At 44.2% G+C, this 56834-nt stretch carries 59 protein-coding genes, 4 tRNA genes and 2 pseudogenes (2 of these 65 only partly in view); 49 read left to right on the top strand and 16 right to left on the bottom strand.

Annotation, left to right across the window (positions count from 1 at the left end):
- The 9 genes from ychF to ABDB98_RS19240 form a co-directional block, all read left to right on the top strand.
- Positions 1-894, top strand: the 3' portion of a protein-coding gene (gene ychF, locus ABDB98_RS19280; RefSeq protein ID WP_045925735.1) for a redox-regulated ATPase YchF. The gene continues 207 nt to the left of window position 1, outside the view; the window shows 894 of its 1101 coding nt (coding positions 208-1101); its start codon lies beyond the left edge, outside the window; its stop codon occupies positions 892-894.
- A 111-nt stretch (positions 895-1005) separates the two neighbouring features.
- Positions 1006-1293: a 30S ribosomal protein S6 gene (gene rpsF, locus ABDB98_RS19275; protein WP_004392977.1), complete on the top strand. Its 288-nt coding sequence runs from the start codon at positions 1006-1008 to the stop codon at positions 1291-1293.
- Between the two features lie 39 nt (positions 1294-1332).
- The gene (gene ssbA / locus ABDB98_RS19270) at positions 1333-1848 is read left to right on the top strand and encodes a single-stranded DNA-binding protein SsbA (RefSeq protein ID WP_016937325.1); all 516 of its coding nucleotides are present in this window, start codon (positions 1333-1335) and stop codon (positions 1846-1848) included.
- A 43-nt stretch (positions 1849-1891) separates the two neighbouring features.
- Positions 1892-2131 (top strand): 30S ribosomal protein S18, encoded by a 240-nt coding sequence (rpsR, locus tag ABDB98_RS19265; protein ID WP_004392983.1) that lies wholly within the window; start codon positions 1892-1894, stop codon positions 2129-2131.
- A 192-nt stretch (positions 2132-2323) separates the two neighbouring features.
- Positions 2324-2905, top strand: a complete 582-nt coding sequence (locus tag ABDB98_RS19260; protein WP_438421036.1) for a bifunctional transcriptional activator/DNA repair enzyme AdaA — start codon at positions 2324-2326, stop codon at positions 2903-2905.
- A complete protein-coding gene (locus ABDB98_RS19255) occupies positions 2902-3429 on the top strand; it encodes a methylated-DNA--[protein]-cysteine S-methyltransferase (RefSeq protein ID WP_438421034.1) in 528 nt (175 codons plus the stop codon). Before ABDB98_RS19260 ends, ABDB98_RS19255 begins: the two co-directional genes overlap by 4 nt.
- Positions 3430-3475: 46 nt before the next feature.
- Positions 3476-4234, top strand: coding sequence for an exodeoxyribonuclease III (xth, locus tag ABDB98_RS19250; protein WP_438421033.1), 759 nt, complete (start codon positions 3476-3478; stop codon positions 4232-4234).
- 62 nt (positions 4235-4296) lie between these two features.
- On the top strand, positions 4297-5235 hold the full coding sequence (locus tag ABDB98_RS19245) for a LacI family DNA-binding transcriptional regulator (protein WP_438421032.1): 939 nt from the start codon (positions 4297-4299) through the stop codon (positions 5233-5235).
- Positions 5236-5291: 56 nt separating this feature from the next.
- A complete protein-coding gene (locus ABDB98_RS19240; RefSeq protein ID WP_438421031.1) occupies positions 5292-5672 on the top strand; it encodes a VOC family protein in 381 nt (126 codons plus the stop codon).
- Between the two features lie 32 nt (positions 5673-5704).
- Here ABDB98_RS19240 and ABDB98_RS19235 read toward each other — a convergent pair whose 3' ends face one another.
- A complete protein-coding gene (locus ABDB98_RS19235) occupies positions 5705-7036 on the bottom strand; it encodes an MFS transporter (RefSeq protein ID WP_438421030.1) in 1332 nt (443 codons plus the stop codon).
- Between the two features lie 216 nt (positions 7037-7252).
- On the opposite strand from ABDB98_RS19235, the gene ABDB98_RS19230 reads away from it, so the two are divergent.
- The gene (locus tag ABDB98_RS19230) at positions 7253-8149 is read left to right on the top strand and encodes a lysostaphin resistance A-like protein (RefSeq protein ID WP_438421029.1); all 897 of its coding nucleotides are present in this window, start codon (positions 7253-7255) and stop codon (positions 8147-8149) included.
- Here the strand turns inward: ABDB98_RS19230 and ABDB98_RS19225 are convergent.
- Positions 8146-10035 carry a thioredoxin domain-containing protein gene (locus ABDB98_RS19225; protein WP_438421028.1) on the bottom strand — a complete coding sequence of 630 codons (1890 nt, stop codon included), beginning with the start codon at positions 10033-10035 and terminating at the stop codon, positions 8146-8148. The two genes, ABDB98_RS19230 and ABDB98_RS19225, sit on opposite strands and share 4 nt — an antisense overlap.
- Before the next feature lie 35 nt (positions 10036-10070).
- Positions 10071-10226: pseudogene (locus ABDB98_RS19220) on the bottom strand (DUF255 domain-containing protein); the annotation flags it as partial.
- Positions 10227-10362: 136 nt separating this feature from the next.
- Here ABDB98_RS19220 and ABDB98_RS19215 point away from each other — a divergent pair.
- The 4 genes from ABDB98_RS19215 (at position 10363) to ABDB98_RS19200 (ending at position 13847) form a co-directional block, all read left to right on the top strand.
- Entirely contained in the window at positions 10363-10698 is a 336-nt protein-coding gene (locus ABDB98_RS19215) for a LysE family translocator (protein ID WP_438421027.1), read from the top strand.
- Between the two features lie 417 nt (positions 10699-11115).
- Positions 11116-12270: an FAD-dependent oxidoreductase gene (locus ABDB98_RS19210; RefSeq protein ID WP_438421026.1), complete on the top strand. Its 1155-nt coding sequence runs from the start codon at positions 11116-11118 to the stop codon at positions 12268-12270.
- Positions 12271-12361: 91 nt separating this feature from the next.
- Positions 12362-13084: an MBL fold metallo-hydrolase gene (locus tag ABDB98_RS19205; protein WP_438421025.1), complete on the top strand. Its 723-nt coding sequence runs from the start codon at positions 12362-12364 to the stop codon at positions 13082-13084.
- Positions 13085-13178: 94 nt separating this feature from the next.
- The gene (locus ABDB98_RS19200) at positions 13179-13847 is read left to right on the top strand and encodes a TetR/AcrR family transcriptional regulator (RefSeq protein WP_438421024.1); all 669 of its coding nucleotides are present in this window, start codon (positions 13179-13181) and stop codon (positions 13845-13847) included.
- A gap of 258 nt (positions 13848-14105) precedes the next feature.
- Here ABDB98_RS19200 and ABDB98_RS19195 read toward each other — a convergent pair whose 3' ends face one another.
- Both ABDB98_RS19195 and ABDB98_RS19190 read right to left on the bottom strand, forming a co-directional pair.
- Positions 14106-15083, bottom strand: a complete 978-nt coding sequence (locus tag ABDB98_RS19195; protein ID WP_438421023.1) for an HD domain-containing protein — start codon at positions 15081-15083, stop codon at positions 14106-14108.
- Positions 15084-15197: 114 nt separating this feature from the next.
- Positions 15198-16079, bottom strand: coding sequence for a DMT family transporter (locus tag ABDB98_RS19190; RefSeq protein WP_438421022.1), 882 nt, complete (start codon positions 16077-16079; stop codon positions 15198-15200).
- Positions 16080-16213: 134 nt separating this feature from the next.
- Between ABDB98_RS19190 and ABDB98_RS19185 the strand changes: the two genes are divergently transcribed.
- Entirely contained in the window at positions 16214-17662 is a 1449-nt protein-coding gene (locus ABDB98_RS19185) for a PLP-dependent aminotransferase family protein (protein ID WP_438421021.1), read from the top strand.
- 173 nt (positions 17663-17835) lie between these two features.
- Here ABDB98_RS19185 and ABDB98_RS19180 read toward each other — a convergent pair whose 3' ends face one another.
- Positions 17836-18270 carry a GNAT family N-acetyltransferase gene (locus ABDB98_RS19180; protein ID WP_438421020.1) on the bottom strand — a complete coding sequence of 145 codons (435 nt, stop codon included), beginning with the start codon at positions 18268-18270 and terminating at the stop codon, positions 17836-17838.
- Positions 18271-18389: 119 nt separating this feature from the next.
- On the opposite strand from ABDB98_RS19180, the gene ABDB98_RS19175 reads away from it, so the two are divergent.
- From ABDB98_RS19175 to ABDB98_RS19145, 7 genes are all read left to right on the top strand, one after another.
- Complete coding sequence (locus ABDB98_RS19175) at positions 18390-18842, top strand: MarR family winged helix-turn-helix transcriptional regulator (protein WP_045925748.1); 453 nt, start codon at positions 18390-18392, stop codon at positions 18840-18842.
- Between the two features lie 184 nt (positions 18843-19026).
- The gene (locus ABDB98_RS19170) at positions 19027-19905 is read left to right on the top strand and encodes a YitT family protein (protein ID WP_438421019.1); all 879 of its coding nucleotides are present in this window, start codon (positions 19027-19029) and stop codon (positions 19903-19905) included.
- Between the two features lie 138 nt (positions 19906-20043).
- Positions 20044-20478, top strand: a complete 435-nt coding sequence (locus tag ABDB98_RS19165) for a MarR family winged helix-turn-helix transcriptional regulator (RefSeq protein ID WP_016937339.1) — start codon at positions 20044-20046, stop codon at positions 20476-20478.
- Positions 20479-20491: 13 nt separating this feature from the next.
- The gene (locus ABDB98_RS19160; protein WP_004393039.1) at positions 20492-21130 is read left to right on the top strand and encodes a nitroreductase family protein; all 639 of its coding nucleotides are present in this window, start codon (positions 20492-20494) and stop codon (positions 21128-21130) included.
- A 30-nt stretch (positions 21131-21160) separates the two neighbouring features.
- Positions 21161-21529 (top strand): DUF1304 domain-containing protein, encoded by a 369-nt coding sequence (locus ABDB98_RS19155; RefSeq protein WP_438421018.1) that lies wholly within the window; start codon positions 21161-21163, stop codon positions 21527-21529.
- A gap of 158 nt (positions 21530-21687) precedes the next feature.
- Complete coding sequence (locus ABDB98_RS19150) at positions 21688-22578, top strand: LysR family transcriptional regulator (protein WP_438421017.1); 891 nt, start codon at positions 21688-21690, stop codon at positions 22576-22578.
- Positions 22578-23780 carry an MFS transporter gene (locus ABDB98_RS19145; protein WP_438421016.1) on the top strand — a complete coding sequence of 401 codons (1203 nt, stop codon included), beginning with the start codon at positions 22578-22580 and terminating at the stop codon, positions 23778-23780. Before ABDB98_RS19150 ends, ABDB98_RS19145 begins: the two co-directional genes overlap by 1 nt.
- A gap of 18 nt (positions 23781-23798) precedes the next feature.
- Here the strand turns inward: ABDB98_RS19145 and ABDB98_RS19140 are convergent, their stop codons facing one another.
- Positions 23799-24377 (bottom strand): LysE family translocator, encoded by a 579-nt coding sequence (locus ABDB98_RS19140; RefSeq protein WP_064108052.1) that lies wholly within the window; start codon positions 24375-24377, stop codon positions 23799-23801.
- A 126-nt stretch (positions 24378-24503) separates the two neighbouring features.
- Here ABDB98_RS19140 and ABDB98_RS19135 point away from each other — a divergent pair, with 126 nt between their 5' ends.
- Positions 24504-25382, top strand: coding sequence for a LysR family transcriptional regulator (locus ABDB98_RS19135; RefSeq protein WP_438421015.1), 879 nt, complete (start codon positions 24504-24506; stop codon positions 25380-25382).
- Between the two features lie 65 nt (positions 25383-25447).
- Here the strand turns inward: ABDB98_RS19135 and ABDB98_RS19130 are convergent, their stop codons facing one another.
- Positions 25448-26323, bottom strand: a complete 876-nt coding sequence (locus ABDB98_RS19130; RefSeq protein ID WP_438421014.1) for a LysR family transcriptional regulator — start codon at positions 26321-26323, stop codon at positions 25448-25450.
- Between the two features lie 297 nt (positions 26324-26620).
- Between ABDB98_RS19130 and ABDB98_RS19125 the strand changes: the two genes are divergently transcribed.
- Together ABDB98_RS19125 and ABDB98_RS19120 are read left to right on the top strand one after the other, a co-directional pair.
- Complete coding sequence (locus ABDB98_RS19125) at positions 26621-27838, top strand: MFS transporter (RefSeq protein WP_438421013.1); 1218 nt, start codon at positions 26621-26623, stop codon at positions 27836-27838.
- Positions 27839-27888: 50 nt separating this feature from the next.
- Complete coding sequence (locus ABDB98_RS19120) at positions 27889-28398, top strand: DinB family protein (protein ID WP_438421012.1); 510 nt, start codon at positions 27889-27891, stop codon at positions 28396-28398.
- Between the two features lie 72 nt (positions 28399-28470).
- Here the strand turns inward: ABDB98_RS19120 and ABDB98_RS19115 are convergent, their stop codons facing one another.
- The 5 genes from ABDB98_RS19115 to ABDB98_RS19095 all read right to left on the bottom strand — a co-directional run bounded on the left by ABDB98_RS19115 (position 28471) and on the right by ABDB98_RS19095 (position 34599).
- Positions 28471-29133 carry a GntR family transcriptional regulator gene (locus tag ABDB98_RS19115; RefSeq protein ID WP_438421011.1) on the bottom strand — a complete coding sequence of 221 codons (663 nt, stop codon included), beginning with the start codon at positions 29131-29133 and terminating at the stop codon, positions 28471-28473.
- Between the two features lie 77 nt (positions 29134-29210).
- The gene (locus tag ABDB98_RS19110) at positions 29211-30767 is read right to left on the bottom strand and encodes a glycoside hydrolase family 32 protein (protein WP_438421010.1); all 1557 of its coding nucleotides are present in this window, start codon (positions 30765-30767) and stop codon (positions 29211-29213) included.
- 61 nt (positions 30768-30828) lie between these two features.
- Complete coding sequence (locus ABDB98_RS19105) at positions 30829-32250, bottom strand: glycoside hydrolase family 68 protein (protein WP_438421009.1); 1422 nt, start codon at positions 32248-32250, stop codon at positions 30829-30831.
- 346 nt (positions 32251-32596) lie between these two features.
- Entirely contained in the window at positions 32597-33532 is a 936-nt protein-coding gene (locus ABDB98_RS19100; protein WP_438422178.1) for a DMT family transporter, read from the bottom strand.
- 137 nt (positions 33533-33669) lie between these two features.
- The gene (locus tag ABDB98_RS19095) at positions 33670-34599 is read right to left on the bottom strand and encodes a manganese-dependent inorganic pyrophosphatase (RefSeq protein WP_438421008.1); all 930 of its coding nucleotides are present in this window, start codon (positions 34597-34599) and stop codon (positions 33670-33672) included.
- A gap of 206 nt (positions 34600-34805) precedes the next feature.
- Here ABDB98_RS19095 and ABDB98_RS19090 point away from each other — a divergent pair, with 206 nt between their 5' ends.
- Positions 34806-35177, top strand: coding sequence for a winged helix-turn-helix transcriptional regulator (locus tag ABDB98_RS19090; RefSeq protein WP_438421007.1), 372 nt, complete (start codon positions 34806-34808; stop codon positions 35175-35177).
- Between the two features lie 36 nt (positions 35178-35213).
- Here the strand turns inward: ABDB98_RS19090 and ABDB98_RS19085 are convergent, their stop codons facing one another.
- Positions 35214-35699, bottom strand: a complete 486-nt coding sequence (locus ABDB98_RS19085; RefSeq protein ID WP_016937355.1) for a spore coat protein — start codon at positions 35697-35699, stop codon at positions 35214-35216.
- Between the two features lie 133 nt (positions 35700-35832).
- On the opposite strand from ABDB98_RS19085, the gene ABDB98_RS19080 reads away from it, so the two are divergent.
- The 10 genes and pseudogenes from ABDB98_RS19080 (at position 35833) to ABDB98_RS19035 (ending at position 45926) form a co-directional block, all read left to right on the top strand.
- Entirely contained in the window at positions 35833-35985 is a 153-nt protein-coding gene (locus ABDB98_RS19080; protein ID WP_016937356.1) for a hypothetical protein, read from the top strand.
- A 244-nt stretch (positions 35986-36229) separates the two neighbouring features.
- The gene (locus ABDB98_RS19075) at positions 36230-37165 is read left to right on the top strand and encodes a YybS family protein (RefSeq protein WP_438421006.1); all 936 of its coding nucleotides are present in this window, start codon (positions 36230-36232) and stop codon (positions 37163-37165) included.
- A 30-nt stretch (positions 37166-37195) separates the two neighbouring features.
- Positions 37196-39175: a DHH family phosphoesterase gene (locus ABDB98_RS19070; RefSeq protein ID WP_045925622.1), complete on the top strand. Its 1980-nt coding sequence runs from the start codon at positions 37196-37198 to the stop codon at positions 39173-39175.
- The gene (gene rplI / locus ABDB98_RS19065; protein ID WP_438421005.1) at positions 39172-39621 is read left to right on the top strand and encodes a 50S ribosomal protein L9; all 450 of its coding nucleotides are present in this window, start codon (positions 39172-39174) and stop codon (positions 39619-39621) included. The genes ABDB98_RS19070 and rplI overlap by 4 nt, the downstream gene beginning before the upstream one ends.
- A gap of 43 nt (positions 39622-39664) precedes the next feature.
- A pseudogene (locus ABDB98_RS19060) lies at positions 39665-40313 on the top strand (kinase).
- Between the two features lie 87 nt (positions 40314-40400).
- On the top strand, positions 40401-41057 hold the full coding sequence (locus ABDB98_RS19055; RefSeq protein WP_060963831.1) for a PIG-L deacetylase family protein: 657 nt from the start codon (positions 40401-40403) through the stop codon (positions 41055-41057).
- Positions 41054-42379, top strand: coding sequence for a glycosyltransferase family 4 protein (locus ABDB98_RS19050; RefSeq protein ID WP_438421004.1), 1326 nt, complete (start codon positions 41054-41056; stop codon positions 42377-42379). The genes ABDB98_RS19055 and ABDB98_RS19050 overlap by 4 nt, the downstream gene beginning before the upstream one ends.
- The gene (locus ABDB98_RS19045; RefSeq protein WP_438421003.1) at positions 42379-43566 is read left to right on the top strand and encodes a carboxylate--amine ligase; all 1188 of its coding nucleotides are present in this window, start codon (positions 42379-42381) and stop codon (positions 43564-43566) included. Before ABDB98_RS19050 ends, ABDB98_RS19045 begins: the two co-directional genes overlap by 1 nt.
- A complete protein-coding gene (locus ABDB98_RS19040) occupies positions 43559-44614 on the top strand; it encodes a phosphotransferase (RefSeq protein ID WP_438421002.1) in 1056 nt (351 codons plus the stop codon). The genes ABDB98_RS19045 and ABDB98_RS19040 overlap by 8 nt, the downstream gene beginning before the upstream one ends.
- 22 nt (positions 44615-44636) lie before the next feature.
- The gene (locus ABDB98_RS19035) at positions 44637-45926 is read left to right on the top strand and encodes a glycosyltransferase family 4 protein (RefSeq protein ID WP_438421001.1); all 1290 of its coding nucleotides are present in this window, start codon (positions 44637-44639) and stop codon (positions 45924-45926) included.
- A gap of 171 nt (positions 45927-46097) precedes the next feature.
- On the opposite strand, the gene ABDB98_RS19030 is transcribed toward ABDB98_RS19035, so the two are convergent.
- Positions 46098-46241 (bottom strand): YycC family protein, encoded by a 144-nt coding sequence (locus tag ABDB98_RS19030; protein ID WP_016937365.1) that lies wholly within the window; start codon positions 46239-46241, stop codon positions 46098-46100.
- A 118-nt stretch (positions 46242-46359) separates the two neighbouring features.
- On the opposite strand from ABDB98_RS19030, the gene ABDB98_RS19025 reads away from it, so the two are divergent.
- Positions 46360-46569 (top strand): hypothetical protein, encoded by a 210-nt coding sequence (locus ABDB98_RS19025; protein ID WP_060963836.1) that lies wholly within the window; start codon positions 46360-46362, stop codon positions 46567-46569.
- 30 nt (positions 46570-46599) lie between these two features.
- Here the strand turns inward: ABDB98_RS19025 and ABDB98_RS19020 are convergent, their stop codons facing one another.
- Positions 46600-46797, bottom strand: coding sequence for a DUF2188 domain-containing protein (locus ABDB98_RS19020; protein WP_016937367.1), 198 nt, complete (start codon positions 46795-46797; stop codon positions 46600-46602).
- A gap of 169 nt (positions 46798-46966) precedes the next feature.
- Between ABDB98_RS19020 and dnaB the strand changes: the two genes are divergently transcribed.
- The 12 genes from dnaB to ABDB98_RS18960 all read left to right on the top strand — a co-directional run.
- Positions 46967-48331 carry a replicative DNA helicase gene (gene dnaB, locus ABDB98_RS19015; protein WP_016937368.1) on the top strand — a complete coding sequence of 455 codons (1365 nt, stop codon included), beginning with the start codon at positions 46967-46969 and terminating at the stop codon, positions 48329-48331.
- 117 nt (positions 48332-48448) lie between these two features.
- Positions 48449-48862, top strand: coding sequence for a VOC family protein (locus tag ABDB98_RS19010; protein ID WP_060963837.1), 414 nt, complete (start codon positions 48449-48451; stop codon positions 48860-48862).
- Positions 48863-49100: 238 nt separating this feature from the next.
- Entirely contained in the window at positions 49101-50393 is a 1293-nt protein-coding gene (locus ABDB98_RS19005) for an adenylosuccinate synthase (RefSeq protein ID WP_016937370.1), read from the top strand.
- 202 nt (positions 50394-50595) lie between these two features.
- Positions 50596-50671: transfer RNA gene (locus tag ABDB98_RS19000), tRNA-Lys, on the top strand.
- Positions 50672-50679: 8 nt separating this feature from the next.
- Positions 50680-50751: transfer RNA gene (locus ABDB98_RS18995), tRNA-Glu, on the top strand.
- An 84-nt stretch (positions 50752-50835) separates the two neighbouring features.
- A tRNA-Asp gene (locus tag ABDB98_RS18990) sits at positions 50836-50912 on the top strand.
- A 36-nt stretch (positions 50913-50948) separates the two neighbouring features.
- Positions 50949-51021: transfer RNA gene (locus tag ABDB98_RS18985), tRNA-Phe, on the top strand.
- 336 nt (positions 51022-51357) lie between these two features.
- Positions 51358-52065, top strand: coding sequence for a cell wall metabolism DNA-binding response regulator WalR (gene walR, locus ABDB98_RS18980; protein ID WP_004393104.1), 708 nt, complete (start codon positions 51358-51360; stop codon positions 52063-52065).
- 6 nt (positions 52066-52071) lie between these two features.
- Positions 52072-53907 (top strand): cell wall metabolism sensor histidine kinase WalK, encoded by a 1836-nt coding sequence (walK, locus tag ABDB98_RS18975; RefSeq protein WP_016937371.1) that lies wholly within the window; start codon positions 52072-52074, stop codon positions 53905-53907.
- On the top strand, positions 53897-55255 hold the full coding sequence (yycH, locus tag ABDB98_RS18970) for a two-component system activity regulator YycH (RefSeq protein ID WP_438421000.1): 1359 nt from the start codon (positions 53897-53899) through the stop codon (positions 55253-55255). The genes walK and yycH overlap by 11 nt, the downstream gene beginning before the upstream one ends.
- A complete protein-coding gene (locus ABDB98_RS18965) occupies positions 55242-56081 on the top strand; it encodes a two-component system regulatory protein YycI (protein WP_016937373.1) in 840 nt (279 codons plus the stop codon). The genes yycH and ABDB98_RS18965 overlap by 14 nt, the downstream gene beginning before the upstream one ends.
- Before the next feature lie 14 nt (positions 56082-56095).
- Positions 56096-56834, top strand: partial view of an MBL fold metallo-hydrolase gene (locus ABDB98_RS18960; protein WP_016937374.1) — the 5' portion only. 56 nt of this gene lie beyond the right edge of the window; only the first 739 of its 795 coding nucleotides appear in the window; the start codon lies at positions 56096-56098; the stop codon falls past the right edge of the window.

Genomic DNA, 56834 nt, shown 5'->3' with positions numbered 1-56834 from the left:
TTCACTGATATCGCAGGGATCGTAAAAGGCGCATCTAAAGGTGAAGGGCTCGGAAATAAGTTTCTTTCTCATATCCGTCAGGTAGACGCGATCTGTCACGTTGTACGGGCATTCGCTGATGACAATATTACGCACGTGTCAGGGAAAGTCGATCCGATTGATGATATTGAAACGATCAATCTTGAATTGATTCTTGCCGACATGGAGACAGTCGAAAAACGCATCACACGGGTAAGCAAGCTTGCGAAGCAAAAAGACAAAGAAGCGGTTTTTGAATTTGATATTCTGTCTAAATTAAAAGAAGCTTTCGAACAAGAAAAGCCTGCACGTTCCGTTGAATTTACGGAAGAACAGCAAAAGCTTGTGAAGCAGCTTCATTTGCTTACGTCAAAACCCGTGCTTTATGTGGCGAATGTTAGCGAGGATGAAGTGGCTGATCCTTCAGACAATGAATACGTTGCGAAAATCCGTGAGTACGCCGCGGGTGAAAATGCCGAAGTCATCGTCGTCTGCGCGAAAATTGAGTCTGAAATTGCTGAATTGGAAGGCGAAGAAAAGCAAATGTTCCTAGAAGAGCTCGGCATTGAAGAGTCAGGCCTTGATCAGCTGATTAAAGCTTCATACTCTCTTCTCGGCCTTGCGACATACTTTACGGCGGGCGAACAGGAAGTGCGTGCTTGGACATTCAGAAAAGGCATGAAAGCTCCTGAGTGTGCGGGTATCATCCACACTGACTTTGAACGCGGCTTTATCCGCGCTGAAACGGTTGCTTATGAAGACCTCTTGGCAGGCGGCGGAATGTCCGGAGCTAAAGAAGCCGGAAAAGTGCGTCTGGAAGGTAAGGAATATATCGTCCAAGACGGAGATGTCATTCATTTCCGATTTAATGTATAGGACACAGTTGTAAAGGGACAAGAGCTTTGGTATAATATAAACTTGTGAGTAATAGAATTATTGCTCCTTGCCCATTTAAGGGCCGCTTAGACCAAAAGGAGGTGCAAACAGATGAAAAAGTACGAAGTTATGTACATTATCCGTCCGAACATTGACGAAGAGTCAAAGAAGGCAGTTATCGAGCGTTTCAACAACGTTTTGACTTCTAACGGAGCGGAGATCACTGGAACAAAAGATTGGGGTAAACGTCGTCTTGCTTACGAAATCAACGATTTCCGTGACGGTTTCTACCAAATCTTAAACGTTCAGTCTGAAGCTGCAGCGGTTGCTGAATTCGACCGTTTAGCTAAGATCAGTGACGATATCATTCGCCACATCGTTGTTAAAGAAGAAGAATAAGCAATTTGAAATATATAATGTTAAAAGGTGGTCTTTCATATGCTTAACCGAGTTGTATTAGTCGGAAGACTGACAAAAGACCCAGAGCTTCGTTATACGCCAAGCGGTGCGGCTGTCGCCACGTTTACTCTTGCTGTGAATCGTACATTCACGAACCAGTCCGGAGAACGTGAAGCCGATTTCATTAATTGTGTCACTTGGAGAAGACAAGCCGAAAACGTTGCAAACTTTCTTAAAAAAGGAAGCCTTGCCGGCGTAGACGGCCGACTCCAGACAAGAAATTACGAAAACCAGCAGGGACAGCGTGTCTTCGTGACAGAAGTCCAAGCTGAAAGTGTTCAATTTCTTGAGCCTAAAAGCGGCGGTTCTGGTTCAGGTGGATACAACGAAGGAAACAGCGGCGGAGGCCAATACTTTGGCGGAGGCCAAAATGATAATCCGTTCGGCGGAAATCAGAACAGCCAGAGAAGAAATCAAGGGAACAGCTTTAATGATGATCCATTTGCCAACGACGGCAAGCCGATTGACATCTCGGATGATGATCTTCCGTTCTAATAGATTATCGCTATATTCATAACAAGAAAGGTGGGAAATGACAATGGCAGGAGGACGCAGAGGCGGTCGTGCGAAACGCCGTAAGGTTTGTTACTTCACTTCTAACGGCATTACGCACATCGATTACAAAGATGTAGATCTTCTTAGAAAGTTTGTTTCTGAGCGTGGTAAAATCTTACCTCGCCGTGTAACTGGAACAAATGCGAAATACCAACGTAAATTGACTATCGCGATCAAACGCGCACGTCAAATGGCTTTACTTCCATACGTAACTGGCGAGTAAGCCGAAAAAAAAGAGCAAGAGCCTGCGGGCTCCTGCTCTTTTTTTATATCATTCCCTCTCCATCCTGCCGAAATGTTTCACATGAAACATGGAAGGGCTTCTTACATCCGTCTTTGTTATCTTGCTCGCCTATTCAAATATGCGTACTTATAAAATGAATTTGTTTATACTGAAGAACAGGGGGTGACTGAGATGGAAACGGAAAGAAATATCCTGACAGATGAGAAGTGGAAAGCAATCATACACAATGATGCTTCCTATGACGGGACATTTTATTATGCGGTAAAAACGACGGGGATTTTCTGCCGCCCTTCTTGTAAATCGAGGGTTCCGAATAAGGAAAACGTACTGGTGTTTGCTACGGCTGAAGGAGCGCTAAAGAGACATTTTCGTCCTTGTAAAAGGTGCCGGCCGAACGGCCTTCGTCTCCCAGATGAAGAATGGGTTGCGCAAATCACTGAGTACATTGACGGCCATTATCACGAACCCCTGACTCTGAGCGTACTGGCAGATATGTGTCACGGCAGCCCCTATCATTTACAGAGGACATTTAAAAAAATCAAAGGGATATCTCCGATTGAGTATATACAGAAAAAAAGACTCGCGAAGGCGGGGGATCTTTTAATGCATACTGATAAGACAGTTATGGAGATCGCTCTGACTGTCGGATTTCCAAACACAGCGCATTTTGCGACCCTTTTCAAAAAGAAAACCGGAAGTTCGCCCACAGAATACAGAAAAACTGCCGGAACGAGACAGGGAGGTTCATTATGAGTAAAGAGACGATGATCTATTGGACACGCTTCACATGGAATGATTGGCGCCTGTATACAGCCGCTACTTCCAAGGGGCTTTGCTTCATAGGTTCAAATCATGGTAACTTTGAAGAACTTGCGCAGTGGGCTGGAAAAGCCATGCCGGAATACCGATTGGTGCGTGATGATGAAAAACTGGCGCCTTACACAGCAGAGCTGTCCGAGTACATCAAAAATGGCAGATCCGTATTTTCCGTCCCGCTCGATCTTTATGGGACGGAATTTCAGCTTGCTGTATGGAAAGCGCTTATGGACATACCGTACGGGGAGACATACTCCTATTCGGATATAGCAGAAATGATCCGGAAACCGTCAGCCGTAAGAGCCGTGGGCGCCGCAATCGGGAAAAACCCGGTATTGATTACGGTTCCGTGCCATCGTGTCATTGGGAAAAACGGGAAACTGACCGGATTCAGAGGCGGTTTAGAAATGAAAAAACAGCTGCTGGCATTAGAGGGCAGGCACAATAAAACATGGAAATAGACACATGCTGAATGTTAATACCGGCTGAGCCGGCGGGAGGGAACACATGAAACTGATTTCTTGGAATGTAAACGGCTTGCGTGCCGTGATGAAAAAAAGAGATATCAATACTTATGTTCAGGAAACGAAAGCCGATATTCTATGTCTGCAAGAAACAAAAGTACAGGACGGACAAGTATCATTACAGCCTGAAGGATATCACGCCTATTGGAACTATGCGGTGAAAAAAGGCTACTCGGGCACGGCTGTTTTCTCGAAAGAAGAGCCGCTGCACGTGTCCTATGGAATGGGAATTGACGGCCATGATCAAGAAGGACGGATGATCACGCTTGAATTTGAGCACGTGTTCGTCGTCAATTGCTACACGCCAAATGCCAAACGCGGATTAGAGCGAATTGATTACCGTCTTCAATGGGATGCAGATTTTAAGGATTATCTGCAGAAGCTTGACCGGAAGAAGCCTGTGATCTTATGCGGCGATTTGAATGTCGCACACAGGGAGATAGACTTGAAAAATCCAAAAGCCAACCGAAAGAACGCCGGTTTCTCGGTTCAGGAGCGGGAAGCGTTCAGCACTCTGCTGAACGCGGGATTTACCGACTCGTTCCGCTATTTATATCCCGATCAGGAAGGCGCGTATTCCTGGTGGTCTTACAGGACGAATGCACGCGAGAAAAATATCGGCTGGCGGCTCGATTATGTTATTGTTTCAGACAGGCTGAAGCACCGGATCAGCCAAGCGGCCATTTGTGCCGATATCATGGGTTCTGACCATTGCCCTGTTGAAATGACAGTGGATTTATGATGAGATAGCAGTAAGAGAAATCCACTCTTGCTGCTTTTTTATTATCGAAAATGGAGGAGCACATGGCAAATATAAAAGAGATTGCGAAACTGGCGAATGTGTCGGTGGCCACCGTATCACGCGTGTTAAACCAACACCCGTACGTATCTGAGGAGAAAAGGCGTCTTGTGAATCAAGTGATGAAGGAGCTGGATTATACTCCTAATCGAACAGCCATTGATCTGATTCGCGGAAAGACCAATACGATCGGCGTGATATTGCCGTACAGTGACCATCCCTGCTTTGACAAAATTGTAAACGGTATCACGAAGGAAGCGTTTGCTCATGACTACGTGACAACCCTTCTCCCCACCAACTATGACCCCGCCATAGAGATGACGTATTTCGAACTGCTGAAAATGAAAAAGATTGACGGACTGATTGTCACCTCCCGCGCGAATGAATGGGAAACAGCCGTGCCTTACCTTGAATACGGCCCCATTGTCGCTTGTGAATATACACAGCACGAAGAGATTCCCTGCGCTTATAATGACAGGCAGGCGGCTTACAGAGAGAGCTTTATGTATTTGAAAAACCGCGGGCATCAAGATGTTGCTTTTACATGTGTGCGGGAAGCGGAAAAAAGCCCGAGTACGGCCGACAAGGTAAATGCATATAAGGCGGTTTTCGGTTCTCTTGATGAAACCCGCATTCTGGTCGATTGCCATGATATGGACGATGGGAAGCGTGCGGGTGAGCATTTCTGGGGGTTCAGCAAGCCGCCGACGGCCGTCTATGCGCACAGTGATGATGTGGCTGCCGGCTTGTACCAATTTGCGAAAGAGCAGAAATGGGACGCGGAGATCATCGGTGAAGGAAATTTGAGCGTCAGCCGGGTTTTAAATATTCCATCCCTGGAACTTCATTTAGAACGGGTCGGAAAAGAAGCATTTTTGCTGTTTCTGCACGGAGAAACAGCAAAAAAACAAATTATGCATCAATTTCGGAGGAAAAAGTCTTGAGCTGAAATGGATTTCATACCTTATAACTAGATTGAGGAAAAAAGGGAGGCGGACATATGCGAATTGAACATGCAGCGATATGGGTCAAAGATTTAGAACGGATGAAAGAATTTTATGAGAAATACTTCGGGGCAAAGGCCAATGACCTTTACCATAATGAGAAAAAGGATTTCAAATCGTACTTTCTTTCATTTGACTCCGGATGCAGGCTGGAACTTATGAAAAAAGGCGGCATTGATGAAACTCCGTCACAGAATATGACCGGATGGGCGCATCTCGCATTTTCTACAGGCAGCAAGGAGCGGGTGAATGAACTGACGGAGACGTTTAAAAATGACGGATTTGAGGTTGTAAGCGGCCCGCGCGTAACGGGTGACGGATATTATGAGAGCGTGATAGAGGATGGGGAAGGCAATTTGATAGAAATCACAGTGTAACAGTGCGGGGTGAACCCGCACTGTTTTATTGATTAAATTTGCTGTGCATTTGTTTTCGGGCCGAAGAGGATTAACAGAACGGAACATAGAAGCCAGCAGCCGCCGATGAACAAAAAGACACTGATGTATCCGAGTTTTACGGCAATAAAACCGACGAGCAGGGAACCGAATATGTTGGAAAAACGGCCGAGCCCGTACGCAAGCCCGCTGCCCGCCGAACGATATTCCGTCGGATACGGCTCTGATGTGTATGCGTATAAATTTGAGGTGAAAACCCGTTCCGTGACGTTGACGACAAATCCAAACACAATAATCATCACGGGAATAAACGTCATGCCGTATAACAGTCCGGCAATGGCAGTCAGAAAGGCGCTTGCGGCTAGAATCCATTTTCTTTGGAACGTCTCGGATATCATGGAACCGAGCAATGCGCCAAGCGGGGCGCCGACAGAGTGAAGCACATTGTACCACAGCGTTTTTTCCATGGTGATGCCGTTGCTTTTCAGCAGGCTGGGCACCCATGAGGCAAAGCCGTAAAAGCCAAAGGTTTCAAGAATCCATACTGCAGACAGGATGATGGTGATCTTTAAATTCCTGCCCTGAAACAGCCCTAAGTAGCCGGCATGCTTCACTGTATGTACTTCTGCCGCATCTTTTGGCGCGGGGAGCGGGCCTTTTTCTTTCTCTACGCGGGCTTCAAGACGATTCATAATGGCGTTTGCCTGATCATATGCCCCCCGATTTTCGTGCCAGCGCGGCGATTCCTCAAGCCGGCGGATAAAAAAGAAATAAACGAGACCGGCCGCGCCCCATACAAAAACGAGCCGCCATCCCCATGAGCCTAACGGAATGACAAAAGCGGATACGACGTTTGTGACGGGAACGCCGATTAAGCCGATCATGGCGCAAAAGGAGATGTATTTTCCCCGAACGGAGGATGGGAAGAATTCCGCCAAGTAGCTGTTAGTGACAATCATGGCGGCCGCGACGCCGAGACCTGTCAAAAACCTGAAAATCATTAAGGAAGGAATGTCCCATGCCAGCGCATTCAGAAAAGATGAGATCGAAAAGATAAGAACAAAACAATTCAGCGCTTTTTTCCTGCCGATCCGATCGGACAGCCTGCCGCCGATGGAGGCGCCTAAAAACATGCCGAGGAAGGACGCAGCCGTGATGTCGGCAATGGTGGACAGCTTCACGCCCCAATGCTCAATCAGCGCAGGAGCCACGTTGCTGAGCGTAAACAAATCAGCGAGATCGAAAAAATAAATGATTCCGAGAGCGGTTAATACTTGATAGTGCACACGCGAAATGGGGAGACGGTCTAATCGGTTCGCTACATTTGAGAATGGCTGATGTTTCATAAAAAACCCCCTGACTTGGCAAAATGTAATCAGAAAATACTGTAAATTCATCTGACAAATACATTATAAAGGTCTTTTTATGGCAAAAACAGAGTGCAAATAACCAGAGCCGAAGGAAACGGCATAGCGCTTTCTTCTTAAAAATATATAACATTTTCTATATCTGATTCTGTTTATATTGTAAAATGTTGAAGGAAAGGAAGTTGATGCATAAATATGAATATGTTTATAAGGCCCGCAGAAGGAAGAAATAGTGTGTGGAGATATCTTCTTTCTCTGTTGGTCATTGCGGGTTTGTTCTTTTTTGGAAGCATATTGACCATGTTTTATATGTTTCTCACGTCCGAGTTCAATCCTTCATTGACGATAGATTGGGATGAAGCGGCATTAAGTGACCCGCTGGCGGATATTTATTTACAGCATATCGTCTATTTCATAGCCATCCCGGGCATTTGGATAGCGGTTCGTTTCATTATGAAACGGCGGTTTTTATCCATCATCACACCGAATCAGTCGCTGAACTGGAAGCGGATTTTCTTTGGATTCGGCACTTACTTTTTGTTGATGTTTATGGCGGGGGTGATTGATTTTTCAATCCATCCGGATCGCTTCTCGCTTCAGGAATTCCATGCTTCACGCTTTCTGCTGCTGTTAGCGGCTGCCGTCTTTTTGGTGCCGATTCAAACCTCCGCGGAGGAATTTCTCTTTCGGGGTTTTCTGCTTCAGTTCGCCGGAAAACTGACGGCAAATGCGGTGGTTTTGACTGTCATCGTCGGCGGATTATTCGGCGCACTTCATTTCGGAAATCCGGAGATGGAAAACGGGGCTCTCTGGGCGGGAATCGGATATGTCACCATCGGCATGATCTGGACCTTTATCACGATTAAAACAGGCAGTCTGGAGATGTCCTTGGGCGGTCACGCTGCCAATAATATGTTTTTATTTATCTTTCTCACAGAGGATCATTCGGTGTACAGCGGCATTCCGTCGCTATTTGCAACAGCTGCCGGCGGCTATGACATATATGATTGCATATCGACTCTGGTGATCAATATCATCTTCGCATGGCTCGCGTTCCGTTTTGTGAAAAAAGAAAAGCAGCAGGCCGCCTAGGCTCTGCTGCTGATTTGTAATGTGTTCATCGCTTCATCAATATCCGTCGTCGGCCTGCGGCAGGTAAAATTTTCACAAATGTAAACCGTCGTTTTACCGTCAATCATTTGATAACCCGCGGCAAAATCAGAAATGTCTGCAAGCTCTGACGGATGTTCCGCGGCGAGAATCGTATAGGCGGGAGTGAAATGTTCCTGAAGCGCCTCAATGAAACGCTTTCTGTCCGGATCATCTTTGCTTCCGAACACAACGATTTCTTTTTGCGGCATTGTATACGCCAGTACGCTTTGCATGAAGAAAGCGTTGCTGCTCGGGTAGGCCTCGATTTCCCGTTTGAAAATAGAAAACATGGCTTCAGCTTTTTCGATCAGTGATCCATCACCCGTCAGGCGGCCGAGGCGAAGCAGCTGTACGGCAGCCGCGCTGTTTCCGGAAGGCACGGCTCCGTCATAAACTTCTTTTTCCCTGACTAGAAGAGTCTCGGCGTCATTCCCCGTAAAGAAGAAACCTCCGTGCCGTTCATCCCAGAACAGATCCAGCATGCTTGTACATAACGTTTTCGCTTTTTGCAGATAAGACGCATCAAAATCCGCTTCATACAGTTCAAGGTAAGCCCAGATGAGAAAAGCGTAATCATCGATAAATCCTTTGTTTTTCACTTCGCCCTCACGGTAGCGGACCATGACGCGCCCGTCCGGAATGAGATGACGTTCGAGAAAGCGGATCGCTGTTTCCGCCATGCTGAGAAGGTCCGGCTCGTAAAATACCTTTGCGGCTTTTGCCAGTCCGACAATCATGAGCGCGTTCCATGAGGTCAGCACTTTGTCATCTGTGTGCGGATAGCTTCTGTTTTCCCGCGCCTCCAGCAATTTTTTTCTTGCACCTTCAAGACGTTCGGTCAGCTCATGTCCGGTGAGGCCGGTCTCTTCGAGGATGGCTTCCCGCCGCGTGAAAATAAGGTTCGGGATGTTTTCTCCTTCGAAATTGCCTTGATCTGTGATGTGATATACTTTGCAATAAAGCGAGCCGAGTTCATCACCGAGAAGATCCATGATTTCTTTTTTTGACCATATGTAATATTTCCCTTCGCGGCCTTCGGTATCAGCGTCTAAGGCTGAGAAAAAGCTGCCGTCTTCATGCATCATTTCCCGCTGAATAAACGTCACGATCTGCATCGCAACCTGTTTGTAGCGCTCGTTGCCCGTGACTTGATAGGCTTCCGTATATGCGGTCAGGAGAAGGGCGTTGTCATACAGCATTTTCTCAAAGTGCGGCACGAGCCATTCATTATCAGTCGAGTAGCGGGCAAAGCCGAACCCGATATGGTCAAAAATACCGCCGTTCGCCATGCCGTCGAGTGTCTTGGTTACGCCTGCCAATGCCTGTTCCTTACCCGTATAGCTGTAGTAGCGAAGCAGAAACATGAGCATATGCGGCATCGGAAACTTCGGGGCCTGGCCGAACCCGCCGTACACCGTGTCAAACCCGCCGGCCAGCTGGCGGTACGTGTCATGAACCGCCTGTTCGCCAAGCATGCCCTCAGCCGGGTGAACCTTGACTTCAAGATGAGCGGCGGCGTTTTCAGCAATATCCTCGACATGCTGCCGGTCATTCGCAAACGTTTCGGACAGATGTTCAAGCACATCGATAAAGCCCGGGCGGTTAAATTTGCTCGTCTTCGGAAAGTATGTCCCCGCATAAAACGGCTTCTGATCAGGTGTGATGAACACATTCAGCGGCCACCCGCCCTGCCCCGTCATCAGCTGGCAGATTCTCATATACACGGAATCGACATCAGGCCGCTCCTCACGATCAACCTTGATGGCTATAAATTTATCATTTAGAATACCGGCGATCTCTTCGTCCTCAAAGGACTCGTGAGCCATGACGTGACACCAGTGACATGTTCGCTAAGCTACCCGTACCCAATAGATAAGAGAACAGGCTTATTCTCTCGTTTCGCTTTTTCAAATGCTTCGTCACACCACGGATACCAATCCACGGGATTATAAGCATGTTGGAGTAAGTACGGTGACTTCTCAGTGATTAATCTATTGGGTACTTTTTTATTTGGCATGGGATCACCTTCTTTCATTCGTATTACCGTTGATATAGCTTTACTGTACCACAAAGATGTGTAGTCTATTCTTTATTTGTTTCTGTCTAAAGAAACAACGTTGCTATCTAAAAAGAAAGAGAATAAAGAAGAAGACATGGAAGTGGCTGTAAGGGCAATTCCAAAAGGATCAAAAAACAAAACTTGCTATTTCCAAGGTATAGCAAGTACATTATTAAATCCAAAAGCTATTATTTTTTATATCACTTTTCTTCCGGAGTTTATTGATTTAAGTGGAAATGTCATTTTACAATCAATCATTTTAGCGGGAATATTCATATTGATAGTGTTAGCATGGTTTCTCATATATGTCTACCTTCTTAAATTCATTGGTTCTTGGTTTAAAAAACCGTCTGTTGAGTTTATCTTTGATAAGATAACTGGAATGGCCCTTGTTTCTTTAGGAGCAAAAATAGCATTAGAAAAAAACTAACATATAATCCATTTTGATTTGTTTAATCAAGATGGATTTTTGCGATTTTTTAATATAGTGTGCCACCAATGCCGAGTTGAGAAGCCTATAATCTCGCTTTAAATACAAATTAGAATATAAAAATAAAGCCCAAAGGAGCTCTTTCTAGGTTCACTTGTTCTTTTTAACTGGGAATCTCAATTTAGAAATTGATAAAAAACTAAAAAAAACGAACGCTGTTCTTTACGAACACTGTTCGTTGTGATATAACATATATATAACCAAACAATCGATTATATTGGAATAATTATTTTTAAATATAATAGTAATCAATAGATGTGAAAAGAATTCAATTTAAACAAATTCTTTAGTTAAGCATATTTCGAACGAACTCTGTTCGTGATCGTTTAAGATTAATGGTTAGGAGTGAACCATATTATGAATAAAAATAAACGTATTGCAATCATTGGTGCTGGTCCTGGTGGATTAACTTTGGCTCGTATTTTACAACAAGCTGGGTTTCATCCAGTAATCTTTGAAGGTGAAACATCTGCAACACAAAGAGAACAAGGTGGCACACTTGATTTAACAGAAGATATGGGACAAAAAGCACTTAGAGCAGCAGGCTTATTTGATCAATTTAAAGCAATTTGCCGTTATGAAGGTGAAGCGTTAAAAGTAATGAATAAATCAGCTGATGTATTGTATGAGGATAGCTCAAATGATAATGCAGAGCAGACTACATCTCGTCCAGAAATTGACCGTAAAGTGTTGCGTCAAATGTTAATAGACTCTGTCGATCAAGAGTCTATTAAATGGGGGCATAAACTTCTATATGCTACTCCATTAGAAAATGGTCAACATAAACTTCATTTTGAAAACGGTGCTACTGAAACAGTAGATTTAGTAGTTGGTGCAGATGGTGCATTCTCTAAGCTTCGGCCACTTGTTAGTAAAGAAACAGCAGAATATTCAGGTGTTAGTATGGTAGAAATCAATATTTTGGATGCGAAAAAGCAATTCCCTGATATTGTCGAGATGAATGGTTTAGGGAGTGTATTTGCGCTCGGTGATTATAAAGGCATGTTAGCTCAAATGAATGGTGATGGAAAAATCCGTGTTTATTTAAGTTTTAAAGCGCCGAAAGAATGGTTACACAACAACGATATTAACTATGAAAATTTAAAAGAGGCAAAAAAAGAACTTCTTAAATTATTTGAAGACTGGAGCCCAGAGCTAAAAAATTATATTCATTATGCAAACGGTGCTATTTTTCCTCGTCGTATTTATATGCTGCCTGTAGGGCATAAGTGGACACATAAAAAAGGTGTCACACTTTTAGGAGATGCTGCACACTTAATGTCACCGTTCGCAGGTGCTGGTGCAAACCTTGCGATGCTTGACGCAGCTGAACTCGCACTATCAATTACCACCCATGAAAATATTGATGAAGCTGTCAGTAGTTATGAGATGAAAATGTTCGAATATGCAGGTGAGATAGCAAGTGAAACAAAAAGAAATTTGGATTTATTCTTTGAAATTAACGCAGCTGAAAAACTAACTGAATTGATGAAAACATATTATGTGGAATAACTCTGTTGTCCTTGATAGGAACTTTATTTTAATAATGATAACAAAATGGAGGTGTGTTTAAGAGTTTGATATCAGACTCTTATAAATCATTATGACAAAATCAACTATTGAACCAATGACTTTAAATATAGAGGTGCCGGCTTTTCCTGGGGGACAATGGCCAATTAATCCTACCTTAATTATAAGTGAAAATGATGTAGTACTTGTAGATACAGGTATGCCACGTAGCGAAAATTTGATTGCTGCAGAATTAGAAAAACGAGGTTTATCTATCGATCAACTAACAGCGATTATTTTGACACACCAAGATATCGATCATGTGGGCAGTCTAGCGAAACTTCTTGAAGTTAATCCAAACATTAAAGTATTGGCACACGAGTTTGAACGTCCATATATTGAAGGTAATCTACCTCTTATTAAGGGATTACCTGGACCATTAGACGACCAATTTAGTGAAGGTTACGTAGTACCAACAGCAGCACCAGTTATACAACGCACATTAACAGATGGCGAAGAACTAAACATTGCTGGTGGTCTTATTATTATTCATACGCCAGGTCACACAGATGGTCACATAAGCTTATATCATCTTGCATCAAAAACGTTAATTGCTGGGGATGCAATGATAATTCGTGATCTTTTAGAAGGTCCCAATCCTATGCACACACCTGATTTAGAAAAAGCGTATAAATCGATAACAAAGTTTGCAGCCTTCGATATAAAACGAGTAATCTGCTATCATGGTGGTATGTATGAATCTGAGACATTAAATGAAGAAATCGCACAAATTGCTGCAACTGGTTCAGCAGAATAGCCATATGAGTAGTTTTCCGTTGAGAGTATGAAACTATATTAGGTGTGTTAAAATATTGTAAGAAAAAATGAAATCAAATGATATAAGGTGAATGATGAATAATTTTGAAAATGTAAACAATCGACGTACTAGACCAGCAAAGTCACCACTGAGTCGAGACATTATCATAAGAACAGCATATAAGTTGCTAAGTGAAAATGGTATTTCAGGAATGAGTATGCGTAAGGTTGCAAAAGCTCTAGATACAGGCCCTGCATCCCTGTATGTTTATGTAGATAATTATCTAAAGTTAAGTTCCGATGTATTAGATTATGCTCTTCGAGATGTTCAATTAATAGAGGATGATACAGTATCTTGGAAAGATGCAATTATCCAAGTACTTAAATCATATTTTATAACGTTAGTAAAAACTCCAGGTTTAGCGGAACTTACTTTAACAACGACGCCTAACGGACCTAATTCTATGGATATTAATGAATGCTTACTTCGAAATTTACAAGCAGGTGGTATGAGTTCACGTAGTGCAGCTTGGGGACTTGATATCTTACTTCTTTATGCTTCATCTATTGCGGTTGAAAGATCTCGTCATCAGGAAAAAGACATAGCTTTGGAAGCAATGCGTACTTCATATAATATTATAGATAAAGCAAAGTATCCGATGATTAGCATGCTAAACTCAGAATTATTCTCTGGTGATGGAGATGAGCGTTTCGTTTGGGGAATAGAAGTTATTTTACAAGGAATACTTTCTATGAAGAAGTAACCTAACTGACTTTTTTAATGTTTTCAAATGGTTATTTAGCCAAGGTTTTTGCCGACCTTGGTTTTTTTTTGAACCCTTTACTTTCTGGGTATTATAATGGACGTGCCGCCAATGACAAGTCAAATAGCCGATGTGACAAGAACCGGCTTGTTTTCGTGTTTTTACTTTTTCATTAACGATCGACTGTTCCCTACGTCTGCGCAATGATTGCTTTGTCACACTGTATTGGTTTTTTATCAAGCAGGCTCAAGAGGTAAATCAGTTTGAAATTATTTTTACATACATCCCTTCCTCAGCTTTTTTCTTCGCGTTTTCGTTCATCGTTTTAATTTCATTTGATAATGCAGAGGAAGCGATAAGTTTGTCATCATAGAATACAGACGGATCAATAAGCCTCAATTTATTCTTACGATGCAAATGATAATCAGCCTTATCTTCTTTAACAATGACTCTTCGATGTAAGCGGCTTACAAGATTTTTAACATCTATATCCCCGGAAGAACGCAAGATGTTCATTACTTCTTCATCTGTTCCGAGCAGTGTGTTTATGTTAATGATTTCTTTATCCAAAGCGGTTTTTAAAGTCTTAGCCAAATAATCATAAGCGTAAATATTAAGAGGGTTCATAAAGAAATCAATAACCTCTTTATAATAAATTCTTACAAACCATTCAGCAGTTTTTATATCTTTTAAGTATATTTTTCCTTCTTTAATTATTAGATGATCTAAGAAAATATCAACTTCCTCCATTGTGATGTTTTCGTACCGATACATATCTCTTAAGGTATAATCTATCCTGTCAGCGCATAACTCAGGAGCTGGCTGTTCGAGCAAATTCCAATTAGAGTTGTCTAATAGAATGTCTTTGTAATGTAATCCATATGTACTGAGAATATGGGGGATTTCTGAATCAGTTATGATTTGATGATAAATGTTTTCGTGATAATCCTCATTTTTATTGTTAAACACAAAATCAATAACGTGTGAAAATGCAGTATGAGATACATCGTGAAGTAAACCTGCGATTTGTTCTTCTAAAGAGCCGCCAAGTTTTTTTATGAGAAGCATTACGCCGATGGAATGTTCATACCTCGTGACATTCCACTTTTGATTCACAACATAACTTGCTCCTCCTTGGTAAACACCTTTTAGTCTTTGTACTGGATGACTGAGAATAAGCTCTTCAAGAATTCCATCTATAACATAATCGCCATAAATACTATCTGTTATCTTCATTTTCCTTACACCCCTTTTATGCGCCAAGCATGGCAAAGAAGCTGCAACCTATCGCATTATGGATTTTCTTCCTTTTAATATTGATATACTTAACATATCACAATTCTGAAAAATTCAGTTAAGCCTGATTTTATTTGCTTCCAAATAGATAAAACACACCCCGATGACTGTGACTGCTCCGCCTAAAAGAGAAATAAAGGCGGGGGCTTCGCCTATCCAAATCCAAGAAATGAGTAAGGATAAAGCGGGTGTTGCGTAAAGTGAAATGGCTGCTTCCGAAGCGCCGACGATTGAAGTGACGTATGCAAGTGCAAAGTATGGGATAACCGTTGGTAATAGGCCTAAGTAAACGACAGACCATGTAGAATTCATCGATGCGTGAACAACTTCCCCCCATAACCCCGGAAGAAATACCAGCATTGGCAATGTTGCACCCCAAATGGTGAATGTCACAAATGGAATAAAACCATACTTTTTTATAAAGCGGGATTGAAAGACAAAATAGATACTCTCTGAAAAAGCAGCCAGCAAAATGAAAAGAATGCCTTTTATTGAATGAGCATAGTCTGCTGCCCCAAATGAAATCAATGCTACACCCAATAAGCTAATGATAGATCCGGCCCATTTGGAAAGACTGAAATGTTCACCAAAAAACAGACGAGATAACATTGCAGAAAAAATCGGTGTCATGGTTACGAGTAAGCTTGCAACTCCAGCACTGACTGTTTTTTCTCCGATATTCAGCAAAATGTGATAGAGTGCAAAACCTAAAAATCCTAAAGATAAAATTGCAGGGATATCCTTTATGTCAGGTAAACGCATATGAGTCAAAACAGCAAAAACCAACAGTGCCATTGACCCAATCAACAAGCGAAACAAAGCGAGGTGTTCCGGCGTGTAACTCTCAAGACCCGCATGGATTCCCGGAAAAGCTGATGCCCACAATCCAATCATCAGACTGTAAGATATACAGATTCGAACCGTATTCTTTTTCAAAATCTTCACTCCTTATCTGATAAAAACCAACCAGTTATTTAATGTGTTTTATACTAATAAAGATTTGATAAAATGGCTTCAACCAGTTAATCAAATGTTGACCCAACCACTTTTAGTAAAGGAGATCGCTTTTTATGAGTTTTACAGAAGGAAAAACGGTTAGAAAACGGCCGAAATACTTACAGATCATTGATTATATAAAAGAGAAAATAGGAAATGGAGAATGGCCGATTGGAAGTAAGATTCCAAGCCAGCGCACGCTTGCTAAACACTTTGAAGTAAACAGAAGCACAGTCATTACAGCTTTAGAGGAATTGACGGCGGATGGATTAATCGAAGGCAGAATGGGTAAAGGGACAGTTGTGATCAATAATACATGGACACTCTTAGCTAAAAATTCCTCCCCAGATTGGGATCAGTATGTAAACTCCGGAATTCAGCAGCCAAGCAGAAGAATCGTCCAAGAAATCAATACATCAGAATCAAATCCGGAACTTATTCAGCTCAGCAAAGGAGAGCTTTCAAATGAGATTTTTCCTTTAGCTGTTATGAAAGAGATAATGGGAAAGGTCTCTCAAAACATAGAGGCATTCGGGTATGAGGAACCAAAAGGATATCTGCCTTTGAGAGAAGCATTAAGCGGCTATTTAAGAACAATCGGGATTCAAGCTTCGCCTTCTTCCATTCTTATTGTTTCTGGAGCGCTGCAGGCCTTACAGCTTATATCAATGGGGCTTTTGCAAAGAGGATCGACCGTATTTCTCGATCAGCCGTCTTATCTTTATTCGCTGCATGTATTTCAGTCAGCCGGGATGAATCTTACCGGGCTCCCTATGGATAAAGAGGGACTTCTGCCAAACCACATTCATATGACAAAGGGAGAACGGGGAAGAGCCATATTATATACAAATCCCTGTTTTCATAATCCAACCGGCATTTTAATGTCAGAACGGCGGCGGGAAGAAATCCTAACGGCAAGTGAGAAAAACCAGCTTCCCATTATTGAAGATGATATATATCGTGAGCTGTGGATAGATAACATTCCGCCGGCGCCTATTAAAACGATGGATAAGAATGGCCATGTTTTATATTTGGGAAGTTTATCGAAAACGTTAAGTCCGGGATTGAGAATTGGATGGATGGTGGGGCCGGAACCAGTGATTGAACGTTTATCTGATATTAAAATGCAGACAGATTACGGCTCCAGTTCATTATCTCAAAGGGTTGCGGCGGAGTGGCTGATATCCGGGGAATATCAGCAGCACTTAGAATATGTCAGACATCAATTAAAGATGAGAAGGCGACATGTGACGAGAGCTTTGGAAACCTATATGAAGAAAGCAGCTCAATGGAGTATTCCAGAGGGGGGATTTTTTATTTGGTTAAAAATAATCCCTTCAATATCTATGAAATTACTTTATAAAAAAGCTTTAGCAAAGGGAATTCTGCTTAATCTTGGGAGTATCTATGCTCAAGAAAAAGGGAATTATATTCGCCTGTCATATGCTTATGCATCCTTGGAAGACCTTCAAAAGGGAATTTATGAATTGGGTTTGATTATTGAGGAATTGGCAAGCAGATAAATTTAAAAGACAGCGGCATGCCGGAATTCAAACTGCATGGTTCGTTTTAAACTTGGCGAATCGGGATGAGGTGAGTGACAAGGCAGAGATAGATAAGAAAATTTAAGGGAGATCAGAATATTCTAATCTCCTTTAACTACGGTCAATCTTGCATCCGGCCGTTTGTTATTCGGTTAAGCCAACTCTTTTGTCATTAAGACATGCGGGATGCCGTCTTCCATAAATTCCGGTGAATCTGTCTGATAGCCCAGTTTGTGATAAAAGCCTTCCGCTTGTGTTTGTCCATGCAGTTTACATTGGGTGATGCCTTTTTCTTTTATCATGTTTTCTAATTCGCGTATGATGACTTTGCCCAACCCGTATTTGCGGTAAGGCTTCAGGATGCAGATTCGTTCGAGCTTGCCTGAATGGTTTACGATGCGGACGCGTCCTGTGCCGGCAGGCTGATTTTCATGATAAACCAAGACATGCCCGCACTGTTCCTGAAGCGTATCAAATTGATCAAACTCATCGGATTCGGGTACTTGCTGCTCCTCAATGAATACTGCTTTTCTAATCTCAAGCGCTGCTTGTAAATCAATTTCCGTCGTTATTCTTTTTATCCTCATCATTAACCAATCCTTTTCACATATTAGTCTGGACTGCACGGCTCGCTTGTGGTCTTATAGAAGTAACAATAAAACAATTATATTGTAAATGCAACAAAATACGAAGGGTTTGAAAAGATATGACTGATATTTTGCGGGAAATCGGCATGATTGCACGGGCATTGGATTCCATCAGCAATATTGAATTTAAAGAATTAGACTTAACAAAAGGGCAGTATCTCTATCTTGTTCGTATATGTGAAAACCCGGGAATGATACAGGAAAAATTGGCGGAAATGATTAAAGTCGACCGAACAACAGCGGCGAGAGCGATAAAAAAACTGGAAATACAAGGGTTTATTGAAAAGCGGCCTGATGATCAAAATAAAAAAATAAAAAAACTGTTCCCGACCGAAAAAGGAAGAAAGGTTTATCCGTTATTGCAAAGAGAAGGAGAGCACTCTGCGGAAGTAGCCTTGGCCGGCTTTACATCTGAAGAAAAAGAAACCATTTTCAGCCTTCTTCAGCGGGTGAGAAAAAATATAGAACATGATTGGGAATATGTGAAGAAGGGAAACAAAAGGGATTATTAATGGATAATAGTTCCTTTTACTGTTTGATTGTGTTTTGAATGATTAAAGCCGTAAATGGATACTTTATCTGTAAAATCACCTTCCTCGGTTCCTGCTTCACAATCGGCTGATCGGCTTATTTTTAACGAAAAGTATCAATTATGGTATATTTAAATAAGACAAAATAATTGAAGCGGGGAATGATATGAATACAATCGAAAAACAAAAACGTAAGAAATCCAAAGCAAAATCCATCGTACGGGCCATCATGGTCATCATCGGCGGAATCATTGCCGCGTATGGGCTGGAAACCGTATTGATTCCGAATAGTGTATCTGACGGCGGGGTGACCGGACTTAGCATTGTCGGTTCACAGCTGTTTCATTTGCCTCTAGGGATCTTAATTGCGGTGATCAATATACCGTTTGTCTGGTTGGGATATAAGCAAATCGGGAAAGGTTTTGCGTTTCTATCCATTATCGGCATTATCTCACTTGCCGCGGGTACAAGCTTTTTCCATCACACGCCGGCTATCATCGAGGGAGACACTCTGTTAATCACCGTTGTCGGCGGGATTATTCTCGGCTTGGGAATGGGCTTGGCATTGCGCAACGGCGGCGCATTAGACGGAATTGATATGCTGGCCGTGCTGCTGTCACGGAAATTGCCGTTCGGCACGAGCGACCTCATTTTATTTTTAAACATTTTTGTGTTTATTTTTGTTTCTTTTGTATTCGGACTGCAAGGCGCTTTGCTTTCCGTGATTGCTTACTACATTGCGTCTAAGGTGATTCATGTGGTTGAGGAAGGCTTAAGCGGTTCTAAAACATTTCAGATTATCACCAACGAGCCTGCATTAATGGTCGAAACCATTCGTGAGGAATTAGGCCGAAGCGCTACGTATAAAGAAGCATACGGCGGTTTTTCTCATGAAAAATTCCAAGAAATCACATGTGTCATCAACCGTTTGGAAGAGACCAAACTGAAGGAAATTATTAATGACATTGATAAGCACGCCTTTGTAACGGTATATGATGTGGCTGAAGTAAAAGGCAGTAATTTCAGAAAAGTTCATAATCATTAAGAAGCGAGCTGCCGTTCACCGGCAGCTTTTTTTAAAAGGAGAAAAAAAACTTGCAAAAAAAGAATAGCGGGTGTATATTATTGATATATCAAACATTGACTAGTCAATTAATTGCGCAAAAGAAAGTAGGGATGGGTTTTGACAGCATGTTGTTCAGAGGAAGGCGAGATTTTATATCAGCTTCAATCACTGCATAAAGTAATCGGAGCGAAGTTTGAAGCGTGCACCGGAATCAGCCAATCCCGTCTTGAGCTTCTCGCCGTGCTCTTTCACGTCGACGAGATCAGTCAAAGCGATCTTCAGAAAAAGGTGAATATTGATGGTGCGGCTGTAACAAGACACTTGAAACAGCTTGAAACCAAAGAAATGGTCACAAGAAGGCGCAAACCTGAGGACAACCGCATTATACTTGTCCGGCTTACTGAACAGGGACGGGAGAGAATTGAGACTTCCAAAAAAGAGAAGGAGCGTTTCATAAAAGAAATGCTAGCCGGTGTCAGCGCGGAAGAACGCAGTATGTTAAAAAACGTATTGTCGCAGATGCAGAATAATATAGAAAATATGAAAGCATAGGAGTGTATTACACATGAAAACAGAACTGAAAACAAACGACTTTATGGACATTATGAAAGGCCGCCGTTCCATTCGCAATTACGATCCGGCTGTAAAAATCAGCAAAGAAGAAATGACTCAAATCCTGGAAGAAGCAACGACAGCGCCGTCTTCAGTTAACGCGCAGCCATGGCGTTTCCTCGTCATTGACAGCCCTGAAGGAAAAGAAAAACTCGCGCCGCTCGCCAGCTTTAACCAAACGCAAGTCAGCACATCATCTGCGGTGATCGCGGTTTTCGCAGATATGAACAGTGATGACTATTTAGAAGAAATTTATTCAAAAGCGGTCGAACTGGGCTACATGCCGCAGGAGGTAAAAGACAGACAAATCGCTGCGCTGACGGCACACTTTGAAAAACTGCCGGAGCAAGTAAACCGTGAAACGATTCTGATTGACGGAGGCCTCGTTTCCATGCAGCTGATGCTTACGGCACGCGCGCACGGCTATGACACAAACCCGATCGGCGGCTACGACAAAGAAAAGATCGCCGAGGTTTTCGGAATGGATAAAGAGCGTTATGTACCGGTCATGCTGTTATCAATCGGAAAAGCGGCAGACGAAGGATATGCTTCCTACCGTCTTCCTATCGAAACCATCGCACAATGGAAATAAGGTTGAAGTGAAGCTGAGAGGAGAGAGACAGTGGACATGATTGCAGCTGTTTTCGTCGGAATTGTAGCTTTAGAACATATATTTATCATGATACTTGAAATGTTTTTTATCAATTCGAAGGCTGCCAAGCGGTCCTTCAAATTGCCGAAGCATTTAGAAGGTGATCGGAATGTGGCGGTCATGTTTGCAAATCAAGGTCTGTATAATGGATTTCTGGCTGCCGGCCTCATTTGGGGGCTGATCCTCGGAGCTGATCCGATTGGCCATATGATTCAATTGTTTTTCGTCATCTGCGTGGTCATCGCCGCTCTTTTCGGCGGCTTTACTTCAAGCAAATCAATTATCGTAAAACAAGGACTTCCGGCTGTTTTAGCGCTTATTTTTCTTTTATTGGCGTAGCAGACGGAGTGAGGGCTTCCTTCTCGGAAGCCCTCTTTTTTTATTCTGTTTTGAAAAATATTCCTTATATGCATCAGTTTCATGCAAACTAACAATTAGAAGTTATAGATCGGGTAACGTATGATAAGTGAAAATAAACAAATCAGCGGAGGCAATCAATGGATTGGCATCAGATTAATTATTTTCAGACAGTGGCGCAAGTGCAGCATATTACACAGGCAGCAAAACAGCTGTCCATATCTCAGCCCGCTCTCAGCCGTTCGATTTCAAAGCTTGAAGACGAGCTGGGCGTTCAGCTTTTTGACCGCAAAGGCAGAAATATTTATTTGAATCGGTACGGGAAAATGTTTTTGCATCGTGTGGAACAATCTATCAGACAAATTGAAATCGGTAAGCAGGAAGTATGGAATGAAATACATCCCAACAGCGGCACAATTTTATTGTCTTTTTTGCCGTCACTTGGCATGAGCATGGTTCCGGACATCATCAGTTCGTTTCAACACATGTATCCTCATGTCAAATTTCAGCTGACCCAAGCGTCAAATCAGCAGATTATCGAGCAATTAACATCAAGAGAAGTGGATATCGCACTGACTTCTCTTCGTGATGAAAACGATGAGGTGATCTGCCAGCCGCTTTTAACAGAAGAGTTATATTTAGCCGTTTCTGCTGAACATCCGCTCGCCTCATATGATGAAATTGATTTGAAAATGGCGGAGCATGAACCGTTTATCTCTTTTAAAGATACAAATGTTCTTCACGGCATGATTAAAGAGTTGTGTGAAAAAGCGGGATTTTCACCGGATGTCGTATTTGAGGGAGAAGATATTGTGACAGCTTCCGGGTTAGTCGGCGCTAAACTGGGTGTGTCTCTTATCCCTGACTTGCACGTTTTTGATAAACGAAAGGTCAAACTTCTCAGTGTCACCAATCCAATCTGTGAAAGAGAGATTGGTTTGGCTTGGAGGAAAGACGGCTATTTATCGCCGGCAGCGGAGAATTTTATAGCGTTTATTCAAACCCGGCTTAACAGAAAAGGGGGAAGATAATGACTTACATTCGCCGCGGCACACTTCAATTCAAAAAGGTAAACTTCGCTTTGTTTGCTGGCGGGTTTTGCATGTTTGCCATCCTTTGGGGAACGCAGCCGCTGCTGCCTGATATCGCAAACGATTTTCATCTGTCACCGGCGGTTTCAAGCTTAAGCCAATCAGCGGCAACGATTGCTTTGGCTATCACTCTGGTATTCGCCGGTTTTTTCTCAGAAATGTACGGGCGGAAGCAGATAATGGGCGTGTCATTATTTGCTGCATCCGTCCTAGCCGTTCTCACAGGGTTTGTTTCGGACTTTCAGCTGCTCGTCGTTTGCAGGGCGTTGCAGGGAGCCGCATTAGCGGGGCTTCCCGCGGCGGCAATGGCTTATTTAGCTGAAGAAATTGAGCCGGACAGCTTAGGGATGGCAATGGGGCTTTATATCAGCGGAAATTCGATAGGCGGCATGACGGGGCGCATCATCAGCGGCTTTCTGACGGATTCCTTCAGCTGGCATACGGCTTTGCTGACGATCGGTCTCATCAGTTTGCTGGCAAGCATTATCTTCTGGACGACCCTTCCTGCTTCTTCTCATTTTACGTCCCGGATATATAAAAGAAACGACATTTTCACCTCATTTTACCTTCAATACAGGACGCCCGGTTTCGGCTGCCTTTTGATCATCGGTTTTTTACTGGAAGCCGGCTTTGTATCTTTATATAACTATATCGGTTTTCAATTGATGAAGCCGCCTTATTCACTAAGCCAAACGGCAGTCGGATTTATTTTTCTCGTATACCTTGTCGGAACGTTCAGTTCAACGTGGATGGGCATGTTAGCAGACAAATATGGTAAAAGGAGAATTCTTTCACTCTCATTGGTGATTGTCATGATTGGTGTCTGCATTACTTTATCTGCTGATATAGGGATCATGATTTTAGGAGTTGCGATTTTCACATTCGGCTTTTTTGCGGGCCATTCGATCTCCAGCAGCTGGGTTGGCGAACTGGCAGTACGCGATAAGGCACAGGCCGCTGCCTTATATTTGTTTTCCTATTATGTGGGAGGGAGCATCGGGGGGACTGCAAGCGGCGCTTTCTATCACCAATTCGGCTGGGGCGGCATTGTCACCATGATCACGGCGCTTTCTGCCGTTTCAGCCGCCGTTTCAGTCTGGCTGGGATTATTGACGAAACGAAAAAAAGATAAACACCAATAGGCGTTTATCTTTTTTGAATTACAGATAAATGCTTACCGCAGAATAGATGAGCAGCAGACACATCACGATCCGAAATGCTTTATCGTGTTTCTCAAAGAGATGTTTAAAAACAGAGCCGAACGCCGACCAGAGCAGTAAAGCCGCCCAGCCCAGGAGAATAGCCGACGCGAGCCAGAAAGCAATCAATGGATACGTGTGCTGAAATGGCAATATAAAAGCGCTCATTAAGGTTAAAAAGAATAAAATACTCTTTATATTGATCATTTGAAACAGAAATCCCGATAGAAAAGACGATCGTGTTTTTTCAGAATCGCCTTTGGATGTTTTGGGCAGAGAGATCTGCCAAGCCAAATAGAGCAAATAGACAGCTCCGGCGATTTTAAAGTAGGGTTCCACGACGGGAATCCAATGATAAACACTCATTGTGAACAGACCGCTGAGAATGCCGAGTGCTGCAAATCCCGTCAGGATGCCGCCATTAAAACGCCATGACCCGATAAAGCCGGCTCTGCGCGCTTCATTCATCATTAAAATATTGCTCGGCCCGGGCGTGATAGATGTCATCAGGACATAAGAAAGAAAAGCTATGATACTCATTAAATCACCTTCATTTGCTAATGTGATGGAGCCGTTTTTTATTGTATGATAAGAATAGGTATAAATAAAATTGAAAAACAAAATCGCATTATTGATTTTTTCGATACATCTTAGAGGTGAATTCATATGGAGATCAGACATCTGATTACATTTCAGACCATTGTAGATAAGGGAAGCTATACAGGGGCGGCGGCAAAGCTGGGTTATACGCAGTCGACGATTACGACTCATATTCAAGAGCTTGAACAGGAGATCGGCGGAGCGTTATTTACGTACGAAAAAAGACGTTTGAAGCTGACGCCTTTAGGAAGAGAGCTGATTCCGTTAGCCGAGGATTTACTTTCCGCCCATGACAAGATCAAAAATATGCAAAGCATTCACGAGATTAAAGGCGTTTTAAAAATTGCGGCGCCGGAGTCTTTGACCATCTCCAGGCTGGGGCCGATTATCAGGGAATATTCCATGAAGTATCCGAACGTCAGTATCATATTGAGCAACGGAACATGCGGACAGAATCAGGTGGAATTGTTAAGCGGCCGTGTGGATATTGCATTTATGGTTTATCCGGAGATACAAATTGAAAAATGCATTCATCATTCCTTATTGGAGGAACGCATCGTCCTCGTGGCAGGCAGTGACGCACCGGATCATTTTGACGATTATCAACAAAGCGGCAAAAACTTTTTTATTACAAATGAAGAAGGATGCAGCTACCGGACCATGTTTGAAAGGTTTCTCGTCAAACATGATATCAGTCATTTGCAAATAATGGAATTGTGGAGTATAGAGGCCATTAAGCAGACGGTGATGAGCGGAATCGGTTTCTCTGTTTTACCTTATATCACGGTAAAAGAAGAGGTAAAGGCGGGGAAGCTGAAAATTCTTCAGCAGTCGGAGCCGTTCGAGCGGCTTTACTCTCATATGCTGGTCAAAAAGAAAAAATGGCAGCTTCCGGCCGCCGAGGCTTTTGTTTCGCTTGTTCTTGAGTCGTTTGGTGATAAATAATGTTTAGGTAAATTTGAAAGCCGATGCGTGCAAGCATCGGCTTTTTTTCGTCAGGACGGCATTGTTCAGCCGAAATGTTCAATCACATGCTGTTTGAACGTTTCAGCAACAGGAGATAAAAATCTGCCTTCTATCCAGGCGATGCCGATCACGCGCTGGCATTTTGGCCAGCTGATGCGTATTTTTGAGAGGTTGCTTTGATCCAATCCTTTTAAATCAGGCAGAATGGAAACGCCGAGACCGGAGGCCGTAAAGCCGGCCGCAGTTGCCGCCTCTTCACTTTCGAACATAATCTTCGGATGGATATCTGCCTGTTCAAATAGCTGATCAGCCGTCATACGGAGCGCATACCCCTCTTTCAGCAATATAAAAGGTTCTTCGGCGAGTTCGTCCAGGATGACGGTTTCACGATGCGCCAGCCGATGTCCTTTCGGTACATATAAAAAGAGTTCCTCACTCCATAATTGCACCCATCGAATCGACTTTTCGGGTTTAGTGGATGCGAGAAGGCAGAGATCAAGCTTACCTTCTTTCAGCTGATCGAGCAGCCAATAGGAATGGTTTTGTCTTAATGTAATGCTGATCCCGGGGTGTTTTTGCTGAAAGGTCTTGATGACATCCGGAACGATGGCTGTCCCGAGTGTATGTAAAAATCCAAGAGATACTTCTCCTTGATCCGGCTGCAATAAAGCCTGAATTTCCTCTCGGCCGTCAGTATACTCTTTCATCATGGTCTGAACCCGTTTTAAAAACATTGCTCCGTATTTGTTCAATGTAATCGAACGGCCCTGTCTGTCAAACAGCGGGACGCCTAAGTGGTTTTCCAATCGGGAAATTGAGCGGGAGAGTGCGGGCTGTGAGATGGACAATAGCTTTGCGGCTTTTGTGACATGCTCAGTTTGTGCGAGCGTTTGGAAATATTCAAGCTGTTCCCATTCCATCAATGTCACCTCTTTCATTTTATTACTTATAGGCATTATAGATATATTTATTATGCATTATACATCATAAGAGGCAGGTGCCAGTATGGCAATGGCATATATGTACACAACCGAAAATCTCGTTTTTTCTATTGGTATCCTTCGTTGTGCTATGAGCCAGGGTGTTTCATTATTCTTTTGCTGAAAGTTTCCTTTCTGCTCATGAAAGACTAATAGATGGAGTGAACTCAGTTTTTTAAGAGAGCTGATCGGTAAATATGGTATGATTTACATAATTAGGGAGCGGGGTTGCAGAAGATGAATTTGAAGAGGGCGTATTACTCTATTTTATACAGCCAGACCGCTATCAATTTAGGGTTCTCACTTTATACGATGGCTGTTATCTTGTTTTTGTTTACAAAAACCGATTCGACGGCGGCGGCCTCTCTCATGACGTTCGTCAGCATTGTCTTTCGCGTATTGGGAAGCGCCGTTTTGCCGCTGGTCACCGCCCGGTTCACGCTTCGGTCTTTGTTAATCGGTTCTCAATTAATACAGGTGACACTGTTAGTCTGTTTGTTTTTTGTCATCCAAACGAGTTCATCCGCTTTCTTTTTTCTGCTGTTTTGTCTGATCGGAGGGATTTCTTTTTGCAACGGCTGGTTCGCTCCGATAAAAAGCGCGCTGATTGGAGAAATCATTCCTTCTGATCAAAGGGCAAAGGCGAACGGCTTATTATCTGCGGCGGATCAGACCGTACAGTTTGCCGGATGGTCTCTGGGCGGCGTCATCATCGCGTTTTTGGGAGAAAGCTATACAATAATCATCACTGTCATGTTACTGGTTTCTTCGGTTTTGGGCATCATTCTGTTTCTTCAAGTACACATCTGTGCGACGGCAGCAGTCAGGGAACGTTCACTTTTTGCAGATGCGGCAAGCGGCTGGGTGTATTTATTTCAGCAGAAACAGCTGCGGGCCCTTATGGTGATGGATGTGATCGAATCGTGGGCAGGCATGATATGGATCGGATCTGTGTCCTTAACTTATGTGCATGACGTCCTTCAAAAAGGAGAAGCGTGGTGGGGATATGTGAACGGAGCCTATTATGCAGGGACGATGATCGGCGGCTTGATCATCTATAGGTTATCCGGTAAGTTTCAGCGCGGCCTCATTCCGATTATGCTGACGGGAGCCTTGGCATATGGAATGCTCACTTTTATTTATGGATTGACCAGCAGTGCCGTTCTGGCCCTTTTTCTGGTGCTGTGTATGGGGCCGGCTTGCGTATTAAGAGATCTGACGCAGGAAACCTTTCTTCAAAACATCACGACCGAACAGACACGAGTCAATATATTAGCGGCGAGATCAGCATTCGTTCAATTGATCTTTATGTTTTCCATTATCGGAACGGGGATGATCTCGGATGTATTCGGCGCGCGGTTTATTTATATAAGCGCGGGGATTCTTTTATTATTTTCAGCCTTTATCGGGTTTTCTCAGCTGCAAATGAAGAAAACGGTACAGAGCCGCATGTAGCGTGGTATAATGAGGAACTTACGTTCTGTATCGAGAGAGGAGAGGGTTTTGTGGGACATCTGGCACTGCAATTGTATGATTATCATCTTTGGGCAAATCAGCAAATATTCACCCGGCTTAAAGAGCTTCCGGAGGATGTGTACCGTAAAGAGATTCAAAGTGTCTTTCCGTCGATAGCCGGTGTATTGACTCATGTGTATCTGTCGGATAAGGGGTGGTTTGATGTGTTCTCCGGTGGGCGTCTGGAGGATACGCTGAAATCAGCTGAACAGCAAAAAGAGGACATCTTGTCTAAAGCGATAGAAGAGCTGGAAGATCTATTTTTGGAATTATCAGACCGATATCAACTATTTTTGCAAAAGGAGGAAAATATCAATCTCTCCCTTGAAATAGAGCATCCGTCAGGTGACATCATGAAAACCACGGCGGCCGATATGATTCTCCATGTTGTGAACCACGGAACGTATCATCGCGGGAATATAACAGCCATGCTCAGACAGATGGGGTATGCTTCTGTGCCGACGGATTACGGTATTTATTTATATATAAACAAAAAGTAAACAAGACAGCCAAGTCGGCTGCCTTGTTATATCCGTAAAAAGCCAAATCATATGATTTGGCTTTTTCGTTTGCTAAGACATGTTCTGCAGACGTTCTAAACCGTTTTTCCAATTCGCTTCAAGCGCTGCAAGGGCAGCGGCGTCATCCTGTTGTTCTAATGCGTGAATGATAGCAGCGTGTTCATTGTATGATCTGGTCAATGCATCATCTTCGCTGAAATAGCGGATCTCCATTCTCTGGATTTTCACCTTCAGGCCCGCAAGCAATTTGCAGAGTTCGGCATTGTCTGTAAGCAGAATGATGCGATGGTGAAATGCATTATCCGCTTCCAGAATGGCCATTTTATCGCCGGCTTTCACCGTTTGAAGCAGCTCCTCATTAAGCTGTTTCAATTCCTGAATCACTGCAGCGTCCATATGCGGGAGGGCTTGCTGCAGTGCGAGTTTTTCAAGCGTCCAGACAATGGAATACAAGTTTTCCGCTTCTTTTAACTCAATCGGAGCGACAAGCGTCCATCTGTTTGCCTTTGTCATGACCAAGCCGTCATCTTCCAAGCGCAATAAGGCTTCCCGTATCGGAGTGCGGCTGATTCCCAATGTTTCCGACAGTTCCTTGTCCTTTAACTTTGTTTCAGGTTTGAGCCTGCCTGTTATGATCCAGTTTCTGAGCGTGTGATACACTTCGTCCCGCATGATGGTTCTTTTCAGCACAGGTTCTTTGTTTTGATTATCCAATGGAACACCTCATGAATCGTAGTATACATACAAGCATTTTAACACAGTCTGAACGCCGGTTAGAAATGAAGAGAGATCTAAGGATGAATTGAACCGAGATGCTTTATCTCAATATGCTGAAAGTCAGCGGAACCGCCTTCAGAATAGAGCGTGATTCCCTGATCTTCGGGTTTTGGAAACACTTCATTTGTGAGAACGGTTTTTCCGTCATCTGCAAATACTTCAATACTCGTTTTATCCACAAGAATTTTCAGATGAACGCGCCCTTTTTTTCCGTCAAATGGCGCTTTGCTTTCAGTATATGTCCCGGTTTTATCAGGCTGATCTGTAAATGATCTGTTCACATAGGCACAGCCGTCTTCTGCTGAAATACCGACATCAATATGCCGCTTTTGGTCTGCTGATTCTCTGAGTCTGACGCCTGCATTTTTGATATCAGACCAAGAGATATCCATATCAAGCTGATACGTATCACCCTTGATCGGCAACGTTTCAGAACCGTTCACCTGTTTGTCTTCAGTGCCGTCCGTTGAAGAGGTTAATTGGTTCAATGCTTCAACCGGCTCTGACATCAGGCTGTAGGTGCCGCCATCCTGCTGCTGAAGGCGGATTTCACGAACGATAGAATCCGTGCCGTTAAAGCCGTTCTTTAGTGTCGGAGTTTCATTCGGATAATCCCAATTGTTCATCCATGCCAGCGCATAGCGTTTTGTCAGCGGATCTTTGCTATTGCCGTCCTCAAATGTGACGCCGCCGTACCAGTCAAACCCGTAATCGAGCCATTGCGGCTCCGCTTGATCGGCAGTAAATTCTTTTCCGTCAAAGTTTCCGGTCCAATAAGCGTACGTATTCGGTTTGCCCTGAGGTTTGCCGTTTGCGCTTGCGCCGAGAATCCACTTGGCCGTTCCGTCATCTGCACGCATCATATAAAGGTCAGGGCATTCGATGAGGCCGATCTGCTGGGTAATAAAACCGCCCGTGTAATGCCAATTCTTTAAATCGGGTGATTCATAAAAGCCGATTTTTTCGCCCTCGGCCATGGCCATCACCCATTTATTATCCTGTTCATCCCAAATCACCTTCGGGTCCCGGAAATCTTTAGTGCCAGGGTTTTTCATGACGGGCTGATCACTATAGGATGTAAATGTTTTTCCTTTATCCGTGCTGTACCATAAATATTGTTCTTGTGCTTCGGTTTTGGCCGTCGGCTGCGTTGTAATGGCGACCAGTGCGTTTTTGCCGAAGCCTGCCGTGTTGTGTTTATCAATGACGACAGAACCGGACCATATATCGCCGTTTGGGTTGGTGTATTTCGGAATAGCCGTGCCTTCGTCCGTCCAGTGCACCAAGTCCTCTGATACAGCGTGCCGCCATTCTGTGCCGTTGCCGTTCGGATAATCCCGATTATAAAGATAATAGTAATGATATTTCCCATCGAAAAAAACGGGTTTTTGAGGGTCGTTTTTCCATTTGTCCGGGGTTGTGAAATGATATGCCGCCCGGTAATCCGGTTTATTCTTCGTGTTTGTTTTAGAGGAATTGTTGCTTTTGTCCGGCAGTAAGCCGACAAACAGGAACGCACCCAGAATGATCAATATTGCAATGGGCCATTTTCGTGCCATGATTGAATTCACCATCTTGTTTAGAAATAAAAGAAAATGCCAATGAAATATCGGCATTTTCTTTTTATTATGATTAGTTGTTAACCGTAAGCTGTCCTTGTTCAAGGATGCTGTTTTTGACAACGGATGTTTTCTGACCTTTGATGTTCATTAAGAAGCTTGGCGCAAAAGTTGCTTTTTTATCCTCAAAGAAGCCTCTGTTTGTCATGTAGCTTGTGATTACGACATTGTTGCCTTTGGCTTGAGGCACTGCGAAGTGAGAGTATGTGAATGTCACATCGTTAGGATCAAGACCCATTTGCAGTACAAGACCTGTTTTGTTAAGCGGCTTGTAAGGACCTGTTAAAGAGTTTGATACATAACCAAGCATATAAATATCGTTTGAATTAATACCGTCGATCGTCATTTTTGAACCGCGTGAATCAGTGAACAAGTACCATTTGCCGTTCATTTTGAAAACGTTCGCGCGCTCGATTTCATCAGTTACCGTGTTTGAAGTGATCAGCGGCTTCATGACTTTTTTCAATGTGTAATCATTATTTAACTCTATCATACCGAGGGCGCCGTTCGCTAATTCAGCATCGCGTTTTTTAGCACTCTGCTGAAGCTTCTGGCTTTCTTTACGGAAGAAGTTCGTGCTGCCGCCGTAGTACGCTTTGTTAAATAAAGATTCTTCGCCTTGGTATCCGTTATCTGTTCCTGTGTTGGCTTCGAATACAAGGTATTTATGGCCTTTGTCTTCAACGTAGTGAGGGTCTCTCAGCGTATGGTTGTCGCCGGATGTATAGTTGCCTTCATCGATAAACTGCTGAACGTTCTGATATGTTTTTCCGTCGCCGTCAAAAATCGTTTTGTGGTCTTCCACTCCGTTGATGTTGAGCGTGCTGTCAGATTTTGACACATTTACCTGCGCCGTTGTAATACTTTGTTTGCCGTAATGTTTACCGGAAAAGTCAGTGTAGAATAAACGGATTTTTCCGTCAGAAGTAAGGGTGGCAGAACCGGACCATTCTTGTGTCTGATCTTTCAGGATTTCATCGTTGGCGTCGAACTTATCGCTGTCTTTAAAGACACGGCCCGCGTTTTTCCAGCTGTCGATCGAGTTGTCGCCGACCTTTTGATAAAACATGTAGATTGATGTGTCATCAGCGTCTTTCGGGCTTCCAGCAAGAGCAAACACGACGTGATAGCCGTTGTATTCAGCTACTGTTCCGTCAGCGTTTTGGAGCGGCCAGCTGTCCCACACATCCAGTCCTTTTGCAGATTCAATATTTTTAATCGTTGATTGATCGAATTGAGGCACTTGGTATTTTTCATCTTGCTGCTGTTTAGGGATCTGCAGCATATCATGGCGTGTGATATGAGAGACGCCGTACGTTTCTTTGTAAGGTTTTTGGGTATTTTCTTTCGCGAAGGCTTGAGTCGCTCCCCCTGCCAGAAGTGCAGTCGTAAAAGTTAGAACTGTGGCTCTTTTTGCAAATTTTTTGATGTTCATGTCCATGTCTCCTTTTGTATGTACTTTGTTGCGATCTGCCGATTCGATCCTCCCGCATTCATGGATGGCAGGTTCGTTACAGAAAAAAAGACCTAAAATATGCCAGGGGTGACGCCAAAGAATACACTTTGCCCTTAACACATTTTAGGTCTTGCCTGCTTTATCAGTAACAATCCTGCGTGATTTACTTGTCGACATCATTCTATTCGACTCTGAATCTATTGACAACTGGTCTAATTTCCTCTTTTGGAAGATAGTAAAATGAAAAAAGACCCTTTAATATATGGGTAATTGAGACTAAGGGGTGCTCCAGGCCTAGGAAAAAACCTCTCTAAAAAAAGAGAGGTTATTTTTTCTTGATAGATAATAAAGCGATGGTGGCTAAAATCAATAAAGTACCCAGCCATTCTGATAGTCCGAAGGGAACATGCAGCCAGATCACTGCTAAAAAAGCTGCCGACAGCGGCTCCGCACAGGCGAACAGGCTGGTTTCAGAGGCACTCAGATATTTCAGGCTTTCCAAGTAGCAATAAAAAGCGATGATCGTTCCGAAAATGATGATAAATACAATCGCCGCATATGCGGATAATGACCATTGGCCTTCAAACTTCCAAGGCGGCCGGACTAAGCTGAGAGCGGCTCCGCCGATCAGCATGCCCCATCCGACAATAATGGCCGATCCCCATTTCTTCAAAAGCCGATGCGGCTGAAGAGTGTAAAACGCCAGTGCAAAGGCTGAGCTGATACCCCAAAAGACGGCCAGGCCGGAAATGGACAGGCTGCCGGCATTCCCGTGCGTGACCAAAATAAATGTGCCTGCAGCCGCTAATAAGACAGCGAGCAGTTCTTTTCCTGAAGGCATTCTCTTTGCGCGAATCGCTAAAAAGCATGTAATAAGGGCAGGCCCTAAATATTGAAGAACGGTAGCGGTAGCCGCATTGCCGTACTCAATTGCCGCGAAATAGGTGTATTGAACGCCTAACATTCCGAAAATCCCGAATAAAAGAAGAGGAACCCTGTCCCGTCTGTCTTTCCAAACAGCCCATATGCGTCCTTTTTCTTTGCGGTACGCGATTCCGAGCAGAAGCGCCCCTGAAAGCAGCAGCCGTACAGAGGTCAGCCATTCTGTATTAAAATGGCGGTCCTGAAACAGATACTGGGCAACTGTTCCTGAGACCCCCCATAAGATAGCTCCTGTAAGCACAAGCCAAATTCCTGTTGTTCGTGAATAGGAAAGAGCAGCGTGTTTCTCCAGTGTAGAACCCCCCTTTGCTGTATTGATTTACAATTAATAGAAAACGCCTTTCATGTGATATATTATATATTACATATCAAAACGCGTCAAAGCGATTTTTTTGGTGAGCGCTTACAAAAAAGGTCGTAAAAAAAACACCCCGGCGAGTTCCCGGGGCGTTTTGGTTATTCTGCAATCGCGTCTGTTAAAACAGGAACGACTTGTTTCTTTCTGGATACGACGCCTTTTAAAAGAGCCGTGTTGTTTTCTAAAGTGACATTGAATGCTTTTTCCACTTTTGACGCCTGATCGCCGATGGCAAGCGCAAGGGAATCGTTTTCCAAAATGTCCGTAATCACGAGAAGGAACAGATCAAGGTTTTTCTCAGCAATGACTTTTGAAAGGGCCGCTTCTAAATCCGGCTGCCGCTTTTTGACATCTTCAATATCAACTGTGTTGACTTGGGCGATTTCGACTTTTTTGCTGCCGAGCGTGAACTCTTTCGCATCAAGGGAAATCAGCTCTTCCACCGTTTTTTTGCTTAAGTCTGCGCCTGCTTTCAGCATGTTTAAGCCGTACTCTTCCGCATCTACGCCGGCAATTTCAGCAAGCTCTTTTGCCGCTGCGATATCCTGCTCTGTGCAAGTCGGAGATTTAAATAAAAGTGAGTCGGAAATAATCGCTGACAGCATAAGACCGGCAATTTCTTTCTCGATTTTCACGTTATTTTCTTTGTACATTTTATTTAAGATCGTAGCCGTACAGCCGACCGGCTCTGCACGATAGTAAAGAGGTTCCGCCGTTTCGAAGTTGGCGATACGGTGATGGTCAATGACTTCAAGAACCTGAACGTCTTCAATATCCTTGATGCTTTGCTGGCGTTCATTGTGGTCAACAAGGATGACGCCGTTTACTTCGTTTGCGGCTGTTTCCACGAGACGCGGGCTCTCCTGCTTGAAATAATCAAGCGCGTATTGTGTTTCGCCGTTGACTTGTCCTAGGCGGACAGGCTCAGCATTGAAGCCGAGTTTATTTTTTAGATCAGCGTAGGCAATGGCAGAGCAAATGGTATCTGTGTCTGGGTTTTGATGTCCGAAAATAAGAATTTTTTCCATAATAACTCCTTGTCCTTTTTTGTAGTGTAAACAATCTTTTTATAGTTTAACACGTCTTGCGGAGGGTGTAATCTTCAAAACCTTAAAAATTGATGTGAAAAAGAAGCATTTTTGTTGAGAGTGGGAGCAGATTGCGAGTAAAATACTGGGTAAGTCAGATGCTAATCAGCATGTAGTATCAAAAAAGGTACTATGGAGGATGAATTATGAACATATATCCGAATAAAGAAGGTTGCCCGGTTGAGCTGACACTTTCCGTTATCGGCGGAAAGTGGAAGGGTATTTTGTTTTATCATATGATCAGCGGAAAAAAGCGGTTTAATGAGTTTCGGCGCATCTGTCCCAGTATTACGCAGCGTATGCTCACGCTTCAGCTTCGGGAGCTGGAGGCGGATGGCATCGTGCATCGTGAAGTGTATCAGCAGGTGCCCCCAAAGGTTGAGTATTCACTCACAGAATTCGGCAGATCGCTTGAACCGATCGTGCTGCAAATGAAGAAATGGGGAGACGCCAACCGGGAATTTCTCGAAACATACCGGGAAAAAACGTCGGCTCGAGATCAGTCCGCTCAAAAATAAGAAGCAGCAAAGGATGAGATTCCTTGCTGCTTTTTTTTATTTCATCGCAATGGCTTTTCTGGCGTTGCGGACGTCGTTTTTCAGCAATTCGCTCAAGTTATAAGCCGGATATTGACCGCGTTCTTCCATATACTCAAAGACCATTTGGTGCCACTTGATGGCCGCGTTTAAGTGCTTGACGAAGACAATTCTTAATTGAGGTGTGGCCGTTTCTGTAATGGCTCCGGCGTAATTACGGACAGATGTTTTGGCCATGCTCAGCAGCCCGCCGCTGTAAAAGGAGGAATCAGCTCGCTCTTCTGTCTCATCTTCACGAAAGCCGGGGGCTTCAGGGAAGAAGGGAAGCAGTTCACGCAGATTTTGTTCCAGCGAGTGGATGGAAAATCTGTAAAGCTGTTTTAATCTGGCATCGCTTACTTCGCGTTCCGTTCTTTTTAATTTCACAAGCCCGTTTGCCTGGAAAGCCACTAACTCGTGCAGTTCTAACGTTTCATGCCATGCTAATGTTCTCCGCTCAGTCATGGTGTGAGAATCTCCTTTATCCTTCATTTTCACTATCAGCATATGCCCCGGTCCTGATGTTGTTCCTGATGTTTTGAAGTTTCCAGAAAGGGAAACTCAATGTAAAGGAAATACGAAACAGAGGTGAAACTATATGTGGGACATGATAAAGAACTTCTTCCTTTTCAGCAGCGGTGTTTTACAGGCAACCACTCTCTTACTTATCGTTATCGTCTTGTTATTTGTACGGAAAACCAAAAAGAAAAACAGAGATACTTCTGGTTTCATGGACGATCAGGATCATTGATACAACGGGCATTCTTTCACTAGGATGTCCGTTTGTCTGTTTTCATGTTTCACATGGAACATTGGAGCCCTCTGCGTTCATTTTACTTACGATTTTGACTTATGTTAGAATAAATACGTGTATTTTGGAGAGTTTATGGAAAATTCAGGTCTTGGAAGAGACATTGCGGCGTCAAAAGAGCAGTCGTCTAAGCTGCTCTTTTCTATTCGTATGTTCTGAATGATACAAGGTTTGAGGTGAGTAAGTGAAGAATACAAGGGCTCTAATAGAAGGCGCCATTTTGATCAGTATTTTTGCAATCATTTCCCTTTTGGTCGTGTATCTCCCTTTACTGGGGGCGATTCTTCTCTTTGCTTTGCCGTTGCCGATCATTCTTTACACCATTCGGCACGGTCTGAAGCCGGGGATATGGATGGGCCTTGCCAGCCTCCCGGTCAGTTTTATTGTGAGTTCGTTTGCCGGGCTTACAGGCGCGTTTACGGCGGCCTGTACGGGGGTCGCTATGGGATATTACTTTAAAAAGAAACAGCCCGGTTATGCGGTTGCGGCCGGCGCTATTGCGTGTATGCTGTGCGGTGTCGTTATTTTTGTGTTCAGCATCGTGTTTCTTAATATGAACGTGGTTGATAACACTATGTCCCAGCTTCGAGAGTCGCTGTCTTTAGCAGAAACCATGTCAAAACAGCTGGGTTACGGAGATCAGTTCGGGAAGCAGACCAAGCTGATGGAAAGTCAGCTGAGCACGCTTCAATATCTTTTTCCGACTGCGCTTATATTGACCAGCATTGTTTCTGCTTTCCTCAGTTATGCTATGGCAAGGCCGTTTTTAAGGCGGTTTTTCCCTGATCTTCCGAAGATGAAGCCTTTTAGAGAGCTCAGACTTCCGCAAGTCGTTGTTATTTTGTACTTTGTTGTGACGATATTAGGGTTTCTGCATTTAGAAAAAGGGCATATGATGTATTCGGTTTCATTGAATGGGGGACATATTCTCAGCTTGCTGATTTGTATTCAAGGATTAGCGTTTATTTTTTTCTATTGCCATGAGATGGAGATGCCAAAAGCCGTTCCTGTATTAGCGATTGTGCTGGGTGTGATTTTTCCGCTCATCATGTCCGTGTATCTCCTCTTAGGCATCATTGACATAGGCTTTAACATAAGAAATAAGGTGACGCGAAATTGAGTGTGACTTACAGGTGGGGAGTTGATAGAAATGCCTAGTTTTTATGAAAAGCCGTTGTTTCGGTATCCCATCTATGCATTGATTGCATTGTCAATCATCGTAATCCTCATCAGCATTTACTTTAACTGGCTGATAGGAGCCGTCGGTGTTGTGCTGCTCGCCGTGATCTTGTTTTTCATTAAGCGTGCGGATTCTTTGATCAGAAGAGAAATTGACAACTATATCTCCACGCTATCCTATAGATTGAAAAAAGTAGGCGAAGAGGCATTAATGGAAATGCCTATCGGGATTATGCTGTTTAATGATCAATATTACATTGAGTGGGCGAATCCGTTTTTGTCTTCCTGCTTTAATGAAAGCACGCTCGTCGGGCGCTCGCTGTATGACACATGCGAGGCCGTCGTGCCGCTGATCAAGCAGGAGGTCGATTCGGAAACGATCACCTTGAATGAGCGGAAGTTTAAAGTGGTGATTAAAAGAGATGAGCGCCTGCTTTATTTCTTTGATGTGACGGAACAGATTCAGATTGAAAAGCAGTACGAAAATGAGAGAACCGTGCTGGCATATGTCTTTTTAGATAACTACGATGATGTCACACAGGGGCTGGATGACCAGACGAGAAGCACGATGAACAGCCAGGTCACCTCATTATTAAATGCGTGGGCGCAAGAGTACGGCATTTTCCTGAAGCGGACGTCCTCGGAACGGTTTATCGCGGTGTTAAATGAACACATATTAACGGAGCTTGAAAACGCGAAATTTTCGATTTTGGATGAAATCCGTGAAAAAACATCCGTTCACACTGTATCTTTGACCCTCAGCATCGGGATCGGCGCATCGGTTTCTTCCTTGAAGGAGCTTGGAGATCTGGCGCAGTCCAGCCTCGATTTGGCTCTCGGCCGCGGAGGCGACCAAGTGGCGATTAAAATGCCGAACGGCAAGGTGAAATTTTACGGCGGCAAAACGAATCCGATGGAGAAGCGCACAAGGGTGCGCGCCCGGGTGATTTCCCACGCACTCAAGGAAATTGTCTCAGAAAGCAGCAATGTCATTATTATGGGTCACAAATTTCCTGATATGGACGCAGTCGGAGCCGCAATCGGAATATTAAAGGTGGCGCAGGCCAATGGCAAGGAAGGCTACATCGTCATTGATCCGAATCAGATCGGATCAAGTGTTCAGCGCCTGATTGAAGAAATTAAAAAATATGAAGAGCTGTGGTCGCGGTTTATCACGCCGGAAGAGGCGATGGAAATTTCAAATGATGACACGCTGCTTGTCGTCGTGGATACACATAAACCGTCCTTTGTGATGGAAGAGCGTCTCGTGAACAAAATCGAGCACATCGTTGTGATTGACCATCACCGAAGAGGCGAGGAATTTATTAAAGACCCTCTGCTCGTTTATATGGAGCCATACGCTTCATCCACCGCAGAACTCGTGACGGAGCTGCTTGAGTACCAGCCGAAGCGGCTCAAAATCAATATGATTGAAGCGACAGCCCTGTTAGCTGGTATAATAGTGGATACGAAGAGCTTTTCCCTTCGCACGGGCTCGCGGACGTTCGACGCCGCTTCTTATTTGAGAGCGAAAGGCGCAGACACGGTTCTGGTGCAGAAAGTCCTCAAAGAATCAGTCGGTTCTTATATTAAGCGGGCGAAGCTGATCCAGCATACAGCTCTTTATAAAGAAAATATCGCGATTGCTTCTCTTCCTGAAAATGAAGAGGAGTACTTTGACCAGGTGCTGATTGCGCAGGCTGCTGATTCCCTCTTGTCGATGAGTGAAGTGGAAGCTTCATTTGCCGTAGCCAGACGGGATGAGCATACGGTGTGCATCAGCGCGAGATCGCTTGGCGAGGTCAATGTGCAGATTATTATGGAGGCGCTGGACGGCGGAGGGCATTTAACCAATGCGGCAACCCAGTTATCAGGCATTTCTGTTTCAGAAGCGCTTGTCCGGCTGAAGGAAGCCATTGATGAATATTTTGAGGGAGGCGTTCAGAGATGAAGGTTATTTTCTTACAAGATGTAAAAGGTAAAGGGAAAAAAGGCGAAATGAAAAACGTAGCAGACGGTTATGCACATAACTTTCTCATTAAAAAAGGCCTCGCTGTCGAAGCAAATGCGACAAACATCAGCGCATTGAACGGACAGAAAGAAAAAGAGAAAAAAGAAGCGATTGCAGAGCTTGAAAGAGCGAAAGATTTAAAAGAAACGCTTGAACAGCTGACTGTTGAGCTGAGTGCCAAATCCGGTGAAGGCGGCCGCCTGTTCGGATCTGTCACAAGCAAGCAGATTGCAGAAGCGCTGCAAAAGTCGCACAAGATTAAAGTGGATAAGCGGAAACTGGAACTCCAAGACGGTATCCGCACACTGGGATATACAAACGTTCCTGTAAAGCTGCATCCTGAAGTTCAGGCTGTGCTGAAGGTTCACGTAAAAGAAGAAGCGTAATATATAATAATAGAAAAACCCGCCGATCCGGCGGGTTTTTTTTATGTCAACATAAGACGCGGCAATGTTTCATGTCCGATGCTTATCAGATTGCATATGATATTACAACATAACGAAGGATGTGTCGGTATTATGCGATTTTTTTCTGAAATTTATTTTAATGATCCGGAAAATAAAAAGATGCTGGAACACGATTCGCTGATCGGGAACGGAAAAGACGGGGAAGCTATCGCTTAACACACAACAAATGCTTAAAGTATTTCTTTGAAATAGAGACATGCGGGAAGGAATTGGCAGCTTTGCAAATCGGACAAGGTTCCCCGGTGATTCCAAGACTGTATGAATACGGAGATCGTTATATTGTGATGGAATATGTTCAAGGCACCTCCTTTGCCCGCCATGTTAAAACAGAAAAATCCATTTCCGAAAAACTGGCGGCTGATATTTTAAATATGCTGGATGATTTAAAGAAAATCGGTTTTACCAGATGGGATGCCGAAATCAGGCACATTCTGATCAACGAACACGGTAATCTTAAAGTCGTCGATCATAAAAGAGCCTTTTCCGCTATTGCCCGCTTTCCTGTAAAACTATTAAAAGGATTGAACCAATACGGCCTGGCGGCTGAGTTTTTGGACACCATAAAAAAATTAAATCCGTCACTTTACCTGGAATGGCAGCTGCACATGTAAGTTTCTGAAAATCCGCACATGTAAGTTTCCTTTTTTTGGGGTCGTCATATGATACTTGTAACAATTGTTTGGTGGAGTGTGGAAAAAATGGAAGAATACATTATGGTTATCGGCGCTCATCCTGATGATGAACTATTGGGATCAGCGGGCACCATAAAACGGCTGATCAATGAAGGATATAAAGTAATTTCCGTTATTACGGCATTAGGAAGAAAAGAAGAAGCTCATCATATTAAACAATTAGGCGAACGTGCGAATCAGGAGCTTGGAATTGAGAACGTCATCTTTTTGGAGCATACGAATTTAGAATTGGAATGTATCCCTCTTCATAAGCTTGTCAAAGAATTAGAACAGCTCATTCGCGTCTATCAGCCTGATAAAATCTTTACTCATCATTACGGCGATATCAATATGGACCATCAGAAAACATTCCAAGCAGTTTTAACAGCCGCCAGACCTCTTCCGGATCAAAAGCCGATTGAACTGCTTACGTTTGAAACGCTGTCTTCAAGCGAGTGGGAGAGGAATACGGCTGATAAACTCTTCAAGCCCAATTACTTCGTCAATATCACAGACACGATGGACGCCAAACTCGCGGCGCTTCACCACTACGACGTAGAAATGAGGGATTACCCTCATCCCCGTTCATATGAAGGCGTTAAACATTTAGGAAGAGTCAGAGGGATGACAGCGGGTGTGGAATACGCCGAAGCATTTGAAGTGGTGCGGAGGATCTGGAAATGAACAAGACATTTTCCGTCCCCTATCCGTATATGGTCCAGACGCTTGACCGCTACTACGGGGTCAAAACGCGCCCGCAAAAAAAGAAAGTCATAAAGGCACAGATGAAACATGCAGATCAAATTCCGCCGGTATACAGGAAAAAGAAGAAGTTATCCATTTTGATTGCCACGTTTTGGGACTACCCGCACACGGGCGGTTTATCAAACTATATTAAAACGCTTAGTGAAGGACTGAGAAAAAGAGGTCATAAGGTGGATGTCATATCTCCTAATCTGTTTCCTTCCGCACAGGTAGAGGCATTGCGGGAGGCTGTTGTTCCGAAGTTAAAAGATTTCTTTAAAGACAGATACGGGGATTATAACGATCATATTTTGAGAAATAATCGGCTGATGTTTGTATACGAGCAAATGCTTCAAAAGATTCCTTTGGAAAGATATGATGTGTTCCACGCTCAAGATTTATTTACAGCCAATATGTTAGGCAGGTTCAATCAAATCTATAAAAAACCTTTATTTTTCACACCGCATGGCATGTTTACTTTCAACAGACTTAAATTTCACATATTTAAAAAAGGCTCGGTAGAAGAGATTTATTATAAAACATTAGAGATGAAAGCCATTGAATACGCAGACCGCCTGATTATTATCAGCGATACGTTCCGCAGGCCGCTCATGAAGCTCGGAGCAGAACAGAAAGACATGACAACGGTGGTCACGGGAATTGACTACGATACAAAAACAGGCTGGAAAAAGAAAATCCAGTTACCGAAAAATAAGATTATCATCTCCTGTATTGCAAGATTAGGCCCGAGAAAGGGACATAAGTATTTGCTGGAGGCACTCTCGCGAATTCCGTCTGATGTACTTGATGATGTAGTAGTGCTGATCGCAGGAGACGGAGAGACAAGGAGCGCCCTGGAGGAGCAGGCTCGAAAACTGAAACTATCAATGGTCTCCTTTTTAGGAAAAAGAGACGATGTTCCCGCTATTTTGAATATGACGGACATATTCGTACTGCCGACCATTAATGATAGTCTGCCCATTTCGATTATTGAAGCGATGTTCAGCGGCTCGGCTATCATCGCGACCGATTGCGGGGGTATACCGGATCTGATCCGCCATAACAAAACAGGGCTTATTGTCGAGCCGGGAAATGCAGAGGCGCTTGCCCGGGCTTTAACGTTTTTTATCACTAACAAATCTGCGCGGAAAAAAGCTGCTTTAAATGCAAAGGCCTACGCAGAGAAGCATTTAAGCAGCGAGACGATGATAAGAAATATTGAATCCATTTATCAAAATACCATCAAGCTCGGAGGGAAATGATGAAACACGAACATGCGGCCGTTGTACTTGATTTCAGTGCAAACGGGATCGGGATGATTCGAAGCCTGGCCCGAAGAGGAATAGATGTTTACGCGTTTGACACGGAGGAACCTTATCGTATCGGAAAATCAAGATTGGCAGATTGCGGGGTCTGTCCCAGCCCTTTAACACAAGAGAAAGAACTGCTGACATTTCTGACTGATTTCGGGAAGCGATTTCAAGTAAAACCGGTTCTGTACGCAGGATCTGATGATTATGCGGGATTCATATCCAAATTCCGCGACACATTAGCCGGTTTTTTTTTATTTTTGCTCCCGAGCCGCTCTCTGTTAGAGACGGTTTTAGATAAAAGCAAAGCATATGAATTAGCGATGAAGCACAACATTCCCTGCCCGAAAACCTTTTTTCCGAACAATCAGGATGAACTGGAAGAGGCCATCGCCAATATTGACTTCCCGTGTATTTTAAAACCGGTGGCCGGCCATGAATACAGAAAAAAAGTAAACAAAAAAGCAATAGTGATGAAGGATGCCGCACAATTGCGCAGGGAGTTCAGCTCCTACAGAGAAAATGGAGAACTGCTCGTGCAGGAGATCATTCCCGGAGACAATCAATGTTTTTACAAAGTGGCGACTTTTTATGATGACCAAATGAAGTTAATAGGCTTGTTTTCTCTGCAAAAAAACCATCAATTTCCCGCTGATTTTGGCGCTGGGGCTCATGTCGTGAGCAAACGGGTTCCTGAATTAATTGAGAAGACCCTGCCGTTTTTTGAAGCGATTCAGTTGAAAGGAGTAGGCATGGCGGAATTTAAAAAGGATCCGCGGGACAATGTTTACAAGTTTATAGAAATAAATCCGCGCTTTTGGCTCAGCCATAGCCTGACGGAACCTGCAGGCGTTCATTTCGTTTACATGTACTATCTGTATTTGACCGGACAACATGTAAAGCCTCAGCTCGAACAAAAAGAAGGAATCAGTTGGATTTATGAGGTGCGTTACTTCTTAACATTTTTGAAGAAACGAAAAAGAGGAGAAATGACGTTCCGGCATTTTTGGAGAGGATTTAAAGGAAAAAAAGAATATGCCCTGTTTACTTGGAATGACCCGATGCCGTTTATCAGAAACACTTGGTCCCATCTCAAAAACAGCTGGAAACGGAAGCGGAAGGAAGATCGGCATGGTTGAAAAGGATCATTTGTATGCTGCGTTTCAGAAACTGAGAATTGACGAAAAACTATCGTATTCACTTGGCGAAAAGGCGGCTGTGAATCCGGACGGCATCACATGTCTGAAATCAACGGACAGAAGCGCCATTTATAAACTGCTTGTGAAAAAGAAATCCGGGATCGTACCGCTGATTTTGAAGGTGTATAAATCTTCACGTGAAAAAAACGCGGTCGAGATTAATATATACAGTAAAGCCCGTTCTGTCTTAGGGGATTTGCTGCCGGAAATCTATCTTATAGAAGAAAGTCATCATGAAACATGGATATTTATGGAGTTTGTCAGCCAGATCAGGGGTCAGCTTACATTTCATCCTAAGCATTTCAAGTATATTATTCCGTCTGTCGCAGAACTGCACAGCCGCACCTTTGAAAACAAGAAAATTTCTGATGGGAAATGGCGGTCATGGCTCCCGGTATATGAATCGGAAACGATGAGGAAGGGGCGTAAAAAGCAGATCAAAAAGACAGCGGAATTATTGGATAGGGCCCTTAAAGATGAACGTACAAAAGATATCGTTAAGCCTCATTATCGGCAGATCTCTCACTTGCTGGAGCAAAAAGGACCGGATTTTTTCCCTGAATTGATACAAAACGGCTCGGCCATTACACATGGCGACCTTCATATGCAGAATATCTGTACGCATGATGCGTCCGGCCATGAACCGTGGGACATTCAATTCATCGATTGGGAATCAGCAAAATATGCGCCGGTATGGTTCGATATGACGGTTCTGGTTGAGATTCTGCTCGGCTTCAGAAAAGATTGGAGCCGCCACGCAGAAGACATTCGGACGTATTGCGTAAAAGTGTATGCGAAAGAAATGAAAAAGCGGGGCATTCATTTTGAGACGCCCCCTATGACGCTTTATAAAATGGCTTATGTGCAGAGAACCCTTGAGAAAGGGCTTCATACCCAATTGCGGAGAATATTCGACAATCGGGGAGGAGAGCTGCTGCCCTATCATGCAGACAAAGTGTCACAATGGGGACGGGAATTAGGTTTATAGGTTTGAGAGAGGGGGAGCGGGTTTGAGAGAGGAGATCGGGAGGCCGTGCAGTCTGGTGCCTCCTGCCTTATTGCGCGTCATGGATCAATTTTATGGCATCGGCCATCAAGATGAACAAGAGCTGTATTCATTTTGTGCGAAAAGAAAAAGCTCCCCCAAAAGAAAAAGGCCGTTGCGTATTTTGTACGCAACTTTTCTCAAGTACCCGAATGTCGGAGGATTGGCGAGCTATATCACGTCAGTTAAGACAGGTTTTGAGCGCGCCGGTCATCAGGCGGATGTCATCTCGCCCCTTCAAATGCCGCCATCCTTTTTTCATGAAGATATTCCGCGTGCCGCTGATGAAGTCAGAGTGTTTCTTCTTGGCAGATACGGCGCCGCAAACGAAAAACTCATCAAAAATCTCAGCTATTTACATGTCTTTCAACGATTTTTGATGGAAAAGGATTTAGAGCAATACGACCTGTTTCATGCGCAGGATTTGTTTGCGGTATTTTTGCTGGGACACCTTAATCAAACGTATCGGCGTCCTCTTTTCTTCACGCCGCATGGACATTTTACGAAAAGCCGGATGAAGTTTCATAAAATCCAAAAGGGCTCAATTGAAGAGGCATACTTCTCTGAAATAGAAAGACAGGGCATTCGGGCTTCGGATAAAATCATTACCATCAGCGACTCCTTTCACGCGCCTCTTCTGGAGTACGGTGCCAGGGACACACAGCTGACGACTGTTTATACCGGCATTGACATCCGGGATGCCCCCGAGCCAAAACGTGCTGAGAAGCTCGTGATTGCGTGTGTTTCCCGTCTGACAGAGCGAAAAGGACATGACGTGCTGCTGGACGCCCTCGCACAAATCCGGCAGCACTTATCCGGAGCCGAGATATGGATCATCGGAGACGGGAAAATGCGGGGTTTTCTTGAAGAGAAGAGGCGGAAACTGGGTCTTTCAAATGTGTTTTTCTTCGGAAAACGGTGTGATGTGCCGGCACTTTTGGCTGAATCGTCTATTTTTGTTCTGCCTACATTGAATGATAATTTTCCCATAGCGATCATCGAGGCGATGTTCTCAGGGCAGGCCATTGTCGCAACTGACTGCGGGGGGATCCCTGAGATGATCCGGCATGAGAAAACAGGCCTTATCTGTCAGCCCGGCAGCATCCGGGAGCTTGCCGATGCCCTCTTAAGACTGATTACGGATCAAGCTCTCAGAGAACAGTTCGGAAAAGCAGCAAGGACCTATGCCGGCCAGCATCTGCGTCAGGAGAACATGATTTCAAAAATAGACAGTATTTATCAATCATTTTTTTAAATGAGTGATTAAGAGCAAAGTGAAAAGGCTGGGTTTTGAATATCCAGCCTTTTTTCCGGTCTTATGTTTTGATCTCGCCTCGTCCGGCCGTTATTCCTTATTTACCTATAAGAAAAAGAGGCGGAAAGCCATTGCTTCCGCCTCCCGCACATATATATGAGGGAACAGCCTTTATTTTTGATCGTTCTCTTTTTGGACTTCAGCTAATTTGGCAAGCAGAATGTGCTGAGGCATGTGCATGATTCTTTCAAGCGGCATATTCAATGATTCTGCAAGCTTTTGCGCCGTTTCAGCGGAAATTTGCAGCGGTTTCATGTGATCACTCCTTCCGTTTCTTTATTGTACTAAAATCAAAATTCTATCGTAAGAGGATATGACAAAGAAATGGAGGTTTGATAAGCCTGGCTTTATAACAGAATGGGGGAGGTTTTTTATGCAATCGCCATTGATGTTATTACAGCTGAAGCTGGCTGATTATCAGAAAAAAGCCGCAGAACTGCGGACAATTGATGAATTTATCATGCTGAAACAGACATTGCAGGAAATGATGAAAGTATTCGCCGCCTGTGAAGAATGGGATCTGTATCAAAAAACGGCTGATCTCATGGCGCAGACGGTGCTGCATATCCGCTTCATCGAATAAGAAAAGCCCTCGCGCGGGCGAAGGCTTTTCTTAAAAGGAACGTTCCTCTTCAATGTTTTTATGCTGATCATAAATGACAAGCTTAGCCGGGCTGTTCTCTTTCGCCATCTGCTCCGCTTTTTCAATCGCCGCGTCCTTTGATGTACAAAGAGCCGTCGGCGCCACATTTTCTGCCTTCACAAACCATCCGTCTGCATCAATACTTGGTGTTACTGCATATGTCTTCATCCTTCTTCCCTCCTGGTTTGATTTGTTTATTTGTTTCCCGGCATTCGGAACGGCAAAACCCATAACCCTCTCTTGACAAATACAGGGAAAGTGATATTTTTCTATTCTTTTTCATGAGAAATGGTAAAATGGAGTTTGGATATTTTTTAAGGAGAGGACGGTGCTTAGCATGACAGACCTTCTGAATGATCGGCTGCCGCCGCAAAACATAGAAGCTGAGCAGGCCGTGTTAGGTGCTGTTTTTTTACAGCCGTCTGCGTTGACACTGGCTTCTGAAGTGTTGATTCCGGATGATTTCTACAGAATGTCACATCAAAAAATTTACAATGCCATGCTCGTGCTCGGAGACCGCGGCGAACCGGTTGATTTGATCACGGTAACGTCAGAGCTTGCGAATACCGATTTGTTAGAAGAGGTGGGAGGCGTTTCTTACCTGACGGATATCGCGAATTCCGTTCCGACAGCGGCTAATATAGAATATTACGCGAAAATCGTTGAGGAAAAATCAATTCTCCGCCGTTTAATCAGAACGGCGACCTCGATCGCCCAGGACGGGTATACGCGCGAGGATGAAGTTGAAGATTTATTAAGCGATGCGGAAAAAACGATTATGGAGGTTGCGCAGCGAAAAAACTCGGGCGCCTTCCAAAATATTAAAGATGTGCTTGTGCAAACATATGACAATATTGAGCAGCTTCACAACCGGAAAGGCGATATTACCGGGATTCCGACCGGCTTTATTGAGCTTGACCGGATGACGGCGGGTTTTCAGCGAAATGATCTGATCATTGTCGCAGCCCGTCCGTCCGTGGGGAAAACGGCGTTCGCCTTAAATATTGCGCAAAACGTGGCCACCAAAACGGATGAGAGCGTCGCGATATTCAGTCTTGAGATGGGAGCCGAGCAGCTTGTCATGCGTATGCTCTGCGCCGAAGGGAATATTAACGCCCAAAATCTCAGAACGGGAAATCTGACGGAAGAAGATTGGGGCAAGCTGACGATGGCGATGGGAAGCCTGTCAAACAGCGGTATCTTTATAGATGACACCCCAGGCATCCGCGTCAGCGAAATCCGTTCAAAATGCCGCCGGCTGAAGCAGGAAAACGGATTGGGCATGATTTTAATTGACTACTTGCAGCTCATTCAGGGAAGCGGCCGTTCAAGCGACAACCGCCAGCAAGAGGTATCGGAAATTTCACGGGCGCTAAAATCGCTGGCACGGGAGCTTGAAGTTCCGGTCATCGCCCTGTCTCAGCTCTCCCGGGGTGTTGAGCAGCGGCAGGATAAACGTCCGATGATGTCAGATATCCGTGAGTCAGGAAGTATTGAGCAGGATGCCGACATCGTCGCCTTCCTGTATCGTGATGATTACTATGATAAAGAATCCGAAAACAAAAACATCATCGAAATCATTATCGCCAAACAGCGTAACGGCCCGGTGGGCACCGTCTCACTGGCTTTTGTGAAGGAATACAATAAGTTCGTAAACCTGGAAAGACGCTTTGATGACGGCGGTGTTCCGGCAGGTGCGTAAAGCCTCAAGCAATGTCTTGAGGCTTTTTTTCATCCGAAAGAATGAGAGGATGCCGTCCGTTCGGCAGTCGATAAAAAGAAAGCGCTTTTATATAATGGCATCAAGGGAGGAATGATGATGACAATTGCATTTCCGCAATTCCAAGCGGCGCAAATCCGGATTGCCCGGCCGACCGGACAGCTTAAAGAAATCATCAGGTTTTATGAAGAGGGCCTCGGACTGAAGAGGGTCGGCAGCTTTTCCGGACATAGAGGCTACAGCGGCGTCATGTTCGGCCTGCCCCATACGCAATATCATTTAGAATTTACCGAAGAAACGGGCGCGTCTCATCCGGCGCCCGTTCCGCACGGCGACAGCCTGCTTGTCTTTTACATCCCGGATTCTCAGGAGGTCATTCGCATCAGCACGAGGTTAAAGCAGATGGGATATGAAGAAAAAGAACCCGAAAACCCGTACTGGGAAGAAAAAGGCGTGACCATCGAAGATCCTGACGGCTGGCGGATCGTTTTGATGAATACAAACGGCATATAAATGACTGTCTGGAGAACCCGGGCTACGGGTTCTTTTTCGTGTTAAAGTATGAAAGTTTCAGGAGTAATAGATAACAAACGAAAGAGAAAACGCTTTTAAACAGAGTTAAGGCGAACAAATATAGAATGATAAGATTTTAATGTTCGGATTTACGATTGACTTTCTGTTTCGGCACTGATACACTTAATTTGTTTGAATGAGATATCGTTTTGAAAGGTTAACGGAGGTGCACGGATATATGTCTTCAGTAGTCGTAGTAGGTACGCAGTGGGGCGATGAAGGAAAAGGTAAAATTACAGATTTCCTATCAGAAAATGCAGAAGTGATCGCACGTTATCAAGGCGGAAACAATGCAGGACATACCATCAAGTTTGATGGCGTCACGTACAAGCTTCATTTAATCCCATCAGGAATTTTTTATAAAGAAAAAGCGTGTGTCATCGGGAACGGAATGGTTGTTGATCCGAAAGCGCTCGTAACGGAGCTTGCGTATCTTCATGAACGCAATGTGAGCACGGATAACTTGAGAATCAGCAACAGAGCCCACGTGATTCTTCCGTATCATCTGAAACTGGATGAAGTAGAGGAAGAACGCAAAGGGGCCAATAAGATCGGCACAACGAAAAAAGGCATCGGACCTGCTTATATGGACAAAGCGGCGCGTATCGGCATTCGGATCGCAGACCTGCTAGATCGCGACGTGTTTGCAGAAAAGCTTGAGCGGAACCTTGAAGAGAAAAACCGTCTTCTTGAAAAAATGTATGAAACGGACGGCTTCAAAATTGAAGATATTCTGGATGAGTATTATGAATACGGCCAGCAGATTAAAAAGTATGTATGCGATACATCCGTCGTCTTAAATGACGCGCTGGATGAAGGCCGCCGCGTCTTATTTGAAGGCGCTCAAGGGGTTATGCTTGATATCGACCAAGGGACATACCCATTTGTCACTTCATCCAACCCGGTCGCCGGAGGGGTGACGATCGGTTCAGGCGTTGGCCCGACAAAAATCCAGCACGTCGTCGGTGTATCGAAAGCGTACACAACCCGTGTCGGTGACGGTCCTTTCCCGACTGAGCTGAAAGACGAAATCGGAGATCAAATCCGTGAAGTCGGACGCGAATACGGCACAACGACAGGACGCCCTCGCCGTGTCGGCTGGTTTGACAGCGTTGTTGTCCGCCACGCCCGCCGCGTCAGCGGAATCACAGATCTTTCTTTGAACTCAATTGATGTGCTGACTGGCATTGAAACGCTGAAGATCTGTGTCGCTTACCGCTACAAAGGTGAAGTGATTGAAGAATTCCCGGCAAGCCTGAAAGCCCTCGCTGAGTGTGAACCGGTATATGAAGAAATGCCTGGCTGGACGGAAGATATTACAGGCGCAAAAACGTTAAGCGACCTTCCTGAAAACGCGCGCCATTATCTGGAACGCGTGTCTCAGCTGACAGGTATTCCGCTTTCTATTTTCTCTGTCGGTCCTGACCGTTCACAAACGAACGTCATCCGCAGTGTATACCGTGCGAACTAAGGATTTACAGCAGACAAGCCTCCGTGACCGGAGGCTTGTTTTCTTATGTAGGAAAAAAATAATAGATTTTTTTCAAAAAAGTAGTTGCCACTTTCGAATGTTCTATGATATTATAAATCTCGTTGTTACGGAACAGCTTCAATAGAGTACTGCAAGAAAGCTTTTGTCTGAATGCTCTATGATACATAATCCGACACATCAAGAGCCATTAGCTCAGTTGGTAGAGCATCTGACTTTTAATCAGAGGGTCGAAGGTTCGAGTCCTTCATGGCTCACCACTTTTTATGGCCCGTTGGTCAAGCGGTTAAGACACCGCCCTTTCACGGCGGTAACACGGGTTCGAATCCCGTACGGGTCATTGATTTACTTTAGCGTTATTGCTAACTCCTTATTTGTCCTGGGAGGACCGCCACGATACGGTTCCCCGGACAAATTACTGTAAGGTCCGGTAGTTCAGTTGGTTAGAATGCCTGCCTGTCACGCAGGAGGTCGCGGGTTCGAGTCCCGTCCGGACCGCCATTTTACTTTACTTTATAGTATAGAAAAGAAACATCTGGCTCGGTAGCTCAGTTGGTAGAGCAACGGACTGAAAATCCGTGTGTCGGCGGTTCGATTCCGTCCCGAGCCACTTACCCAAACGCATCTGCAATAGTAGGTGCGTTTTTTCTTTGTGATAAAAAAAGGGAGAGCCGGCTTTTCAGCCGGCCCAGAAGAAGACGTCAAACAATAGACGGCGTTTTTTTTCGTGAGGTTTCAAAAAAATATTATTTTTTAAAAGAAAATAAAAAACATGACAAAAGGATGGCAGTTCAATACGTTTTTGCGCTGTTCTCTTTAATTTTTTTATCTTTTGACCTGAAACCGTTATAATAGACAGGGAACGTTTTTCACGATCCGAATTGTGATCATCATGAAACATCAATAGATGAAATGAAGTCATTCTGGCAGGAGGAAAATCAAGATGATGGATAAGAAAATCCTTGTAGTCGATGATGAAAAACCGATTGCAGATATATTAGAGTTTAATTTAAGAAAAGAAGGCTATGACGTGCACTGTGCGTACGACGGAAACGAAGCCGTGGAAATGGTGGAGGAGCTTCAGCCTGATTTAATTCTATTAGATATTATGCTTCCGAATAAAGACGGAGTTGAAGTGTGCCGGGAAGTCCGGAAAAAATATGATATGCCGATTATTATGCTGACGGCAAAAGACTCGGAGATTGACAAGGTCATCGGACTTGAAATCGGAGCGGATGACTATGTCACTAAGCCTTTCAGCACGCGTGAACTTCTGGCCCGCGTCAAAGCAAACCTGCGACGCCAGCTTACGGTTGCGCCGGCTGAGGAAGAATCAGCTTCTAATGACATTCATATCGGTTCTCTCGTCATCTTCCCTGACGCTTATGTCGTATCAAAAAGAGAAGAAACGATCGAGCTGACCCATCGTGAATTTGAATTGCTGCATTACTTAGCCAAACACATCGGGCAGGTCATGACGCGTGAGCATCTGCTGCAGACTGTGTGGGGCTATGACTATTTCGGTGACGTGAGAACGGTGGATGTAACAGTTCGCCGCCTTCGCGAGAAAATCGAGGATAATCCGAGCCATCCGAACTGGATCGTCACAAGACGGGGTGTCGGTTATTACTTGAGAAACCCTGAACAGGACTAACCGGCGATGAATAAGGTTGGTTTTTTTCGGTCGATTCAATTTAAGATCACGCTGATCTATGTGCTTCTTATTATCATTGCCATGCAGATTATCGGCGTGTACTTTGTGAAACAGGTGGAGAATTCTCTTCTCAAGTCCTATGAATTATCGTTAAATCAGCGGATTGACAACCTTTCCTATTATATTGAGCAGGAATATAAAGGGGACAATGACGGCACCGTCATTAAGGATGACGTCAAGCGTATTTTGAATGATTTTACGAAAAACAATGAAATACGGGAAATTACCTTTGTTGATAAAAGCTATGAGGTCGTCGGTTCTTCGAGGCCTTATGGCGAGGAAATAGCGGGGAAACAGACGACAGACCCGATTTTCAAACGGATTTTCTCTACAAAACAGGCCTATTCAAAAAAATATTATGATCCTAAAAGCAAAAACAGAGTGCTGATTTCGGCAAAACCGGTCATTACAGAGAATCAGGAAGTTGTCGGCGCGATTTATGTCGTGGCCAGTATGGAAGATACCTTTAACCAAATGAAAACCGTAAACTCGATTCTTGCTTCAGGAACAGGCTTAGCCCTCGTTCTGACGGCTCTTCTCGGTATATTTCTCGCCCGGACCATTACCCATCCGCTGTCGGATATGCGTAAGCAGGCGATGGAACTGGCAAAAGGGAATTTCTCCAGAAAGGTTCGAAAATACGGGCATGATGAAATCGGTCAGCTCGCAACGACCTTCAACCACCTGACGAAAGAGCTTGAAGATGCCCAAGCCATGACGGAAGGGGAGAGAAGAAAGCTTTCTTCCGTTATCGCGTATATGACGGACGGCGTCATCGCCACGAATCGCAACGGGGCTATTATTCTGTTAAACAGCCCTGCGCTTGAGCTGCTGAATGTTTCACGTGAAACGGCTTTAGAGATGCCGATTACGTCTTTATTGGGCATAAAAGAGAACTTTACATTTGAGGATTTAGTAGAACAGCAGGATTCCATGCTGCTGGAGATCGAACGTGACGATGAAACGACTGTGCTGCGGGTCAATTTTTCCGTTATTCAGAGAGAGCACGGAAAAATTGATGGTTTAATCGCGGTTCTTTATGATGTCACCGAGCAGGAAAAACTCGATCGCGAGCGCAGAGAATTCGTTGCGAATGTGTCCCATGAACTTCGGACGCCGCTGACGACAATGCGAAGCTATTTAGAGGCGCTTGCAGAAGGCGCGTGGGAAAACAAAGAGATCGCTCCGCGTTTCTTAATGGTGACCCAAAATGAAACTGAGCGCATGATCAGATTGGTGAATGATCTGCTTCAGCTTTCTAAGTTCGACAGCAAGGATTATCAGTTTAATCGAGAGTGGATTCATATGATCCGCTTTATGTCTCTGATTATTGACCGTTTTGAAATGACGAAAGAACAGCATGTCGAATTTATCCGCGAGCTGCCGGACAGAAATCTGTACGTGGAGATTGATCAGGATAAAGTGACACAGGTTCTCGATAATATCATTTCTAACGCATTGAAATACTCACCGGAAGGCGGACATGTCACCTTCTCAGTTGATGTGAATGAGAAAGAAGAGCTGCTCTACATCAGCGTAAAAGATGAAGGGATCGGCATTCCGAAAAAAGATGTGGAAAAAGTATTTGACCGTTTCTACAGGGTGGATAAGGCGCGCACGAGAAAGCTAGGCGGCACCGGACTCGGCCTTGCGATTGCAAAAGAGATGGTTCAGGCGCACGGCGGGGACATTTGGGCCGACAGTGTAGAAGGCAAAGGCACGAAGATTACATTTACTCTTCCATATAAAGAAGAGCAAGAGGATGATTGGGATGAGGCGTGAAAATATAAAAACAGTCATACTGTCGGTGCTAGTCGTCATTAGTCTTGTTTTAACATGGGGAATTTGGACATTCCAGCCCAATTTCTCAGAAGGCACGGCCTCAACCAAATCGACTGTCCGTGAAAAGCATAAAATTGATAAAACGAGCCAAAAAATGTCGCAAACGGTAAAACCCCGGGATATGTTCATTCATACAAACGGCTCTCATTATAAAGTGGCTGATGAAACGCTCTTTAATGACCTGTGGGCGGATTTGCCGCAATGGGAAGTAAAAGGGATGAAGGATATTTCTGATCAATACGACAAACTCGGTTTTAAAAATTGGCTTTACGGCAGAAATGGGAATTCGGCAAAGCTTGATCTGCAATTCAATGACACCATTCCGATTGATTTCTTCCAAACGATGTTTAAATGGTCGAATCAGTCAATGGAATACAGCTCATTTGACCATATTGTCATTCCGTTTAATGAGAATAAGCCGAATAAGAAGATTTACATGGTCTCTTACAGCAAACAGCTGATTCTGGAAGTGACTGTCGAATCGGCAAATTACCGCAATCTGATGAACGAGCTGTACAGCAAAAAATCGAGTATGCCGTTATACCACCTCTATTCGGTCGGAAAAAGCAAAGAATTTCTCATGCCGAATGCGCGGTTTAATATGAAGGAAAAAGAATTTATCACTGAAACCATTAAGACGAACCTGTTTAAGCAGACACTCTTTAATGATCCGAGCACGGTCAGAGAGGACCCGAATTACAATCGGAACGTGCTGACTGACGGAATCAGCCGTCTGGAAATCAATTCGACGCAGCGGCAGATTCAGTTCCAGCACCGGAACCTGGCGCAAAGCGCTTCTTACCAAACGGGAGAGCTGATTAAGAAAAGCTATAAATATTTAGAGGATACGGGGAGCTGGACGGATCATTATCAATTTTTCAATGTGAGTGATAACCAGCAGCTGAGTTTCTACATGTTTAAAGATCAAATGCCTGTCATCAACAGCACGTCTAAGCCTTTCGGATCCGGGCCTGTTATAACCCTGCAATGGGCCAATGACGAGGTTCTCAGCTACAAGCGGCCGAACTATGTTCTCGGGCCGAATCCGATTAAAACAAAAGACGTAAAAATGATGAGCGGCAATGAGATTGTGTCTCTGCTGGAGCAGCAGGATAAATACGATGTGAACAAAATCGACCAGATCTTCCTGTCCTATCAAATGGTATCTTCGTCAACGAATGATCTTGTTGAGCTGGAACCCGTCTGGAGTATGAAAATCAACGGGAAGATCGTTCCGATTACGAAAGATCTGCTGGGGAAGGAGGAGGCCGATAATGGAGTGGAATAAGACAAAAACGATCTTCATCATTGCCTTCCTCATCCTCGATATTTTTCTTGGCTATCAGTTTTTTGAAAAACGCTCAAGCAGTGAATACGAAGTGATTAAAAATTCAAATGTGGAAAAAGACATGGAGATGGATCATATCACATTCGGCAACCTGTCCTCTGATTCCGCGACGGGCTACCGGCTGACGGCGGGCCAAAAGGTATTCACCGCGGAAGATATTGATGCCTTGAAGGATCAAAAGCCTTTAATGGAGATGCCGGCGGATGATCACAAGGTCACGACGCTGAAAATGAAATTTACCGATCCGGTCGGTTTATCGAAGCAAAAACCGCAGGATGATGCGGAATCGCTCGTGAGCTCTAAAATAACCGGCGGTGAAAAATATAAACTGTGGAAAGTCGACAAGGATCAAAAACAGATCATTTTTTACCAGACGTATGACGGACAGTTTATTTATCAGGATTTTGACTCGTCCACGGATGCGATCGGACAGGTGATTCTGCATCTGAACGATAAAAACGAGGTCGTGTCTTACGAGCAGACCATGCTGGAGTCATTCAAGCGAATCCAGACGGAAAGCCTGATTCCAGAGCTGGATGCGGTCGAATTATTGTATTCTCAAAATTACTTAAAAGCGAATTGCGCCGTCAAAAGCGTCAAATTTGGCTATATTGCCCAATACCCGCTGACAAGTACGCAGGTGCTGGCGCCGGTATGGAGAATTACAATTGAAGATAAGTCAAAAGGGACGAAGAAAAAAACACAGCAAACGTACACTGTGAATGCTTTGGAAAGCACAGTCATTGATAACAATCAAAATAAATAATGGAGTGAGAACAAATGAGCTTGCAATTTAGCGTTCTTGCGAGCGGGAGTACCGGAAACGCGTTTTATCTGGAGACAGAGGAGCACTCTTTTCTGGTGGATGCCGGCCTGAGCGGTAAAGCGATGGACGGGCTGATGGAGAGAATCGGCCGCAAGATAGACGACGTGGACGGCATCTTTGTCACTCATGAGCACAGCGACCATATTAAAGGGCTCGGCGTCATTGCGAGAAAGTACGGTCTTCCCGTCTACGCCAATGAAAAGACGTGGAAAGCGATGGAGAATCAGATCGGCAAGCTGGATACCGGACAAAAGTTTTTGTTCCCGATGGAAAGCGTGAAATCTTTCGGCGGGCTTGATGTTGAGTCATTCGGCGTCTCTCATGACGCGGCCGAGCCGATGTTTTATGTTTTCCATTACCAAGGCAGAAAGCTCGCGCTGATGACGGACACCGGATATGTGAGCGACAGAATGAAAGGCATTATCCGTTCGGCCAATGTATTTGTGTTTGAAAGCAACCATGACGTCGGCATGCTGCAAATGGGCAGATACCCTTGGAGTATTAAGCGTCGGATTTTAAGCGATGTCGGCCACGTCTCAAATGAAGACGCGGCGCTCGCCATGACCGATGTCATCGGCGACGGCACATCACGCATTTATTTGGCGCATCTGAGCCAAGACAACAATATGAAGGAACTGGCGAGAATGTCCGTGCAGCAGACATTGGCTGCGAAAGGATTTGTCGCGGGGGAAA

Source organism: Bacillus siamensis, from assembly GCF_051628075.1.
Taxonomy (GTDB): Bacteria; Bacillota; Bacilli; order Bacillales; family Bacillaceae; genus Bacillus; species Bacillus siamensis.
Note: the sequence above shows the minus strand (reverse complement) of the source record. Positions and strands in the feature narration are given on the sequence as shown.

Excerpts from the sequence above, each read along its gene's own strand:
- ABDB98_RS19210 (WP_438421026.1), top strand. The coding sequence starts at position 11,116 with ATGAATAAAAATAAACGTATTGCAATCATTGGTGCTGGTCCTGGTGGA.
- ABDB98_RS19230 (WP_438421029.1), top strand. The coding sequence starts at position 7,253 with ATGAATATGTTTATAAGGCCCGCAGAAGGAAGAAATAGTGTGTGGAGA.
- ABDB98_RS19235 (WP_438421030.1), bottom strand. The coding sequence starts at position 7,036 with ATGAAACATCAGCCATTCTCAAATGTAGCGAACCGATTAGACCGTCTC.
- ABDB98_RS19055 (WP_060963831.1), top strand. The coding sequence starts at position 40,401 with ATGGAAGAATACATTATGGTTATCGGCGCTCATCCTGATGATGAACTA.
- ABDB98_RS19045 (WP_438421003.1), top strand. The coding sequence starts at position 42,379 with ATGAAACACGAACATGCGGCCGTTGTACTTGATTTCAGTGCAAACGGG.
- ABDB98_RS19090 (WP_438421007.1), top strand. The coding sequence starts at position 34,806 with ATGAACATATATCCGAATAAAGAAGGTTGCCCGGTTGAGCTGACACTT.
- ABDB98_RS19005 (WP_016937370.1), top strand. The coding sequence starts at position 49,101 with ATGTCTTCAGTAGTCGTAGTAGGTACGCAGTGGGGCGATGAAGGAAAA.
- ABDB98_RS19140 (WP_064108052.1), bottom strand. The coding sequence starts at position 24,377 with ATGAGTATCATAGCTTTTCTTTCTTATGTCCTGATGACATCTATCACG.
- ABDB98_RS19050 (WP_438421004.1), top strand. The coding sequence starts at position 41,054 with ATGAACAAGACATTTTCCGTCCCCTATCCGTATATGGTCCAGACGCTT.
- ABDB98_RS19200 (WP_438421024.1), top strand. The coding sequence starts at position 13,179 with ATGAATAATTTTGAAAATGTAAACAATCGACGTACTAGACCAGCAAAG.
- walK (WP_016937371.1), top strand. The coding sequence starts at position 52,072 with ATGAATAAGGTTGGTTTTTTTCGGTCGATTCAATTTAAGATCACGCTG.
- ABDB98_RS19215 (WP_438421027.1), top strand. The coding sequence starts at position 10,363 with ATGGAAGTGGCTGTAAGGGCAATTCCAAAAGGATCAAAAAACAAAACT.
- ABDB98_RS19240 (WP_438421031.1), top strand. The coding sequence starts at position 5,292 with ATGCGAATTGAACATGCAGCGATATGGGTCAAAGATTTAGAACGGATG.
- ABDB98_RS19170 (WP_438421019.1), top strand. The coding sequence starts at position 19,027 with ATGAATACAATCGAAAAACAAAAACGTAAGAAATCCAAAGCAAAATCC.
- yycH (WP_438421000.1), top strand. The coding sequence starts at position 53,897 with ATGAGGCGTGAAAATATAAAAACAGTCATACTGTCGGTGCTAGTCGTC.
- ABDB98_RS19070 (WP_045925622.1), top strand. The coding sequence starts at position 37,196 with ATGCCTAGTTTTTATGAAAAGCCGTTGTTTCGGTATCCCATCTATGCA.
- ABDB98_RS19125 (WP_438421013.1), top strand. The coding sequence starts at position 26,621 with ATGAATTTGAAGAGGGCGTATTACTCTATTTTATACAGCCAGACCGCT.
- ABDB98_RS18965 (WP_016937373.1), top strand. The coding sequence starts at position 55,242 with ATGGAGTGGAATAAGACAAAAACGATCTTCATCATTGCCTTCCTCATC.
- ABDB98_RS19095 (WP_438421008.1), bottom strand. The coding sequence starts at position 34,599 with ATGGAAAAAATTCTTATTTTCGGACATCAAAACCCAGACACAGATACC.
- ABDB98_RS19255 (WP_438421034.1), top strand. The coding sequence starts at position 2,902 with ATGAGTAAAGAGACGATGATCTATTGGACACGCTTCACATGGAATGAT.
- xth (WP_438421033.1), top strand. The coding sequence starts at position 3,476 with ATGAAACTGATTTCTTGGAATGTAAACGGCTTGCGTGCCGTGATGAAA.
- ABDB98_RS19105 (WP_438421009.1), bottom strand. The coding sequence starts at position 32,250 with ATGAACATCAAAAAATTTGCAAAAAGAGCCACAGTTCTAACTTTTACG.
- ABDB98_RS19175 (WP_045925748.1), top strand. The coding sequence starts at position 18,390 with ATGACTGATATTTTGCGGGAAATCGGCATGATTGCACGGGCATTGGAT.
- ABDB98_RS19020 (WP_016937367.1), bottom strand. The coding sequence starts at position 46,797 with ATGAAGACATATGCAGTAACACCAAGTATTGATGCAGACGGATGGTTT.
- ABDB98_RS19085 (WP_016937355.1), bottom strand. The coding sequence starts at position 35,699 with ATGACTGAGCGGAGAACATTAGCATGGCATGAAACGTTAGAACTGCAC.
- ABDB98_RS19150 (WP_438421017.1), top strand. The coding sequence starts at position 21,688 with ATGGATTGGCATCAGATTAATTATTTTCAGACAGTGGCGCAAGTGCAG.
- ABDB98_RS19040 (WP_438421002.1), top strand. The coding sequence starts at position 43,559 with ATGGTTGAAAAGGATCATTTGTATGCTGCGTTTCAGAAACTGAGAATT.
- ABDB98_RS19260 (WP_438421036.1), top strand. The coding sequence starts at position 2,324 with ATGGAAACGGAAAGAAATATCCTGACAGATGAGAAGTGGAAAGCAATC.
- ABDB98_RS19180 (WP_438421020.1), bottom strand. The coding sequence starts at position 18,270 with ATGAGGATAAAAAGAATAACGACGGAAATTGATTTACAAGCAGCGCTT.
- ABDB98_RS19010 (WP_060963837.1), top strand. The coding sequence starts at position 48,449 with ATGACAATTGCATTTCCGCAATTCCAAGCGGCGCAAATCCGGATTGCC.
- ABDB98_RS19080 (WP_016937356.1), top strand. The coding sequence starts at position 35,833 with ATGTGGGACATGATAAAGAACTTCTTCCTTTTCAGCAGCGGTGTTTTA.
- rpsR (WP_004392983.1), top strand. The coding sequence starts at position 1,892 with ATGGCAGGAGGACGCAGAGGCGGTCGTGCGAAACGCCGTAAGGTTTGT.
- rplI (WP_438421005.1), top strand. The coding sequence starts at position 39,172 with ATGAAGGTTATTTTCTTACAAGATGTAAAAGGTAAAGGGAAAAAAGGC.
- ABDB98_RS19025 (WP_060963836.1), top strand. The coding sequence starts at position 46,360 with ATGCAATCGCCATTGATGTTATTACAGCTGAAGCTGGCTGATTATCAG.
- walR (WP_004393104.1), top strand. The coding sequence starts at position 51,358 with ATGGATAAGAAAATCCTTGTAGTCGATGATGAAAAACCGATTGCAGAT.
- ABDB98_RS19225 (WP_438421028.1), bottom strand. The coding sequence starts at position 10,035 with ATGGCTCACGAGTCCTTTGAGGACGAAGAGATCGCCGGTATTCTAAAT.
- ABDB98_RS19145 (WP_438421016.1), top strand. The coding sequence starts at position 22,578 with ATGACTTACATTCGCCGCGGCACACTTCAATTCAAAAAGGTAAACTTC.
- ABDB98_RS19160 (WP_004393039.1), top strand. The coding sequence starts at position 20,492 with ATGAAAACAGAACTGAAAACAAACGACTTTATGGACATTATGAAAGGC.
- ssbA (WP_016937325.1), top strand. The coding sequence starts at position 1,333 with ATGCTTAACCGAGTTGTATTAGTCGGAAGACTGACAAAAGACCCAGAG.
- ABDB98_RS19185 (WP_438421021.1), top strand. The coding sequence starts at position 16,214 with ATGAGTTTTACAGAAGGAAAAACGGTTAGAAAACGGCCGAAATACTTA.
- ABDB98_RS19030 (WP_016937365.1), bottom strand. The coding sequence starts at position 46,241 with ATGAAACCGCTGCAAATTTCCGCTGAAACGGCGCAAAAGCTTGCAGAA.
- ABDB98_RS19245 (WP_438421032.1), top strand. The coding sequence starts at position 4,297 with ATGGCAAATATAAAAGAGATTGCGAAACTGGCGAATGTGTCGGTGGCC.
- ABDB98_RS19135 (WP_438421015.1), top strand. The coding sequence starts at position 24,504 with ATGGAGATCAGACATCTGATTACATTTCAGACCATTGTAGATAAGGGA.
- ABDB98_RS19195 (WP_438421023.1), bottom strand. The coding sequence starts at position 15,083 with ATGAAGATAACAGATAGTATTTATGGCGATTATGTTATAGATGGAATT.
- rpsF (WP_004392977.1), top strand. The coding sequence starts at position 1,006 with ATGAAAAAGTACGAAGTTATGTACATTATCCGTCCGAACATTGACGAA.
- ABDB98_RS19130 (WP_438421014.1), bottom strand. The coding sequence starts at position 26,323 with ATGGAATGGGAACAGCTTGAATATTTCCAAACGCTCGCACAAACTGAG.
- dnaB (WP_016937368.1), top strand. The coding sequence starts at position 46,967 with ATGACAGACCTTCTGAATGATCGGCTGCCGCCGCAAAACATAGAAGCT.
- ABDB98_RS19205 (WP_438421025.1), top strand. The coding sequence starts at position 12,362 with ATGACAAAATCAACTATTGAACCAATGACTTTAAATATAGAGGTGCCG.